Source organism: Pseudomonas sp. G34 (assembly GCF_031119625.1).
GTDB lineage: Bacteria > Pseudomonadota > Gammaproteobacteria > Pseudomonadales > Pseudomonadaceae > Aquipseudomonas.
Genome location: NZ_JAVHZV010000023.1, coordinates 285,555 through 343,225, shown reverse-complemented (window position 1 = coordinate 343,225; position 57,671 = coordinate 285,555). Strand labels below are relative to the sequence as shown.

50 protein-coding genes, 1 tRNA gene, 1 other RNA gene and 1 pseudogene (2 of these 53 cut by a window edge) are annotated in these 57,671 nt (G+C 63.5%); 6 read left to right on the top strand and 47 right to left on the bottom strand.

The window, feature by feature from the left end; translation table 11 throughout:
• From QYS36_RS16075 to QYS36_RS16050, 6 genes are all read right to left on the bottom strand, one after another.
• Nucleotides 1-709, bottom strand: the 5' portion of a protein-coding gene (locus QYS36_RS16075; RefSeq protein WP_308840418.1) for an AEC family transporter. It extends 221 nt beyond the left edge of the window; the window shows 709 of its 930 coding nt (coding positions 1-709); its start codon is at nt 707-709; its stop codon lies off the left edge, out of view.
• A 69-nt stretch (nt 710-778) separates the two neighbouring features.
• Complete coding sequence (locus QYS36_RS16070; protein WP_308840417.1) at nt 779-1,720, bottom strand: Nudix family hydrolase; 942 nt, start codon at nt 1,718-1,720, stop codon at nt 779-781.
• A 2-nt stretch (nt 1,721-1,722) separates the two neighbouring features.
• Entirely contained in the window at nt 1,723-2,349 is a 627-nt protein-coding gene (locus QYS36_RS16065) for a glutathione S-transferase family protein (RefSeq protein WP_308840416.1), read from the bottom strand.
• 137 nt (nt 2,350-2,486) lie between these two features.
• Nucleotides 2,487-3,704 carry a bifunctional glutamate N-acetyltransferase/amino-acid acetyltransferase ArgJ gene (gene argJ / locus QYS36_RS16060; RefSeq protein ID WP_308840415.1) on the bottom strand — a complete coding sequence of 406 codons (1,218 nt, stop codon included), beginning with the start codon at nt 3,702-3,704 and terminating at the stop codon, nt 2,487-2,489.
• A gap of 188 nt (nt 3,705-3,892) precedes the next feature.
• A complete protein-coding gene (gene secA, locus QYS36_RS16055; RefSeq protein ID WP_308840414.1) occupies nt 3,893-6,631 on the bottom strand; it encodes a preprotein translocase subunit SecA in 2,739 nt (912 codons plus the stop codon).
• 168 nt (nt 6,632-6,799) lie between these two features.
• Nucleotides 6,800-7,726 (bottom strand): M23 family metallopeptidase, encoded by a 927-nt coding sequence (locus tag QYS36_RS16050; RefSeq protein ID WP_308840413.1) that lies wholly within the window; start codon nt 7,724-7,726, stop codon nt 6,800-6,802.
• An 87-nt stretch (nt 7,727-7,813) separates the two neighbouring features.
• Here QYS36_RS16050 and QYS36_RS16045 point away from each other — a divergent pair, with 87 nt between their 5' ends.
• Entirely contained in the window at nt 7,814-8,272 is a 459-nt protein-coding gene (locus QYS36_RS16045) for a DciA family protein (protein ID WP_308840412.1), read from the top strand.
• A gap of 181 nt (nt 8,273-8,453) precedes the next feature.
• Here the strand turns inward: QYS36_RS16045 and lpxC are convergent, their stop codons facing one another.
• The 18 genes from lpxC to rsmI all read right to left on the bottom strand — a co-directional run bounded on the left by lpxC (nt 8,454) and on the right by rsmI (nt 27,805).
• The gene (gene lpxC / locus QYS36_RS16040; protein WP_111460783.1) at nt 8,454-9,365 is read right to left on the bottom strand and encodes a UDP-3-O-acyl-N-acetylglucosamine deacetylase; all 912 of its coding nucleotides are present in this window, start codon (nt 9,363-9,365) and stop codon (nt 8,454-8,456) included.
• 112 nt (nt 9,366-9,477) lie between these two features.
• Entirely contained in the window at nt 9,478-10,668 is a 1,191-nt protein-coding gene (gene ftsZ / locus QYS36_RS16035; protein ID WP_308840411.1) for a cell division protein FtsZ, read from the bottom strand.
• 77 nt (nt 10,669-10,745) lie between these two features.
• Nucleotides 10,746-11,993, bottom strand: a complete 1,248-nt coding sequence (gene ftsA / locus QYS36_RS16030; RefSeq protein WP_308840410.1) for a cell division protein FtsA — start codon at nt 11,991-11,993, stop codon at nt 10,746-10,748.
• A 22-nt stretch (nt 11,994-12,015) separates the two neighbouring features.
• Nucleotides 12,016-12,870: a cell division protein FtsQ/DivIB gene (locus QYS36_RS16025; protein ID WP_308840409.1), complete on the bottom strand. Its 855-nt coding sequence runs from the start codon at nt 12,868-12,870 to the stop codon at nt 12,016-12,018.
• Nucleotides 12,871-12,872: 2 nt separating this feature from the next.
• On the bottom strand, nt 12,873-13,823 hold the full coding sequence (locus QYS36_RS16020) for a D-alanine--D-alanine ligase (RefSeq protein WP_308840408.1): 951 nt from the start codon (nt 13,821-13,823) through the stop codon (nt 12,873-12,875).
• Nucleotides 13,820-15,226, bottom strand: coding sequence for a UDP-N-acetylmuramate--L-alanine ligase (murC, locus tag QYS36_RS16015; protein ID WP_308840439.1), 1,407 nt, complete (start codon nt 15,224-15,226; stop codon nt 13,820-13,822). The genes QYS36_RS16020 and murC overlap by 4 nt, the downstream gene beginning before the upstream one ends.
• Nucleotides 15,227-15,260: 34 nt before the next feature.
• A complete protein-coding gene (gene murG / locus QYS36_RS16010) occupies nt 15,261-16,331 on the bottom strand; it encodes an undecaprenyldiphospho-muramoylpentapeptide beta-N-acetylglucosaminyltransferase (RefSeq protein ID WP_308840407.1) in 1,071 nt (356 codons plus the stop codon).
• Entirely contained in the window at nt 16,321-17,544 is a 1,224-nt protein-coding gene (gene ftsW, locus QYS36_RS16005; RefSeq protein ID WP_308840406.1) for a putative lipid II flippase FtsW, read from the bottom strand. The genes murG and ftsW overlap by 11 nt, the downstream gene beginning before the upstream one ends.
• Complete coding sequence (gene murD, locus QYS36_RS16000; RefSeq protein ID WP_308840405.1) at nt 17,544-18,890, bottom strand: UDP-N-acetylmuramoyl-L-alanine--D-glutamate ligase; 1,347 nt, start codon at nt 18,888-18,890, stop codon at nt 17,544-17,546. The genes ftsW and murD overlap by 1 nt, the downstream gene beginning before the upstream one ends.
• A 7-nt stretch (nt 18,891-18,897) precedes the next feature.
• Nucleotides 18,898-19,980: a phospho-N-acetylmuramoyl-pentapeptide-transferase gene (gene mraY, locus QYS36_RS15995; protein WP_308840404.1), complete on the bottom strand. Its 1,083-nt coding sequence runs from the start codon at nt 19,978-19,980 to the stop codon at nt 18,898-18,900.
• Complete coding sequence (gene murF, locus QYS36_RS15990; protein WP_308840403.1) at nt 19,981-21,360, bottom strand: UDP-N-acetylmuramoyl-tripeptide--D-alanyl-D-alanine ligase; 1,380 nt, start codon at nt 21,358-21,360, stop codon at nt 19,981-19,983.
• Nucleotides 21,353-22,816 (bottom strand): UDP-N-acetylmuramoyl-L-alanyl-D-glutamate--2,6-diaminopimelate ligase, encoded by a 1,464-nt coding sequence (locus QYS36_RS15985; RefSeq protein WP_308840402.1) that lies wholly within the window; start codon nt 22,814-22,816, stop codon nt 21,353-21,355. The genes murF and QYS36_RS15985 overlap by 8 nt, the downstream gene beginning before the upstream one ends.
• Nucleotides 22,816-24,555 (bottom strand): penicillin-binding protein 2, encoded by a 1,740-nt coding sequence (locus QYS36_RS15980; protein WP_308840438.1) that lies wholly within the window; start codon nt 24,553-24,555, stop codon nt 22,816-22,818. Before QYS36_RS15980 ends, QYS36_RS15985 begins: the two co-directional genes overlap by 1 nt.
• Nucleotides 24,555-24,848 (bottom strand): cell division protein FtsL, encoded by a 294-nt coding sequence (gene ftsL / locus QYS36_RS15975; RefSeq protein ID WP_308840401.1) that lies wholly within the window; start codon nt 24,846-24,848, stop codon nt 24,555-24,557. The genes QYS36_RS15980 and ftsL overlap by 1 nt, the downstream gene beginning before the upstream one ends.
• Complete coding sequence (rsmH, locus tag QYS36_RS15970; protein ID WP_308840400.1) at nt 24,845-25,786, bottom strand: 16S rRNA (cytosine(1402)-N(4))-methyltransferase RsmH; 942 nt, start codon at nt 25,784-25,786, stop codon at nt 24,845-24,847. The genes ftsL and rsmH overlap by 4 nt, the downstream gene beginning before the upstream one ends.
• A 2-nt stretch (nt 25,787-25,788) precedes the next feature.
• The gene (mraZ, locus tag QYS36_RS15965) at nt 25,789-26,244 is read right to left on the bottom strand and encodes a division/cell wall cluster transcriptional repressor MraZ (RefSeq protein ID WP_013792660.1); all 456 of its coding nucleotides are present in this window, start codon (nt 26,242-26,244) and stop codon (nt 25,789-25,791) included.
• A gap of 300 nt (nt 26,245-26,544) precedes the next feature.
• An RNA gene (gene rnpB / locus QYS36_RS15960) (RNase P RNA component class A) lies at nt 26,545-26,894 on the bottom strand.
• Between the two features lie 41 nt (nt 26,895-26,935).
• A complete protein-coding gene (gene rsmI, locus QYS36_RS15955; RefSeq protein WP_308840437.1) occupies nt 26,936-27,805 on the bottom strand; it encodes a 16S rRNA (cytidine(1402)-2'-O)-methyltransferase in 870 nt (289 codons plus the stop codon).
• A gap of 188 nt (nt 27,806-27,993) precedes the next feature.
• On the opposite strand from rsmI, the gene QYS36_RS15950 reads away from it, so the two are divergent.
• The 4 genes from QYS36_RS15950 to QYS36_RS15935 all read left to right on the top strand — a co-directional run bounded on the left by QYS36_RS15950 (nt 27,994) and on the right by QYS36_RS15935 (nt 31,335).
• Complete coding sequence (locus QYS36_RS15950; protein WP_308840399.1) at nt 27,994-29,751, top strand: penicillin-binding protein activator; 1,758 nt, start codon at nt 27,994-27,996, stop codon at nt 29,749-29,751.
• A complete protein-coding gene (locus tag QYS36_RS15945) occupies nt 29,744-30,109 on the top strand; it encodes a YraN family protein (protein WP_308840398.1) in 366 nt (121 codons plus the stop codon). The genes QYS36_RS15950 and QYS36_RS15945 overlap by 8 nt, the downstream gene beginning before the upstream one ends.
• A 102-nt stretch (nt 30,110-30,211) precedes the next feature.
• Complete coding sequence (locus QYS36_RS15940) at nt 30,212-30,805, top strand: phosphoheptose isomerase (protein WP_013792664.1); 594 nt, start codon at nt 30,212-30,214, stop codon at nt 30,803-30,805.
• Nucleotides 30,802-31,335, top strand: coding sequence for a BON domain-containing protein (locus QYS36_RS15935; protein WP_308840397.1), 534 nt, complete (start codon nt 30,802-30,804; stop codon nt 31,333-31,335). Before QYS36_RS15940 ends, QYS36_RS15935 begins: the two co-directional genes overlap by 4 nt.
• Before the next feature lie 65 nt (nt 31,336-31,400).
• Here QYS36_RS15935 and QYS36_RS15930 read toward each other — a convergent pair whose 3' ends face one another.
• The 15 genes from QYS36_RS15930 to rlmE form a co-directional block, all read right to left on the bottom strand.
• Nucleotides 31,401-32,156 carry a carbon-nitrogen hydrolase family protein gene (locus QYS36_RS15930; protein WP_308840396.1) on the bottom strand — a complete coding sequence of 252 codons (756 nt, stop codon included), beginning with the start codon at nt 32,154-32,156 and terminating at the stop codon, nt 31,401-31,403.
• A 120-nt stretch (nt 32,157-32,276) separates the two neighbouring features.
• Complete coding sequence (pnp, locus tag QYS36_RS15925) at nt 32,277-34,382, bottom strand: polyribonucleotide nucleotidyltransferase (RefSeq protein ID WP_308840395.1); 2,106 nt, start codon at nt 34,380-34,382, stop codon at nt 32,277-32,279.
• A gap of 188 nt (nt 34,383-34,570) precedes the next feature.
• Entirely contained in the window at nt 34,571-34,840 is a 270-nt protein-coding gene (rpsO, locus tag QYS36_RS15920; RefSeq protein ID WP_042554902.1) for a 30S ribosomal protein S15, read from the bottom strand.
• Between the two features lie 140 nt (nt 34,841-34,980).
• The gene (gene truB / locus QYS36_RS15915) at nt 34,981-35,898 is read right to left on the bottom strand and encodes a tRNA pseudouridine(55) synthase TruB (RefSeq protein ID WP_308840394.1); all 918 of its coding nucleotides are present in this window, start codon (nt 35,896-35,898) and stop codon (nt 34,981-34,983) included.
• A gap of 4 nt (nt 35,899-35,902) precedes the next feature.
• Complete coding sequence (rbfA, locus tag QYS36_RS15910; RefSeq protein ID WP_308840393.1) at nt 35,903-36,310, bottom strand: 30S ribosome-binding factor RbfA; 408 nt, start codon at nt 36,308-36,310, stop codon at nt 35,903-35,905.
• A 109-nt stretch (nt 36,311-36,419) separates the two neighbouring features.
• Complete coding sequence (gene infB / locus QYS36_RS15905; protein WP_308840392.1) at nt 36,420-38,912, bottom strand: translation initiation factor IF-2; 2,493 nt, start codon at nt 38,910-38,912, stop codon at nt 36,420-36,422.
• 26 nt (nt 38,913-38,938) lie between these two features.
• Nucleotides 38,939-40,420, bottom strand: coding sequence for a transcription termination factor NusA (gene nusA, locus QYS36_RS15900; RefSeq protein WP_073261975.1), 1,482 nt, complete (start codon nt 40,418-40,420; stop codon nt 38,939-38,941).
• Nucleotides 40,421-40,486: 66 nt separating this feature from the next.
• Nucleotides 40,487-40,945 carry a ribosome maturation factor RimP gene (gene rimP, locus QYS36_RS15895; protein ID WP_111461467.1) on the bottom strand — a complete coding sequence of 153 codons (459 nt, stop codon included), beginning with the start codon at nt 40,943-40,945 and terminating at the stop codon, nt 40,487-40,489.
• Nucleotides 40,946-41,246: 301 nt separating this feature from the next.
• Nucleotides 41,247-41,332, bottom strand: a tRNA-Leu gene (locus QYS36_RS15890).
• Between the two features lie 10 nt (nt 41,333-41,342).
• Nucleotides 41,343-41,729 carry a preprotein translocase subunit SecG gene (gene secG / locus QYS36_RS15885; protein WP_111460805.1) on the bottom strand — a complete coding sequence of 129 codons (387 nt, stop codon included), beginning with the start codon at nt 41,727-41,729 and terminating at the stop codon, nt 41,343-41,345.
• Nucleotides 41,730-41,733: 4 nt separating this feature from the next.
• Nucleotides 41,734-42,489, bottom strand: coding sequence for a triose-phosphate isomerase (gene tpiA / locus QYS36_RS15880; protein ID WP_308840391.1), 756 nt, complete (start codon nt 42,487-42,489; stop codon nt 41,734-41,736).
• 65 nt (nt 42,490-42,554) lie between these two features.
• Nucleotides 42,555-43,892 (bottom strand): phosphoglucosamine mutase, encoded by a 1,338-nt coding sequence (gene glmM / locus QYS36_RS15875; protein ID WP_308840390.1) that lies wholly within the window; start codon nt 43,890-43,892, stop codon nt 42,555-42,557.
• 21 nt (nt 43,893-43,913) lie between these two features.
• Nucleotides 43,914-44,765: a dihydropteroate synthase gene (folP, locus tag QYS36_RS15870; protein WP_308840389.1), complete on the bottom strand. Its 852-nt coding sequence runs from the start codon at nt 44,763-44,765 to the stop codon at nt 43,914-43,916.
• Nucleotides 44,766-44,774: 9 nt separating this feature from the next.
• The gene (gene ftsH / locus QYS36_RS15865) at nt 44,775-46,691 is read right to left on the bottom strand and encodes an ATP-dependent zinc metalloprotease FtsH (protein ID WP_177430812.1); all 1,917 of its coding nucleotides are present in this window, start codon (nt 46,689-46,691) and stop codon (nt 44,775-44,777) included.
• Between the two features lie 186 nt (nt 46,692-46,877).
• Entirely contained in the window at nt 46,878-47,510 is a 633-nt protein-coding gene (rlmE, locus tag QYS36_RS15860) for a 23S rRNA (uridine(2552)-2'-O)-methyltransferase RlmE (RefSeq protein ID WP_308840388.1), read from the bottom strand.
• A 97-nt stretch (nt 47,511-47,607) separates the two neighbouring features.
• On the opposite strand from rlmE, the gene yhbY reads away from it, so the two are divergent.
• Complete coding sequence (yhbY, locus tag QYS36_RS15855) at nt 47,608-47,919, top strand: ribosome assembly RNA-binding protein YhbY (protein ID WP_308840387.1); 312 nt, start codon at nt 47,608-47,610, stop codon at nt 47,917-47,919.
• Between the two features lie 9 nt (nt 47,920-47,928).
• Here the strand turns inward: yhbY and QYS36_RS15850 are convergent, their stop codons facing one another.
• The 8 genes and pseudogenes from QYS36_RS15850 to grpE form a co-directional block, all read right to left on the bottom strand.
• Nucleotides 47,929-48,357 carry a DUF4149 domain-containing protein gene (locus tag QYS36_RS15850; RefSeq protein WP_308840386.1) on the bottom strand — a complete coding sequence of 143 codons (429 nt, stop codon included), beginning with the start codon at nt 48,355-48,357 and terminating at the stop codon, nt 47,929-47,931.
• Nucleotides 48,358-48,361: 4 nt separating this feature from the next.
• Nucleotides 48,362-48,838, bottom strand: coding sequence for a transcription elongation factor GreA (gene greA, locus QYS36_RS15845; protein WP_111460813.1), 477 nt, complete (start codon nt 48,836-48,838; stop codon nt 48,362-48,364).
• Nucleotides 48,835-52,056, bottom strand: coding sequence for a carbamoyl-phosphate synthase large subunit (gene carB / locus QYS36_RS15840; RefSeq protein ID WP_308840385.1), 3,222 nt, complete (start codon nt 52,054-52,056; stop codon nt 48,835-48,837). Before carB ends, greA begins: the two co-directional genes overlap by 4 nt.
• A gap of 34 nt (nt 52,057-52,090) precedes the next feature.
• The gene (gene carA, locus QYS36_RS15835; protein WP_308840384.1) at nt 52,091-53,227 is read right to left on the bottom strand and encodes a glutamine-hydrolyzing carbamoyl-phosphate synthase small subunit; all 1,137 of its coding nucleotides are present in this window, start codon (nt 53,225-53,227) and stop codon (nt 52,091-52,093) included.
• Between the two features lie 259 nt (nt 53,228-53,486).
• Nucleotides 53,487-54,287 (bottom strand): 4-hydroxy-tetrahydrodipicolinate reductase, encoded by an 801-nt coding sequence (gene dapB, locus QYS36_RS15830; RefSeq protein ID WP_308840383.1) that lies wholly within the window; start codon nt 54,285-54,287, stop codon nt 53,487-53,489.
• Nucleotides 54,288-54,355: 68 nt separating this feature from the next.
• Entirely contained in the window at nt 54,356-55,483 is a 1,128-nt protein-coding gene (gene dnaJ, locus QYS36_RS15825; protein WP_308840382.1) for a molecular chaperone DnaJ, read from the bottom strand.
• Nucleotides 55,484-55,606: 123 nt separating this feature from the next.
• Nucleotides 55,607-57,532 (bottom strand): molecular chaperone DnaK, encoded by a 1,926-nt coding sequence (gene dnaK / locus QYS36_RS15820; RefSeq protein WP_308840381.1) that lies wholly within the window; start codon nt 57,530-57,532, stop codon nt 55,607-55,609.
• A 99-nt stretch (nt 57,533-57,631) separates the two neighbouring features.
• Nucleotides 57,632-57,671 (bottom strand): annotated as a pseudogene (gene grpE, locus QYS36_RS15815) (nucleotide exchange factor GrpE); its annotated part runs 530 nt beyond the window's last position; the annotation flags it as partial.

Sequence of the window (57,671 nt, the reverse complement as noted above, 5' to 3'; positions counted from 1 at the left end):
GGGCGATCAGCTTGATCAACACCAGCCCGGTACCGCGCCGCTTCGATCCAACCTGTTTGTGAGCGAGAAACAGCCCCAGGGCGATCAGCGCGCAGGGCCCGGTGGCGGCAGCGAGCAGCTTGAGGAACTGGTGCAAGGGCGCCGGCAGTGGCTGCGCCGTCGCCGCCCACAGGCCGCCGAGCAGCGGCGCCATGACGATGGGATTCTTGAGCAGGGCGATACACACCTTGCGCACCGCCGCCAGCAGGCTCCTTTCGTTCTGCAGGCCCACCTCGATGCACACCACCGCCAGGGCGAACAGCACGCAGATGACGATCAGGCAGGCAATCAGCGCCGGCTCCATGCCGGCCTCGCCAAACACCAGCAGGCACAGCGGAATGCCCATGTAGCCGGTATTGGCGTAGGACGCGCTCAGCCCCTGCACGCTGGCATCGGCCAGGCTGCCACTGCGGCGCAGGCGCCACAGCAGTACCACGGCAAAGATGCCCAGGGTGGCGATACCGTAGGCGAGGATGAAGCCGGGCTGCCAGATATCGCTCCAGACCACGGTCGCCATCGCCTCGAACAACAAAGCGGGCAAGCACAGCCAGACCACCATGCGGTTGATCTCGGAGGCGGCGCTGGCGCCGAGCAGGCCCAGGCGCCGGCAGGCAAATCCCGCAAGGATCAACGCGAAGACCGGCAGGACGATATTCAGGACAGAGGCCATGGGCCGTGGATCACTCGCAAACAGGACGCCGCAGGGTAGGCGCTACGGCGTGCTCGTACAAGCGCAGGCTCAGCGGGGCCAGAAAGCGCGAATCCCGGCAACGCCCTGGGCACCGGCCTGCCAGGCCTGTTCCAGGTGCTGCGGGCCCACACCGCCGAGCAGGTAGCACGGCTGATTGAAGCCCTGCAGCAGCTGGGTCGCCTGCTCCCAGCCCAGCGGCTGAGCGTCCGGGTGGCTCTCGGTGGCCTGCAGCGGTGACAGGGTGACGAAATCCGCGCCGATCCGGGTGGCCAGCTCGAGTTCTTCGGCGCTGTGGCAGGAGGCGGCCAGCCAGCGCCCTTCGCCCAGCGGACGGCCCTTGCCGGCGTACTTGCGCAGCTGCTCGGCGGTCAGGTGCCAACCGGCAGCCGGGAAATCGCCCAGCCACTCCAGCGGCCCCTTGAGCATCAGTTGCGCCTTGCCGGCGCAGAGCCCCTGAACATCCACGGCCAGGTCGCGGTACTGGGCATCGAACATCGCCGGTGCCCGCAATTGAATAAGGCGGATACCACCCGCGACAGCAGCGCGCACGCCGGCCAGCAGCTCGGGCCCGTCCAGCCCCTCCGGCGTGATCAGATAATGCGCGGGCAGCCGCGCCGCCGCGACGATCGGCCGGTTGGCCACGGGAAACTGGTAATCGCCCAACTGCCGCGCACCGACCCAGGCCAATGGCTGGCCTTCGGCGCCGTGGGGCTCGCCGGTGAAGCGGCTGACTTCCCAGACATCCAGCAACACGTGCTTGTCGCTGTAGTCATGACGCACCTGGATCAGCGGCCGCGCGGCGTCCACGCGGATGCCCAGCTCCTCGTGCAGCTCGCGCGACAGCGCCGCCAACACCGTCTCGCCCTCCTCGACCTTGCCGCCGGGGAACTCCCACAGCCCGCCCTGGTGTTTGTCATCCGGGCGCCTGGCGATGAGGATTTGGCCATCGTCACCGCGAATTACCGCTGCCGCTACATGCACGCGTTTCACACTCACTCCTTCAAGGCTGCCTGCAACCAACGCTGGAACGCCGGCCACTGAAAAATGGTGTCCACATAGGCCGCCGCCTCTGCCGGAAGTTGCACGCCGTAGCTGCGCAGGCGGCTGGCAACCGGGGCGAAATAGGCATCGGCGATGCTCACCTGGCCGAACAGATAGGGGCCGCTCTGGCCAAAGCGCTCGCGGCAGTTTGCCCAGATGGCGGCGATGCGCTGGATATCGCTGTTGACCTCATCCGTCACGCTGGCCAGCGGCGCGTTGCGCTGCATGTCCATCGGCATATGGCTGCGCAATGCGCCAAAACCGCTGTGCATTTCCGCGCAGACCGAACGCGCCATGGCACGTGCTGCCACGTCGCGCGGCCACAGGGCGACGTCGGGAAAGCGCTCGGCCAGGTATTCGGCGATCGCCAGGGAGTCCCAGATCGCCCCGGCGTCGTCGGTCTTGAGAACCGGCACCTTGGCCGTGGGGGAATGCTCCAGCAGCCGCGCATGGGTGTCAGGGCGAAACAGCGGCACCAGGGTTTCCTGATAAGCCGCGCCAGTGAGCTCGACCAACAGCCAGCCACGCAGCGACCACGACGAGTAATTCTTGTTGCCTATCACCAATTCGAGCGACATCTATTTCTCCAGCGGTCAGAAGAACAGAACGACAGCTTCGCCGTTGGCTGCCGGCAAGGCAAATTCCGCTCGCGCATGGGGCCATGCGCGCGCGGAATGAATGCGCCCAGCCGCCATGCCGGCGACCAGCGCAGGGCTCAGGTACGGTATTCGGCGTTGATCTTCACGTACTCGTGGGACAGGTCGGTGGTCCAGATGGTCTCGCTGCAGGTACCACGGCCCAGCTCGATACGGATGGTGATTTCTTCCTCGGCCATCACCGCCGCGCCCTGCTCTTCGGTGTAGCTGGCAGCGCGGCAGCCCTTGCTGGCGATGCACACGTCCCCGAGGAACACGTCGATCTTGCTGACGTCCAGCTGCGCCACGCCAGCACGGCCGACGGCCGCGAGAATGCGCCCCCAGTTGGGGTCGGAAGCGAACAGCGCGGTCTTGATCAGCGGCGAATGGGCGACGGCATAACCGACGTCCAGGCATTCCTGGTGCGTCGCACCGCCGTTGACCTGCACGGTGACGAACTTGGTCGCGCCTTCGCCGTCACGCACGATGGCCTGGGCCACCTCCATGCACACCTCGAACACCGCCTGCTTGAGCGCCGCGAACAGCGCGCCGCTGGCCTGGGTGATTTCCGGCAGCGCCGCCTGGCCGGTGGCGATCAGCATGCAGCAGTCGTTGGTGGAGGTGTCGCCGTCGATGGTGATGCGGTTGAACGACTTGTTCGCCGCGTCGCGCAGCAGGTCCTGCAGCACACCCTGGGCGACCTTGGCGTCGGTGGCGATGTAGCCGAGCATGGTGGCCATGTTCGGCTTGATCATGCCCGCGCCCTTGCTGATACCGGTCACGGTGACGGTCACGCCTTCGTGGCTGAACTGGCGGCTGGCGCCCTTGGGCAGCGTGTCGGTGGTCATGATGCCGGTGGCGGCATCGGCCCAGTTGCTCTCGGCGAGGTTATCCAGGGCCGCCTGCAGGGCGCCTTCGATCTTCTCGACCGGCAGCGGCTCGCCGATCACACCGGTGGAGAACGGCAGCACTTCGCTTTCGTCCACACCGGCCAGCTTGGCCAGGCTGGCGCAGGTACGCATGGCGTTCTGCAGGCCCGGCTCACCTGTGCCGGCATTGGCGTTGCCGGTGTTGGTCAGCAGGTAGCGCACGCTGCCGGAGGCGCGCTTCTTGGCCAGGATCACCGGTGCCGCGCAAAACGCATTGAGGGTGAACACACCCGCCACGCTGCTGCCTTCGGCACAGCGCATCACCACCACATCCTTGCGCCCCGGGCGCTTGATGCCGGCGGAGGCGATACCCAGCTCGAAACCTGGAACCGGATGCAGGGTAGACAGCGGGCCAAGACCAACAGCCATGGGAAAGCTCCTTGAATTAGGTGGATGTGCACAGCGTGTTCGATGCGAAAACGCCGCGAAGGGCCAGCCCCTCGCGGCGTTAGGATTTTACAACCAGTCCAGCTTAAGAACCTGCTCATGACCTTGCGAGCCAGCGCCCTGCTTTCAACGCCGCAGGGCCGCCCGCGCAGCTGGTCGTGTTCAGGTTCTCAGTTGACCTGACCGTGGCAGTGCTTGTACTTCTTGCCGGAACCGCAGGGGCACAGCTCGTTGCGGCCGATCTTCTGCTCGGCACGCACCGGGGCAGTGGCAACGGCAACATCGCCGCCGTCCTGTGCTTCGGCTTCCGGCTCTTCGAGCGCGGACACTTCAGCGTGCTGGAACTGCATACGCTGAGCCATGGCTTCGGCCTCGCGGCGCAGACGGGCTTCTTCCTCGGCCGGGTCTTCGCGACGCACCTGCACGTGGGAGAGCACGCGAATGGCGTCGCGCTTGATCGAATCCAGCAGTTCCTGGAACAGGGTGAAGGACTCGCGCTTGTATTCCTGCTTCGGGTTCTTCTGCGCGTAGCCGCGCAGGTGGATGCCGTGACGCAGGTGGTCCATGGTCGACAGGTGGTCTTTCCACAGGTCGTCGAGCACGCGCAGCAGAATCTGCTTCTCGAAGGTACGCAGGGCTTCGGCGCTGGCCTGGGTTTCCTTCTCGTTGTAGGCGTCCACCAGCTCCTTGAGGATGCGCTCGCGCAGGGTGTCTTCGTACAGCTTGTCGTCTTCGTCGAGCCACTGCTGGATCGGCAGGCGCAGGTTGAAGCCGGCGTACAGCGCCTCTTCCAGACCGGCGATATCCCACTGCTCGGGCAGCGACTGCGGCGGCATGTGTTCGTTGATGGTGTTGTCCAGCACTTCCCTGCGGAAGTCCTCGATGGTTTCGCCCACGTTGTCGGCCGCCAGCAAGGTGTTGCGCATGTGGTAGATCACCTTGCGCTGCTCGTTGGCCACGTCATCGTATTCGAGCAGCTGTTTACGCATGTCGAAGTTGCGGCCTTCGACCTTGCGCTGCGCCTTTTCGATGGCGTTGGTCACCATGCGGTGCTCGATGGCTTCGCCCGGCTGCATGCCCAGGGCCTTCATGAAGTTCTTCACCCGGTCGGAGGCGAAGATACGCATCAGGCTGTCTTCCAGCGACAGGTAGAAGCGGCTCGAACCGGCATCGCCCTGGCGACCGGCACGGCCACGCAGCTGGTTGTCGATACGCCGCGATTCGTGGCGCTCGGAGGCGATCACGTGCAGGCCGCCGGCTTCCAGCACCTGCTGGTGGCGCTTCTGCCAGTCGGCCTTGATCTGCGCGATCTGCTCGGGGGTGGGATTCTCCAGCGCCGCGACTTCCACTTCCCAGTTGCCGCCGAGCAGGATGTCGGTACCCCGACCGGCCATGTTGGTGGCGATGGTCAGCGCGCCGGGGCGACCGGCCTGGGCGATGATCTCGGCTTCCTTCTCGTGGAACTTGGCGTTGAGCACCTTGTGCTCGATGCCTTCCTGCTCGAGCAGGCGCGACACGTACTCGGATGTCTCGATGGTCGCGGTACCGACCAGGATCGGCCGACCCTGGGCCTGGCATTCCTTGATGTCGTTGATGATCGCGGCGTACTTCTCTTCCTGGGTCAGGTACACCAGGTCGTTGAAGTCCTTACGGGCGATCGGCTTGTTGGTCGGGATGACCATCACGTCGAGGCCGTAGATCTGGTGGAACTCGAAGGCTTCGGTGTCCGCGGTACCGGTCATGCCGGCCAGCTTGTTGTACAGGCGGAAGTAGTTCTGGAAGGTGGTCGAGGCCAGGGTCTGGCTCTCGGCCTGGATCTGCACGCCTTCCTTCGCTTCGATGGCCTGGTGCAGGCCTTCGGACAGGCGGCGGCCCTGCATGGTACGCCCGGTGTGCTCGTCGATCAGGATGACCTGACCGTTCTGCACGATGTATTCGACGTTGCGATGGAACAGGGTGTGGGCACGCAGGCCCGCGTAGACGTGGGTCAGCAAACCGAGGTTGTGCGCCGAATAGAGGCTCTCACCTTCCGCCAGCAAACCGGCCTGGGTAAGCATGTCTTCGATGACCTGATGGCCTTCCTCGTTGAGTTCGACCTGACGGCTCTTCTCGTCGACCTTGTAGTGGCCTTCCTGGGTGACCACGCCCTCTTCTTCCTCGATGTGCAGCTTGAGGCGAGGAATCAGCCGGTTGATCTCGGTGTACATCTTCGAGCTGTCTTCGGCCTGGCCGGAGATGATCAGCGGGGTACGGGCTTCGTCGATGAGAATCGAGTCGACTTCGTCGATCACCGCGAAATTCAGCTCGCGCTGGAATTTCTCTTCAACGCTGAACGCCATGTTGTCGCGCAGGTAATCGAAGCCGAATTCGTTGTTGGTGCCGTAGGTGATGTCGGCGGCATAGGCGGCGCGCTTCTCTTCCGGCGGCATGAACGGCGTGACGATACCGACCGACAGGCCGAGGAATTCGTACAGCGGGCGCATCCAGTTGGCGTCGCGGCGGGCCAGGTAGTCGTTGACCGTGACCACGTGCACGCCCTTGCCTTCCAGGGCGTTGAGGTACACGGCCAGGGTACCGACCAGGGTCTTGCCCTCACCGGTACGCATCTCGGCGATCTTGCCTTCGTGCAGGGTCATGCCGCCGATCAACTGGACGTCGAAGTGGCGCATGCCCATCACCCGCTTGCCGGCCTCGCGGGCGACGGCAAAGGCTTCGGGCAGCAGTTGATCCAGGGTTTCGCCTTTGGCCAGGCGGGCCTTGAATTCTTCGGTCTTGGCACGCAGTTGCTCATCGGAGAGCGCGAGCATCTGCTCCTCGAATGCATTGACGGCCTGAACCGCCTTGAGCATGCGTTTGACTTCACGCTCGTTCTTGCTTCCAAAGAGTTTTTTCAACAAAGGCGCAAACATATCGACAGGATCTTCCACGCTATGAATGGAGGGCGGCCCCGTGAGTCGCCCATGCAGCCCTTATGGCTGCGTGCGAAGGGGGCATTCTACCCGGAAACGGAATTGAAGAAAGCAGCGCGATTGGCACAGGGCCATCGGCAGGGGGCGGGCCGGCCTGGGCCGGCTCCATCAAGGCTGGTCGCTGACGCGCGCGATGTAGCTGTGCGGATTGACCAGCTCACCGTTGCGGCTGACTTCGAAGTGCACATGATTGCCGGTCGAGCGCCCGGTGCTGCCCACCGTGGCAATCGCCTGGCCGCGCTGGACCAGATCACCGACCTGCACGGTATTGCTGCGGTTGTGCGCATACAGGGTGACGTAGCCATCGGCATGGCTGATTTCCACGGTGTTGCCGTAGCCATTGCGGCGCCCGGCAAAGGTCACCACACCGGCGCCAACCGCGACCACGTCGCTGCCCGCCTTGGCGGCGAAGTCCACGCCCTTGTGCACGCTGACGCGCCCGGTCAGCGGATCGATGCGGCGCCCGAACGGCGACGATACGTAGCCTTGCAGCACGGGGTGACCGGAAAGCATGGCCGCCTCGTCGAGACGCCGGTCGGCGAGCAGCTGCTCGAGTACTTCGAGCTGCTGTTCGCGGCTGTCCATGCGCAGGGCCAGCTCGTCGAGCGTGCTCATGAACGGTGGCGGTGCATAGGCCGCCCCACCCACGGGCTCCTCGGGACCGCCCTGGCCCACCCCCAGGGAGAAATCGAACTCACTGGCATCCAGTTCGGCCAGTTCGGTAAGCCGCTCGCCCAGGGCGTCGAGGCGGGTCAGGCGGGCCTGCAGCTCGGCGACATGGGCGGCGAAGGCATCGAGTTGGCGCTGGGCGTCGATGCGCACCGCGCCGACTTCCTCGCGCTGCGCATCGAGCGCCTGGTTGACCACGACGCTGTCGACGGCCGGCACGGACTGCGGCGCCATCCACGCGCCCAGCGCCGCACCGCCGCCCACTGCCAATGCAGTCAGCAGCGCCAGGCCGGCGAGCAGCCAGCGCAGGTCGAGGCTGAGCGAGCGCGCGGCGCCATGGCGTCGGCTGAGCAAAATGATGTGCATGACATCCCCATCTGAAAAAAGTGGAACCAGAGCGGTGAGCAGAGGTTCTGCTACCATGACGGCCCCAAAAGTCGCAGGCTTCCTGCCATGAGTTTTCGTCCCTTGCCGGCCAAGGCGCCCGCCGCATTGCTGCGCGAGGCGAAGCCGCTGAAAGCCCTGTTCAATCAGGCTCAACGCCTCGACCACCTGCAGCAGGTGGTGCAAAGCCAGCTGCAGCCTGCCGCCCGTGAACACTGTCGCGTGGCATCGTGGCGGGAGGGCTGCCTGCTGCTGATCGTCACCGATGGCCACTGGGCCACGCGGTTGCGCTATCAGCAAAGACGCCTGCAAAGGCAGTTGCAGGCGCTCGAAACGTTCGCGACCTTAACGAAAATCCTCTTCAAGGTGCAACCTCCGAGCGGCGAGAAACGCCCACCAGCACAGCCCTTCGAGCTCTCCGACAGCGCTGCCGACAGCATCCAGGAAACCGCCGAAGCGGTCAGTGACCCTCGTCTTAAAGCGGCTCTGGAACGCCTGGCCAGTCACCGTCGCCGTAGCGATCCGTAAAACGGTCAGCCAGTTACATTCGCTAAATGACAGGCGCCATAAAAATGGCGACACCTTGAAGCCTGGCTGATCGGTTGCTGCCGGGCAGCCGCAAAGGCCGTTTGTCGGGCCACGCAATCGAGGCATAAAAAAAGGCCACCCGAAGGTGGCCTTGAAAGAGATAAAGCCAGGAGAGTGTGTCTTACACCGCCGCAGCCGGGCGCATGTAAGAGATCGGAGCAGTCTCGGCGTCTTCGAACGTCACCATTTCCCAAGCATCCGGCTGTGCGATCAAGGCGCGCAGCAGACGATTGTTCAGGCCATGGCCGGATTTGTAGCCGCGGAACTCACCGATCAGGCTGTTGCCGAGCAGATAGAGGTCACCGATCGCATCGAGAATCTTGTGCCTGACGAATTCGTCCTCGTAACGCAGGCCGTCTTCGTTGAGCACACCGTCTTCGTCCACCACGATGGCATTGTCCACACTGCCGCCGCGTGCCAGGTTGTGCGAACGCAGGAATTCGATATCACGCATGAAACCGAAGGTGCGGGCACGGCTGACTTCCTTGACGAACGAGGTGCTGGAGAAATCAACACTCGCGGTCTTGGTGCGGTCGTGGAATACCGGGTGATCGAAATCGATCTCGAAACTCACCTTGAAGCCATCGAACGGAACGAAGGTGGCGCGCTTGTCGCCGTCCGTCACGGTCACTTCACGGGTGATGCGGATGAACTTCTTGGGGGCGTCCTGCTCTTGCAGACCAGCCGACTGAATCAGGAAAACGAAGGGACCCGCACTGCCATCCATGATCGGCACTTCACAGGCAGAGAGCTCGACGTAGGCGTTATCGATGCCCAGGCCAGCCATGGCCGAGAGCAGGTGCTCTACCGTATCCACCTTGACATCACCATTGACCAGGGTGGTCGACATGGTGGTCTCACCGACGTTCAGGGCGTGCCCCCGCACCTCCACCACAGGGTCGAGGTCGGTACGACGGAACACGATGCCGGTATCCACCGGAGCCGGCTTCAGGGTCAGGTAAACCTTCTCCCCGGAATGCAGGCCGATACCCGTGGCGCGGATGATGTTCTTCAGGGTGCGTTGTCTGATCATGGGTCTGGCCGCTATTGCGCTAGGTGCGAATTGTTTTCAACAAAGGCTGGCGATAATAGCAGAACCGACCTTTGCTGAACACCAATCACCTTCATGCTCCTGATAGATTTCATCAATCCGCCTGACGACGCAGGAAGGCCGGAATGTCCAGGTAATCCAGGTCATCCTGCGGATTCATTTTGGCCGCAGTAGCTGCGCCACCATGGCTCTGACGCTGAACGGTCGGGCGCTCGTAGTCCTTGTAGTTGACGTTCTGCTCGGCACGCACCGGAGCGGCCACCGGGGCTGCGGCCTGGGCGGCAGCCACCTGAACGGTGTTGTCGACGACCTTGACCGGCTTCTCCATGCGCGCGCCCAGACCGGTGGCAACCACGGTCACGTGCAGCTCGTCGCGCATGTCCGGATCGATCACGGTGCCGACCTTGACAGTGGCATGCTCGGAGGCGAATTGTTCAATGATGTTACCCACGTCGGAGTACTCACCCAGGGACAGGTCAGGGCCGGCGGTGATGTTGACCAGAATGCCGCGAGCACCCTGCAGGTTGACGTCTTCGAGCAGCGGGTTGCGGATCGCCGCTTCGGTGGCTTCACGCGCACGGTTCGGACCGCTGGCGCAGCCAGTGCCCATCATCGCCATGCCCATTTCGCTCATCACGGTCTTCACGTCGGCGAAGTCGACGTTGATCATGCCCGGACGCTTGATGATGTCGGAGATACCGCGCACCGCGCCGCTGAGCACGTCGTCGGCCTTGGAGAAGGCGGACAGCAGGCTGGCGTCCTTACCGAGGATGGTCAGCAGCTTCTCGTTGGGGATGGTGATCAGCGAGTCGACGCTTTCCTGCAGCGCGCGGATGCCTTCGTCGGCGATCTGCATGCGCTTGCGGCCTTCGAACGGGAACGGGCGAGTCACCACCGCAACGGTGAGGATGCCCAGCTCCTTGGCCACTTCGGCGATTACCGGAGCAGCACCGGTACCGGTACCGCCGCCCATGCCGGTGGTGATGAACACCATGTCGCAGCCCTGCAGCACTTCGGCGATGCGCTCACGGTCTTCGATGGCAGCCTGACGGCCGACTTCCGGGTTGGCGCCAGCGCCGAGACCCTTGGTGACGCCGGTACCGAGTTGCAGCACGGTACGCGCGCCGATGTTCTTCAGTGCTTGAGCATCGGTGTTGGCGCAGATGAATTCGACGCCTTCGATGTTGCTCTTGGCCATATGGTTGACTGCGTTGCCGCCGCCGCCACCTACACCGATAACCTTGATGACCGCGCTCTGCGGAAGGTTGTCTACGAGTTCAAACATGGTCTCTCTCCTGTATTTTCTAGTTTTTAACGCCTACTGCCAGCAACGCTGCACACGCCCGTGCCGCGTCGCCCACATTAGAAATTGCCCTGGATCCAGCGCTTGAGCCGTTCCAGAACCGGTGCCTTGGTTTCATCACCGTACCCGCCATTGCCGGGCATCGGGATGTCGTCGGACTGCTTGCGCAGGCCATACATCAACAGGCCAACGCCCGTCGAGTAAATCGGGTTGCGTACCACGTCGCTGAGCCCCTTGACGCTATGGGGCACACCGAGGCGTACCGGCATGTGGAAGATTTCCTCGGCCAGTTCGATCGCGCCTTCCATCTTCGCCGTGCCACCGGTCATGACAATGCCGGCAGGAATCAGATCCTCGTAACCGCTGCGGCGCAGTTCGGCCTGGATCAGGGTGAACAGCTCGTCGTAACGCGGCTCGACCACCTCGGCCAGGGACTGGCGCGACAGGTCACGCGGCGGACGATCACCGACGCTCGGCACCTTGATGGTTTCACCGGCACCGGCCAGCTTGGCCAGGGCACAGGCGTAACGGATCTTGATCTCTTCGGCGTACTGGGTCGGGGTCCGCAGCGCCATGGCGATGTCGTTGGTGACCTGGTCGCCGGCGATCGGGATCACCGCGGTGTGGCGGATCGCGCCTTCGGTGAAGATGCAGATGTCGGTGGTGCCGCCGCCGATGTCGACCAGGCACACGCCCAGTTCCTTCTCGTCGTCGGTCAGCACCGCATAGGCGGAAGCCAGTTGCTCGAGAATGATGTCGTCGACTTCCAGGCCGCAGCGGCGCACGCATTTCTCGATGTTCTGCGCCGCATTCACCGCGCAGGTGACCACGTGCACCTTGGCTTCCAGGCGCACGCCGGACATGCCCAGGGGCTCGCGCACGCCTTCCTGGTTATCGATCACGTAATCCTGCGGCAGGGTGTGCAGCACGCGCTGGTCAGCCGGAATGGCGACGGCCTGGGCGGCATCGAGCACGCGCTCCAGGTCGGCACTGCTGACCTCGCGATCACGAATGGCGACGATGCCGTGGCTGTTCAGGCTGCGGATGTGGTTGCCGGCCACGCCGACGAAGGCCGAGTGGATGCGGCAGCCCGCCATCAGCTGAGCCTCTTCGACGGCGCGCTGGATCGACGCCACCGTGGACTCGATATTGACCACCACGCCCTTCTTCAGGCCGCGTGATGGATGGGTGCCGATGCCGACGATTTCCAGTTGGCCATCGGCCGTCACTTCGCCCACCAGCGCCACCACCTTGGAGGTACCGATGTCGAGACCGACGATCATCTTGCCGCTCTGCACGTTTGCCATGACTCTTGCCTTCTCTCCTGATTCACTGCACCGCAGCGGTATCGACCGCTACGGGTGCTGGCGGCTCGCGCCACGCCACGGCCAGGCCGTTGGCGTAACGCAGATCGACCCGCGCGATGTTGTCTTTCTGATCCTTCAGTGCCTTGCTGTAGATGGCACCGAAACGACGTATTTTTTCCACCAGATGGTCGCGCCCCAGCAGCACTTCGATCCCCTGCCCCGTGGACAGGAACCAGCTACCACGCTCACGCAGCTCCAGGCGTGCCACGGTGAAACCCATTGGGCGCAGCATCTGGCTCAATACCTGATACTGCTGCATCACTTGTTGCTGGGCCCGTTTCGGGCCATCCAGTTGCGGCAAATTCTCGTAGTGCGCCAGCTCCCTGGGCGCGAACGCCTGGCCCTGGTTGTTGAGCAGTGCCTCGTTGCCCCAACGGGCGATCGGCAGTTGCTCTTCCAGGCGCACCATCACCTGATCGGGCCACACACGGCGAACTTCGGCGTGGGCGATCCATGGCATGCGCTCCAGTTCGTGGCGCATACCGACAAGGTCGACACTGAAGAAGCTCGCACTGACAAAAGGTTCAATGCGTTGTTGCACCGATTGCTGACTGATGTAGCTCAGGTCGCCTTCCACGCTGATCTTGGCGATCGGCCGGTCGGCATAGGGCAGCAGACGCAGCGACAATTCGTAGGCGCCAAAGCCCAGCACCAGCAGCATCACCGGCCAGCTCAGGCGCTTGAGCAGGCTGAAATTCGGCCGCGGCAAACGCACGCTGATCGGCTCCTTGGCCACCAGGCGGCTGGCGCCACGCGGCACGGCCTTGCCGCGTACCGGCGTGCCTGAACCTGGCTGATGACGAAGGATGGCGCCCATGCTTACCCCCGAGCCTCGACACTGTCGGCAAGAATCGCCAACACCAGCTGCTGGAAGTCCAGGCCGGCCGCCTGCGCCGCCATCGGCACCAGGCTGTGGTCGGTCATGCCCGGAACGGTGTTCACTTCGAGCAGCCAGAAGCGGCCTTGCTCGTCCTGCATCACGTCGGCGCGCGCCCAGCCCTGGGTGCCCACGGCTTCGCAAGCGCGGGCGGTCAGGGTCTTCAGCTCGGCCTCTTTCTCAGCCGACAGGCCACAGGGCACACGGTACTGGGTGTCATCGGCCAGGTACTTGGCGTCGTAGTCGTAGAAACTGTGCGAGGTGCCCAGGGCGATCGGTGGCAGCACCTGGCCGCGCAGCATGGCGATGGTGAACTCCGGGCCATGAATCCACTGCTCGACCAGCACCTGGCTGTCGTAGCAGGCGGCGTCCTGCCAGGCGGCGATCAGCGCATCCACATCAGCGACCTTGGCCATGCCGATGCTGGAACCTTCGTGGGCCGGTTTGACGATCAGCGGGAAGCCCAGCTCGTCGGCGGCGCGGCGGCAATCATCAGCGCTGGCCAGCACGGCATGGCGCGGCGTGGAGAGGCCCAGGCTCTGCCACACCTGCTTGGTGCGCAGCTTGTCCATGGCCAGGGCCGAAGCGAGGATGCCGCTGCCGGTGTAGGGGATGCCGGCGCATTCGAGCAGCCCCTGCATGCTGCCGTCTTCACCGCCACGGCCGTGCAGGACGATAAACGCGCGGTCGATCCTCTCGCTGGTCAGGCGGGCGAGGAAATCATCGCCCACGTCGATACCGAAAGCATCCACGCCAGCGCTCTGCAGCGCAGCCAGCACGGCATTGCCGGACTTGAGCGAGACCTCGCGCTCGGCGCTCTTGCCGCCGAACAGTACGGCCACGCGACCGAACGCCGAGACCGGCAGTTGAGATTTCAGGCTTTCGGCACTCATTTCCCTTGACCTTGCGCGCTGAACAGCGGGCTCTGCAGCAGTTGTGGGGCTACGCCGCCAATGTCCCCGGCGCCCTGGCACAGCAGGATGTCGCCAGCACGCAGCAGCGGCTTGATCAGCGGTGCCAGGTCGGCACCGCGCTCGATATAGATGGGGTCCAGCTGACCGCGCTGGCGAATGCTGTGGCACAGCTGGCGGCTGTCGGCACCGGGAATCGGCTCTTCGCCGGCCGGATAGACTTCCATCAGCAGCAATACGTTGGCGTCGGCCAGCACCTGTACGAAATCGTCGTACAGATCGCGGGTACGGCTGTAGCGGTGCGGCTGGTAGACCATCACCAGGCGGCGCTCCGGCCAGCCACCGCGCACGGCCTTGATCACCGCCGCCACTTCACGGGGGTGATGGCCGTAGTCGTCGACCAGCATCACCTCGCCGCCCTCGACCGGTAGCTGACCGTACACCTGGAAGCGCCGACCGACGCCCTGGAACTGCGACAGCCCCTGGACGATGGCGTCGTCGCCGATACCTTCATCGGTGGCGATGCAGATGGTCGCCAGGGCATTGAGCACATTGTGGTTGCCCGGCATGTTCACCGACACGTCGAGCGGCTCGTAGTCCGGGCGCAACACGGTGAAGAAAGTCTGCATGCCCTGCTGGCGCACGTTGATGGCGCGCACGTCGGCATCTTCGCTGAACCCGTAGGTCAGGGTCGGGCGACCGACCTGCGAGAGGATCTCGCGCACCACCGGGTCGTCCACGCAGAGCACGGCCAGGCCGTAGAACGGCAGGTTGTGGAGGAACTCGATGAAGGTCTTCTTCAATTTATTGAAGTCGCCCTCATAGGTGCTCATGTGGTCCATGTCGATGTTGGTCACCACCGACACCATGGGCTGCAGGTGCAGGAAGCTGGCGTCGCTCTCGTCCGCTTCGGCGATCAGGTAGCGGCTCGAACCGAGCTGGGCATTGGTGCCGGCTGCATTCAAACGCCCGCCGATTACGAAGGTCGGGTCCAGGCCGCCAGCGGCGAATACCGAGGCCAGCAGGCTGGTGGTGGTGGTCTTGCCATGGGTGCCGGCCACGGCGATGCCGTGGCGATAGCGCATCAGCTCGGCGAGCATTTCGGCACGTGGCACCACCGGAATCCGCAGCTCCAGCGCGGTCGCCACTTCCGGGTTGGAGGTATTGATGGCGCTGGAAACCACCAGTACGTCGGCGCTCTCGGCGTTCTCGGCGCGGTGGCCGATGAAGATCTGCGCGCCGAAGTTTTCCAGGCGCTCGGTGACTGCCGAGGTTTTCAGGTCGGAACCGGATACTTCGTAGCCCAGGTTGAGCAGCACTTCGGCGATGCCGCACATGCCGGCGCCGCCGATACCGACGAAGTGAATGCGGCGGATACGGCGCATGCGCCGCACTTCCGCCTTGACCGCTGCGGGAGACTTAGCCACGGGCCACCTCCAGACATACATCGACGACGGTACGGGTAGCATCGGGCTTGGCCAGGCGACGTGCAGTGCTGGCCATTTGTTTGAGTCGTTCGGGGTGCATCAAGACCTCGGTCAGCTGCGCTGCAAGATCGGCAGCGTCAGTGGAGCGTTGTGGCAGAAGAACGGCAGCACCGTCCTTCGCGAGATAGCTGGCATTGCGCGTCTGGTGGTCATCGATCGCGTGGGGCAACGGCACCAGGAAAGCCGGCAGGCCGGCGGCAGCCAGTTCGCTGACGGTCAGCGCGCCGGAGCGGCAGACCACCAGGTCGGCCCAGGCGTAGGCGCGGGCCATGTCGCTGATGAATGGGGCGACCTGCGCTTCGACGCCCGCAGCGCTGTATCGTTCGCCGGTCACCTCGGCGTGTTGCTTGCCGGCCTGGTGGAAGACTTCCGGGCGCAATTGGGCAGATACCTGCGCCAGCGCCTCTGGCAGCAATTTGTTCAATGGCTCGGCACCCAGGCTGCCGCCCAGGATCAACAGGCGCGGCCGACGGCCGGTCAGCGAATCGCGCGGGGTTTCCAGGAACAGCTCCTCACGCACCGGGTTGCCGGTGGTGCGACGCTTGTCCGACGCGGCGAAGGTGTCGGGGAAAGCCTCGCAGACCCGGCTGGCGAATGCCACCAGGCTGCGATTGGCGGTACCGGCCACGGCATTCTGTTCGTGAATGATCAGCGGCACGCCGGCCAGCCTGGCTGCCAGGCCGCCCGGGCCGGTCACGTAGCCGCCCATGCCGAGCACGCAGACCGGCTGCAGCTCACGCACCACCTTGCGCGCCTGGAACAGCGCCCTGAGCAGTTGCAGCGGCGCCTTGAGCAGCGACAGCTTGCCCTTGCCGCGCAGGCCACTGACGTTGATCAGGTGCAGCGGCAGGCCGGCAGCCGGGACTAGCTCGTTCTCGATGCCCCGCGGCGTGCCCAGCCAGTGCACCCGGTAGCCGCGCGCCTGGAACTCACGGGCACAGGCCAGGGCCGGGAACACATGGCCACCGGTGCCACCCGCCATGATCAGTACGTTACCGGCCATGCTGCACCTCCCGCTCGGGCTCGGGGAAGTCGGCCTCGTCGAACTCGATATCCTCGTTGCCCAGGCCGTTGCGCGTTTCCCACTCGATACGCAGCAGCAGCGCCAGGCTGACGCAGCAGATCACCAGGGAGCTGCCGCCGTAGCTGAGGAACGGCAGGGTCAGGCCCTTGGTGGGCAGCAGCCCGATATTCACGCCGATGTTGATCAGGAACTGGCCGATCCACAGGAAGCCCAGGCCGAAGGCCACGTACGCGGAGAAGTACTGCTTGGCCTTCTCTGCCCACAGGCCGATATACAGGGCACGCACGCTGACGAACACGAACAGGCCCACGGTGAGCAGCGCGCCGACCAGCCCCAGCTCTTCGGCCAGTACCGAGAACACGAAGTCGGTGTGCGCTTCCGGCAGATAGAACTGCTTCTGGATGCTGTTGCCCAGGCCGACGCCCAGCCACTCGCCACGCCCGAAGGCGATCAGCGCCTGGGTCAGCTGGTAGCCGGAGCCGTATTGGTCGGCCCAGGGATCGGTAAAGGTGATCAGACGCTGCAGGCGATACTCCTGGCTCTGCACCAGAACGAATACCGCACCGACCGCCAGGGCCACCATAAGCAGGAAGCGGAACAGGCCGACACCGCCGAGAAACAGCATGGCCATGGCCGCGCCCATCATCACCACCGTGGCGCCGAAGTCGGGCTCGAGCAGCAGCAGGAAGGCCATCGGCAGCAGCACCACGAACGGTTTGAAGAAGCCCGCCCAGCTCTCGCGCACTTCTTCCTGACGACGTACCAGGTAGCCGGCCAGATAGAGCACCACGAAGACCTTGGCGATCTCCGAAGGCTGAATGTTGAACGCACCGAAACCGATCCAGCGTTTGGCACCGTTGACCTCGCGGCCGATGCCGGGCAGCAGCACCAGTACCAGCAGGGCGACGGCAACCAGCAGCAGCAACCAGCTGTGGCGCTGCCAGGTGGCCAGCGGAATCATCAGCACCACGCCGGCAGCGCCCAGGCCAATGGCCAGGTACACCAGATGGCGGATCATGTAGTACAGCGGGCTGCCGGTGTTCACCGCCGCCACCTCGGTGGACGCCGACGAAATCATCACCAGGCCGAGGCCGAGCAATGCCAGGCAGCCGGCGAGCATCGGGAAGTCCATGTCCAGGCCACGACGGCGGCCGAACAGCGGGGACGGATAAGGGCGCAGGAAGGACAGCATCAGACGAGCGCCTCCACGGCCTGGGCGAACAGGCGCCCGCGTTCTTCGAAGTTCTTGAACATGTCCAGGCTCGCGCAGGCCGGCGACAGCAGCACCGCGTCGCCGCTCTGGGCAATGGCAGCGGATTGCTCGACCGCCGCCTGCAGGCTGTCGACACGCAGGATCTCCACGGCCCCGTCGAGCACCGCAGCCAGCTTGTCGGCGTCACGGCCGAGCAGCACCACCGCGCGGCAATGGGCCGCCACCGGCTTGCGCAGGCTGGAGAAGTCGGCGCCCTTTCCGTCGCCACCGGCGATCAGCACCAGCTTGCCGGCGATATCGGTACCCAGGCCTTCGATGGCCGCCAGGGCGGCACCGACATTGGTGGCCTTGGAGTCGTCGTAGTAGCTCACCCCGGCGCGTTCGCCGACCCACTGGCAGCGATGCGCCAAGCCGGTGAAGGCCTTGAGGGTATCGAGCATGGCCGCCATCGGCAGGCCCACGGCGTGACCGAGCGCCAGCGCCGCCAGGGCGTTGGACTGATTGTGCGCGCCCCGCACCTTCAGCTCGCGCACCGGCAGCAGCGCCTCGAACTGATAGGCCAGGTATTTCTCGCCGTTTTCCTCGAGCAGGCCGAAGCGCTTGAAGTCCGGCTTGCCGAGGCCAAAGCTCCAGCACGGTACCTGGTCGGCGATCATCGGCCGCGACAGCGGATCGTCACGGTTCACCACCACCTGCCGCGCGCCGCGGAAGATGCGGTGCTTGGCCAGGTGATAGGCCGGCAGGTCGGCGTAGCGATCCATATGGTCTTCGCTGACGTTCAGGCAGGTGGCCACTTCAGCGTTGAGCAGCTCGGTGGTCTCCAGCTGGAAGCTGGACAGCTCGATCACGTACAGCTCGACGTCATCGGCCAGCAGATCCAGTGCCGGCGTGCCGAGGTTGCCGCCCACGGCGACCTTGCGACCGGCCGCTGCGGCCATCTCGCCAACCAGGGTGGTCACGGTGCTCTTGGCGTTGGAACCGGTGATGGCGACGATCGGCGCTTTCGCTTCGCGGGCGAACAGGTCGATGTCGCCGGACAGCTTGGCGCCGCGCCGGGCCGCTTCCTGCAGGGCCGGGGTGGCCACGGCCAGGCCGGGGCTGATCAGCAGTTCACTGGCGCGACCGAGGAACTCCACGTCCAGCTCGCCACAACGCACTTCGACCTGCGGGAACTGTTCACGCAAGGTACTCAGCTCCGGCGGATTGGCACGGGTGTCGACCACGGCAAAGCGCACGCGCTGGCGCGCGAGGTAGCGCACCAGGGACATGCCGCTCTTGCCGAGGCCGACAACGATGCGGAATTGGTCGGAAGCGATCAGGCTCATGCTCTCCTCAACGCAGTTTCAAAGTAGCGAGGCCGATCAACACCAGAATCACGGTGATGATCCAGAAACGAACGATGACCCGTGGTTCGGGCCAACCCTTCAACTCGAAATGGTGGTGAATCGGTGCCATGCGGAACACCCGCTTGCCGGTCAGCTTGAAGCTGGCGACCTGGATGATCACCGACAGGGTTTCCATGACGAACACGCCGCCCATGATGAACAGCACGATCTCCTGGCGCACGATCACGGCGATGGTGCCCAGCGCGGCGCCCAGTGCCAGCGCACCGACGTCGCCCATGAACACCTGCGCCGGGTAGGTGTTGAACCACAGGAAACCCAGGCCGGCGCCGATCAGCGCGCCGCAGAACACGATCAGCTCGCCGGCACCCGGCACGTAAGGAATCAGCAGGTACTCGGAGAAATTCACGTTGCCCGACAGGTAGCAGAAGATGCCCAGGGCGCCACCGACCATCACGGTGGGCAGGATCGCCAGGCCGTCGAGGCCGTCGGTCAGGTTCACCGCGTTGCTGGAGCCGACGATCACGAAATAGGTCAGCACCACGAAACCGATGCCCAGGGGAATGCTGACATCCTTGAGCAGCGGCACGATCAGGGTGGTTTCGATCGGCGTCTGCGCAGTCATATAAAGGAAGGTGGCCGCACCGATACCGAACACCGACTGCCAGAAGTACTTCCAGCGGCTCGGCAGGCCGCGCGAATTCTTCTCGATCACCTTGCGGTAGTCGTCGACCCAGCCGATGGCGCCGAACAGCAGGGTGACGATCAGCACCACCCATACGTAGCGGTTGCTCAGGTCGGCCCACAGCAGGGTGCTGATCGCAATGGCCGAGAGGATCAGCGCGCCCCCCATGGTCGGCGTGCCCTTCTTGGACAGGTGCGATTGCGGGCCGTCGTTGCGCACGGCCTGGCCGATCTGGCGGATCTGCAGGGTACGGATCATCCACGGGCCGAGGAACAGCGCCAGCGCGAGCGCCGTCAGCACACCGAGAATCCCGCGCAGGGTCAGGTACTGGAAGACCGCGAAGCCCTTATGGAACTGTTGCAGATACTCTGCCAGCAGCAGCAGCATTTAGTGACTCTCCCCACTGTCGCCACACAGCGCGGCGACGACATTTTCCATCGCGGCGCTGCGTGAACCTTTAATTAGAATGGTGCTGTCGCCGGGCTCGGCGCGTACCGCGTCGATCAGCGCGGCCTGGTCGGCGAAGTGCCGGCCACCGGCGCCAAAGGCCTGTACGGCATGTTTCATTTGCGGGCCGACTGCATACAGCACGTCGGCCTTGCCAATCGCGTATTCGCCAACGTCGCGGTGGCCCTGCTCCGACCAGGCACCCAGCTCGCCGATATCGCCCAGCACCAACACCTTGCGGCCGGAGAAACCGGCGAGGATGTCGATGGCGGCGCAGATCGAAGCGGGGTTGGCGTTATAGGTATCGTCGATCACCCGGGCGCCGTTGCGCGCCAGTTGCGCCACGGCACGGCCCTTGACCGGCAGCAGGCTTTCCAGACCGTTCTTGATGGCCACCAGCGGCACCGCCAGGGCGTGAGCCGCCGCAGCGGCGGCCAGCGCGTTGGCCACGTTGTGCTCACCGAGCAGATTGAGTTGCACGCGGGCCTGGCCTTCGTGGCAGAACAGCGTGAACGCCGGGCAGCCACGCGGATCGCGGCTCAGCTCGAGGGCATGGAAGTCGGCGCGGCTGTCGCGCAGGGCAAAGCTCAGTACGCGGCGACCGGCAGCACGCTTGACCCAACGCTCGAACGCCAGGTCATCGCGGTTGAGCACGGCAACGCCGCCATCGCTCAAGCCTTCGATGATCTCGCCCTTGGCCAGCACGATGTTCTCGGGGCCGCCGAACTCGCCCACGTGGGCGTTGCCGGCATTGGTGATGATCGCCACCTGCGGTTTGGTGAGGCTGACGGTATAAGCGATTTCGCCGATACCCGAAGCGCCCAGCTCGATGACCGCGCCGGTGTGCTCGGGCGCCAACTCCAGCAGGGTCAGCGGAACGCCCAGCTGATTGTTCAGGTTGCCGCGGGTCGCCAATACGGCGCCGCCATCCTCGGCGCACGAGGCGCGCAGGATGGCAGCGAGCATTTCCTTGACGGTGGTCTTGCCGCTGGAGCCGGTCACTGCGGCCAGCAGGCCGCCGTAGGCCTGGCGGTTGAGCGCGCCCAGCTGACCAAGGGCCAGGGTGGTATCGGCAACGACCAGTTGCGGCAGGTCGACATCCGCGACCTCACGCGCCACCAGTGCGGCAACGGCGCCTTTGGCGGCGACCTGGGCCAGATAGTCATGGCCATCGAAACGCGGGCCGCTGAGGGCAACGAACAACTGGCCAGGCACGATGCTGCGGCTGTCGGTGCTGACGGCCGCGAAGGCACGATCCTCGCCGACCAGGCGACCATTCAGGGCGCCGGCCACTTCGCTCAACCGCAATGCCTTAAGCATGTGCCGCCTCCCATGCTGCCAGTGCGCGACCGGCTTCCTGCAGATCGGAGAACGGCTGACGCACGCCGTCGATTTCCTGGTAATCCTCATGGCCCTTGCCGGCCAGCACCACCACATCGCCAACCTGGGCCTCGCCGATCAGCTGGGCGATGGCCTTGCCGCGGCCATGTACGAAGCGCACCTGCTCAGCGTTACGGAAGCCTTCGCGGATATCGTCGAAGATTTGCCGTGGCGCTTCGCTACGCGGGTTGTCGTCGGTGACCAGCGCGGCGTCGGCGAGGCGCTCGACCACTTCGGCCATCAGCGGGCGCTTGCCGCGATCACGGTCGCCACCGCAGCCGAACAGGCACAGCAGGCGGCCGGTCACGTGGGGGCGCAGCGCACTCAGAACCTGCTCCAGCGCGTCCGGGGTGTGGGCATAGTCGACCACCACCAGCGGCGCCTGCTGGCCACCCAGACGTTGCATACGGCCAATCGGCCCATGCAGACGCGGCAGCGCCTTGAGAATTTCGTCCAGCGGGTAATCCATGGCCACCAGGGCACCGACCACCGCCAGCAGGTTGCTGAGGTTGAAGCGGCCCAGCAGCGAGCTGCGCAGGCTGCCTTCGCCACGCGGAGTGACCAGCGTGGCGCGCACGCCCTGGTCATCGAAATGAATGTCGCGGCAGAACAGGTAGGCGCTCTGGTCTTGCAGGCTGTAACCGATCAGACGCGAATCGCGCTCCTGGGCAGCCAGCTGGCGGCCAGTCGCATCGTCCAGATTGATGACCCGGGCACGCAGGCTCGGCCAGGCGAACAGCGCAGCCTTGGCCGCCTGATAGGCCTCCATCGAGCCGTGATAATCGAGGTGATCGCGCGACAGGTTGGTGAACACCGCCACGTCGAAATCCAGCGCGGCAACCCGCCCCTGGTGCAGGCCATGGGACGAAACCTCCATGGCGATCGCGCGCGCGCCGTCCTTCTTCAGGCCGGCCAGGGTCGCCTGCACGCCGATCGGATCCGGCGTGGTGTGCAGGCCCTGAGCCAGCGCGCCATAGAAGCCGTTGCCGAGGGTACCGACGATGCCGCACCGCTCGCCGAGCAGATCCAGGGCCTGGGCCAGCAGCTGGCTGACGCTGGTCTTGCCGTTGGTGCCGGTGATGCCGACCATGTGCAGGCCGCGGCTTGGCTCGCCATAGAAGCGCCCGGCGATGGCCGACAGCTGGCCGGCCAGGCCTTTGATGGCCACCAGTTCGGCGCTTTCGGCGGCCATCGGCAACGCGCCGTCGACCTCGAAGGCAACCGCGGCGGCACCACGGAAAATCGCATCGGCAATGTGCACGCGGCCATCCTGGCGAGTGCCGGGCACGGCCAGGAACAGATCGCCAGGGCGCACCTGGCGGCTATCGAGGGTCAGCTCGCGGATCAGCACGCCGCTGCTTGCCTGAGGCAACAACTGATTCAATGGCATGGGCATCAGCCGCGCCCTCCATTATGGGTGGCCGCTGCCGGCGCATCGACTTGCGCTGCCGTGGTCTCGGGCAGGTTGTCCGGGGTGATGTTCATCAGGCGCAGGCCGCCCGCCATGACACGGCTGAATACCGGGGCCGACACCAGGCCGCCGTAGTAGCCGCTCTTGCTCGGTTCGTCGATGACCACGGCAATCGCGATGCGCGGGTTGCTCGCCGGCGCGAAGCCGGCGAACAGCGAGCGGTAGGCATTGGCCTGGTAGCCCTTGGTACCGGAAGCGGTCTTGCGCGCGGTGCCGCTCTTGCCGGCCACGTGATAACCCGGCACCTGGGCACGGAAAACCCCGCCCGGCGCTTCGATAACCTGCTGCAGCATGCCTTGCACGGTATGGGCGACATCTTCGGGAATCACCTGCACGCTGTCGCGCACGCGGTCGGTACGCGTCAGCGACATCGGCACGCTGCGCCCGCCGTTGCCGAGCACGGCATAGGCGTGGGCCAGTTGTACCGCGGTGACCGACAGGCCGTAACCGTAGGACAGCGTGGCGGTTTCCGCCTTGCGCCACTCACGGTGGTTGGGCAGATTGCCAACCCGCTCGCCCGGGAAACTCAGGCCGGTGTCCTGGCCCAGACCGACTTGCTGCATCACGTCATAAATAGCCGCGCCGCCAATGTCGAAGGCGACCTTGCTCATGCCGACGTTACTGGACTTGATGAGGATGCCGGTCAGGTCGAGCACGCCATCCGGCGCACGGGACACGTCCCTGATGGTGTAACGGCCGATCTGCAGGGTACCGCCCTGCACATCGACCTTGTCGGTCGGCTTCCAGCGCCCGGTCTCCAGCGCGGCGCTCATGGAGAACGGCTTCATGGTCGAGCCGGGCTCGAACACGTCGATCATCGCGCGGTTACGCATGGCCGCCGGCTGCAGGTTGCGACGGTTGTTCGGGTTGTAGGTCGGCTGATTGACCATGGCGAGGATTTCACCGGTCTTCACGTCGACCATCACCAGGCTGCCGGCCTTGGCACCGAACTCGACCAGCGCGTTACGCAGCTCACGGTGCGCCAGGTACTGCAGGCGCAGGTCGATGGACAGCGCCAGCGCCTTGCCAGCCTTGGCGTTCTGGGTCACCTGGACGTCACGGATCAGGCGGCCGCGGCGATCCTTGAGCACCTGGCGCTTGCCGGGTACGCCGGCCAGCCAGTCCTCGAACGCCAGCTCGACGCCTTCGCGGCCGCGGTCGTCGATGTCGGTGAAGCCGACCATATGGGCGGTCACTTCGCCCGCCGGGTAGAAACGCCGAAACTCCTCGATGGAGTAGACGCCCGGCACCTTGAGATCGAGCACCCGCTGGCCCTGCTCGGGGGTCAGGCCGCGCACCAGGTACATGAATTCGCGCTCGGCGTTGGCCTGCAGACGTTGAGCGAAGGCATTCGGCTCCTGGCCTAGGGCCGCTGCCAGCACCGGCCACTGTGCCTTGCCGGCCTGCAGCTCCTTGCCGTTGGCCCACAGCGTGGTGACCGGGGTACTGACCGCCAGCGGCTCGCCGTTACGGTCGGTGATCAGGCCACGGTGCGCCGGAATGGGAATGTGCCGCACGCTGCGCGCGTCGCCATGGGCCTTGAGGAAGTCATGGTCGAACACATGCAGTTCGAAGATACGCGCCGCAATGGCCGCGACCATCAGCGCCAGCAGCAGCATGACCAGGCGGAAGCGCCATGGGTACAGAGCCCCCTCGAGCTTCATCATGGCGCCACCATGCGCACTTCGGCGGCGTCCGGGATGCGCATCTTCAGCTGTTCGCTGGCCAGGGTCTCGATACGGTTGTGGGCCGTCCAGGTGCTTTGCTCGAGGATCAGGCGGCCCCACTCGGCCTGCGCCTTGTCACGCACGCTGAGTTCGCCATACAAGCTGTTGAGCAGTTGACGATTCCAGTGCGCACTGTAGGACACCGCCAGCGCGGAACCGAGCACGGCGACAAACAGCACCAGCATCAGCAGGCTGCCCTTGGGGAAACGCTTGCTGCTCAAGGCGCTCATCGCAGTTTCTCCGCGACACGCATGACGGCACTGCGCGAGCGCGGGTTGGCCTTGAGTTCGGCTTCCGAGGCGAACTGCGGCTTGCCGAGCAGCTTGAGGCGCGGCTCGAAGGCTTTCGGGATGATTGGCAGGTCACGCGGCAGCTTGTCCATCTCGCCCTTGGCGTGCTTGCGCATGAACTGCTTGACGATACGGTCTTCCAGGGAATGGAAGCTGATCACCACCAGGCGGCCACCGACTTCGAGATTCTCCAGCGCAGCATCCAGGCCACGCTGCAGGTCACCCAATTCGTTATTGACGTGAATGCGCAGCCCTTGGAACGCGCGAGTCGCCGGATTCTTGCCCTTTTCCCAGGCAGGATTCGCCACCGTCAGCACCTGCGCCAGATCGGCAGTGCGCTCGAACGGCTGCTCGGCACGGCGCATCACCACGGCGCGGGCCATACGCCTGGCGAACCGCTCTTCACCGTATTCCTTGAACACCCGGGCGATTTCTTCTTCCGCCGCGGTAGCGATGAACTGCGCCGCGCTGACCCCGCGCGAGGGATCCATGCGCATGTCCAGCGGGCCATCATTGAGAAAGCTGAAACCGCGCTCGGCGTCGTCCAGCTGTGGCGACGACACGCCCAGGTCAAGCAGCACGCCGCTGACCTGGCCAGCGAGGCCGCGGACAGCAAGCTCATCGCCGAGTTCCGCAAAACTTCTCTGTACAACGACAAAGCGGCCGTCTTCGGCCGCTAGCGTATTTCCAGTCGCGATTGCCAGTGGGTCCTTGTCGAACCCCAGCAAGCGACCGCCTGGCCCGATCCTGTCGAGGATCAGCCGGCTGTGCCCGCCCCGCCCGAACGTGCCATCCACATAGCAGCCATCGGCGCGCAAGGAGAGCGCCGTAACGGCCTCCTCGAGCAACACGGTGATATGGCGGAAGGTAGAGGTCATGTTCACAGGATCAGGTCACGAAGGTCATCGGAAAGAGCACCCGGTTGCTTGATGGCGGCCAGATCGGCATCGGCCACGGCATTCCAGGAATCCTCGTCCCACAGTTGAAATTTATTGAGCTGCCCCACCAACATCGCGCGCTTGTCCAGCTTGGCGTACTCACGCAGACGCGGCGGAACCAGAAAACGACCACTGCCATCCAGCTCGAGATCGACGGCATTACCAATCAGCAGACGTTGCAGGCGGCGGTTCTCTTCACGGAAGGAGGCCAGCTCGCGCAGCTTGTTCTCGATGATTTCCCACTCCGGCAGCGGGTAGACACAAAGGCAGGGATCGATGGCATCGATGGTGACGATGAGCTGGCCAGCCGAACGCGAAACGAGCTCGTCCCGATACCGACTTGGCATCGCGAGCCGCCCCTTGGCGTCAAGACTTATGGCATTAGCTCCGCGAAACACGATCGCGTTTCCCCTTAATTAGGCATCAGCATCCAAAAAAACCCACTTCATGCCACTTTTCACCACCGGAGCACACTATAGGAACGCGCGTACCCCACCGTCAAGGCGCGCCAGAACGGAAAATTCCTTATAGAACGGAGATTTAGCGAATAAATGAGAAGTGGGACGAGCGCCCAGGGCGGGAAAGATGGCTAAAAAACAAACACATACCGACACCTACCCAACGAACTTAAAGTAGTTTGTTAAGAGTAAGATTTTTTCGGTATTAAAAAGGAGGGGAAGGAGCACAAAGCAGAAGAGGTGGAGAGTCGATCTGTAAGCCGGGTTCTGTCGAGGACAGTCATTCCTCTACGACGCACATCACTGTACGCCTTTAGCAACCTACCCGGTTCCAGCGCGGGCCACGCCAATGGAACCCTATTTGGTCTTGCTCCGAGTGGGGTTTGCCTAGCCACGGACTGTTACCAGCCGTGCGGTGCGCTCTTACCGCACCTTTTCACCCTTACCGGCGCCGAAGCGCTTAGGCGGTTATTTTCTGTGGCACTTTCCGTAGGCTCGCGCCTCCCAGGCGTTACCTGGCACTCCGCCCTATGGAGCCCGGACTTTCCTCCCCCTTCCAGATGGAAGGCAGCGACTGTCCGATCGACTCTCCGCTGACAAGGGTAACCGCTGCAACCCGCCGAGAACAAGATCAACCGTCTTGCTGACGCTCCAGCGCAGCCTGATAAAGCAGATTCTTGCGCACCCCGGTGATCTGCGCCGCCAGCGCCGCCGCACGCTTGAGCGGCATTTCGGCGAGCAACAGGTCGAGCACGCGCAGCGCCTCGACACTTACTGCAGCCTCGTCTTCCGGCGCCTGCCAGCCGGCCACCAGCACCACGCATTCGCCGCGCTGCTGGTTGGCATCGGCCGCCACCCACTCGCACAACTGATCGAGTGGCAGTCCTTGCAGGGTTTCGAAGGTTTTGGTCAGCTCGCGGGCCAGCAGGGCCTGGCGCTCGCCGCCGAACACGTCGCGCATGTCCTGCAGGCACTCGAGGATGCGGTGCGGCGCCTCATAGAAGATCAAGGTACGCGGCTCCTCGCGCACCAGCTCGAGGCGTGCGCGACGGCCCACGGTCTTGGCCGGCAGAAACCCTTCGAAAACGAAGCGATCCGATGGCAGGCCGGCCGCCGACAAGGCGGCGATCAACGCACACGCGCCTGGTACCGGCACGACCCGCACCCCCGCTGCCCGAGCCTGGCGCACCAGGTGGTAGCCGGGATCGGAAATCAGCGGCGTGCCGGCATCGGAAATCAGCGCCACGTCGTCCCCGGCCAGCAGGCGCTCGATGAAGCGATTGCCCTCGTCACGCTCGTTGTGCTCGTGGCAGGCCGCCAATGGCGTGCCGATGCCGAAGTGTTGCATCAGCCGCGCCGAGTGCCGGGTGTCCTCGGCAGCGATCAGCGTGACCGCGCCGAGCACCTTCAATGCCCGGGCACTGAGGTCGTCGAGATTGCCAATGGGCGTCGCCACCACGAACAGAGTGCCCGCGGCGCTTCGGGGTGCTTCATTAGCGATCACGGCAATGCCTCTTCATATAAATGGAAAGCGGCCATTGTAACGCGAGCGAACCGCTCGGGCGGATAGCTACCGCCAAGGCAAGTGCCTGCGACCTCTGCGTACCGGTTAACACCTTCGTCGTCGCGCCAAGGCGGTGCCTTGGGTACAATCCCGCGTTCATTTGCTCAAGAACCGGAATCGCTTACATGATTGCCTGCCTGCGTCCGCTCTCTGCACTCTGCCTAGCCGGCCTGCTCGTTGCCTGCAGCAGCTCGCCTTCCTCGAACCTCGGCGAACTGCCCCGCACGCCCCAGGCCAGCGTGGAGCAGATGCTCCAGCAAGCCGGCAGCAGCCAGGATGAAGATGCCCAGTTGCTGCGCCTGTCGGCCGCCGACCTGGCCGCCAAGCAGGGCAACGTGCAACGCGCCGAGAGCATTCTCGGGCAGGTTGACCTGCAGTTGCTCAAGCCGGCGCAGCAGATCTACGCCAGCACCCTCAAGGCCGAGCTGGCCCTGGCACGCAATGACGCCAAAGCCGCCTTGAACGCCTTGTCCCACCCCAGCCTGGAGCGCCTCGGCGAACTGCCGGTCGAGCAGCAGACGCGCACTCAACTGGCACGCGCCAACGCCCTCGAAAAGGATGGTCAGCTTCTCGCCGCTGCCCGCGAGCGGGTGTTCATCGCCCCGCTGCTGAGCGGCGACGAGGCGCAGCGCAATCAGGACCATATCTGGAGCCTGGTCTCCAGCCTGCCGGCAGAGCCGGCGCCGACCGCTGCCGACGCCGACCTGGCCGGCTGGCTGTCGCTGGCCCAGGTGGCGAAAACCGTTGGCACGCTCAAACAGCAGCAGGACGCCATCGACAACTGGCTGGCCCAGCACCCGAACCATCCGGCGGCCAAGCAACTGCCCAAGGCCCTCGCCGACCTCCGCGCGCTGTCCAGCAAGCCGCTGCAGAAGATCGCCCTGCTGCTGCCCCAGGAAGGCCAGCTGGCCTCGGTATCGCGCGCCCTGCGTGATGGTTTCCTGGCTGCCCACTACCAGGCGCAGCAGGCCGGCGAACAGCCGCCGCAAATCCAGCTTTACGACAGTGCCCGCCTGACCTCGCTGGATGACTTCTACCGCCAGGCAAAAGCCGATGGCGTGGAGCTGGTGATCGGCCCACTGGAAAAGAACCTGGTCACCCAACTGGGTAACCGTGACCAGCTACCGATCACCACCCTGGCCCTGAACTATGCCGACCCGGGCGCCAAGAGCCCGGCCCAGCTGTTCCAGTTCGGCCTGGCCGCCGAAGACGAGGCCCGCGAGGTCGCCCGCCGCGCCTGGGCCGACGGCATGCGCAGCGCCGTCGCCCTGGTGCCCAAGGGCGAGTGGGGCAACCGCGTACTGGATGCCTTCCGCCAGAGCTGGCAAGCCGCCGGTGGTACCTTCCTGGGCGCCGAGCAGATCGACCAGCCGGTCGACATGGCAGGCCAGGTCGCCCGCCTGCTGCAGGTCAACGGCACCTCGCGCCGTCAGGACGTGGACTTCATCTTCCTCGCCGCCACGCCGCAACAGGCCCAGCAGATCAAGCCCACCCTGGCTTACCAGTACGCTGGCGACGTGCCGGTGTATGCCACCTCGCACCTGTTCAGCGGCAGCATGAGTGCGGCCCAGTACCGCGACCTGGACGGCATCCGCTTCTGCGAAACCCCCTGGCTGCTGGATGCCAACGACCCGCTGCGCCAGCAGGTCAACAGCCAGTGGCCACAAGCCGGCGGCAGCCTGGGGCGCCTGTACGCCATGGGCGTCGACGCCTTCCGCCTGGCACCGCGCCTCGACCAGCTCAAGACGCTGCCTGATAGCCGCGTCGAGGGCCTGTCCGGCAACCTGAGCCTGAACGCCGCGCAGCGTGTCGAGCGCCGGTTGCCCTGGGCGCAGTTCAGCAATGGCCAGGTTCAGCGCCTGCCTGAAAGCAACATTGAGTGACGATCCGCGCCATGTCAGCGGGCGAGCGGCCGAAGCCCTCGCCTGTGAGCACCTGCAAAGCCATGGCCTGCGCCTGATCTGCCAGAACTGGCGCGGTCAGCGTGGCGAACTCGATCTGGTCATGCTCGATGGCGATACAGTAGTATTCGCCGAAGTGCGCTACCGCAAGCACAGTGCCTGGGGTGGTGCGGTCGAAAGCGTCGACAGGCGCAAGCGTGACAAGCTGATCGCCACGGCCATGCAATTTCTGCAACAGGAGAAGCGCTGGGCCAAACATCCCTGCCGTTTCGATGTCATAGCCGTAGGCCATGGCAGACCCGTATCACTGGAATGGATCAGAAACGCCTTCGACAGTTGAAGCCAAGGCTCGCTGCCATACCCTGATTCACCGCCACCTCCAACGACAGCGCAACGCGCCCTCGCGGCCAGCGCCTCGTTACAGTCAAGGTCAAAGCTCTACATGGACATGCAAGCCCGTATTCGCCAGCTGTTTCAAGCCAGCATCGAAACCAAGCACCACGCCATGGAGGTACTGCCTCCATTCATCGAGCATGCCAGCCAGGTGATGGTTCAGGCACTGCTCAGCGAAGGCAAGATTCTCTCCTGCGGCAATGGTGGCTCAGCCGGTGACGCGCAGCATTTCTCGTCCGAACTGCTCAACCGTTTCGAGCGCGAGCGCCCCAGCCTGCCGGCGATCGCCCTGACCACCGACAGCTCGACGATCACCTCGATCGCCAACGATTACAGCTACAACGAAGTCTTTTCCAAGCAGATCCGCGCCCTGGGCCAGCCGGGCGATGTATTGCTGGCGATTTCCACCAGCGGCAACTCGGCCAACGTGATTCAAGCCATCCAGGCCGCCCATGATCGGGAAATGACCGTGGTGGCCCTCACCGGCCGCGACGGCGGCGGCATGGCCTCGCTGCTGCTGCCCGAAGACGTCGAGATTCGCGTGCCGTCAAAGGTCACGGCGCGCATCCAGGAAGTTCATCTGTTGGCCATACACTGCTTGTGCGACCTTATCGACAGTCAACTGTTTGGGAGTGAAGAATGACCCGTTCACCACTGATCTTCGCCGTTTTGGCCCTGAGCCTGATCCTCGGCGGTTGCGGCAGCCGCAGCATCGGCAACAAGATCGACGACCAGTTCGTCGGCCCCGACGTGGCCAACGCCATCACCCGTGCCCACGCCGACCTCGCCAGCCCCACCTCACGCATCGTGGTGACCAGCTACAACGGCGTGATCCTGATCGCCGGGCAGACGCCGCGCGCCGAACTGAAGAGCATGGCCGAGCAGGCCGCACGCACCGTGCAAGGCGTACGCAAGGTGCACAATGAGCTGCAGGTGCAGCAGCCCACCTCGCTGCTGGCACGCAGCAACGATTCGCTGCTGACCACCAAGATCAAGACCCAGATGCTCGCCGACAGTGGCGTGCCTGGCAGCCGCATCAAGGTGATCACCGAGAACGGTATCGTCTACCTGCTCGGCGTGGTCAGCCGCCAGGAAGCCAACGCCGCGAGCAACGTGGTGCAGAGCACCTCGGGCGTACAGAAGATCATCAAGCTGTTCCAGTACACCGACTGATCACGACGCGCCACGAAAAACGCCAGCCAGGCAGCGCCTGACTGGCGTTTTTTTATAGCTGCCGCTCAGGCAGACAGCGCAATATCGCTTCCCTGCCAGCCATCCGCCTGCCTGGAAACCACCAGCAGACGGTGGCCTACCCCCAGCGTAGAGGCGACGCAACGCCCCTGCTCATCCCACAACGCACTGCGCCCTGCTGCAGCCCAGCCGCCCGTAGGGCCGCCATGATTGGCCATCAGCACCGCCATGCCGTGACGCTGCGCGTAGCCCTGCAACAGCGAGCTGTCATGGGGATAACCGCCCTCGCCGACCAGCACACTGGCCGCATACACCAGGGCGCCACGCTCTGCTGCCTTCGCGGGGTGCTCGGCATGAGCGAACTCGGCGCACACCGACAACGCCACCGACATGCCCCCGACAAGCAGCAACTCGCCGCCCTGGCCAGCGCTGAAAAACCGCTCTTCACCCGCGTGCAGATACTGTTTGGTGTAGATGGCCCGCGAGCCATCGGGGTGAAGAATGCAGGCCGCGATTTGCGGCCTGTCGTACCCTGGAACACGCAATGGCAAACCGACCACCGTGGTCATCCCCGCAGCCATGGTCAGGCTGCACAGTGGCTCGAGCAACGGACTGTCGGCAGGCTGTGCCAGCGTATCGGCCAGTGCCGGCTCATAGCCACTGAGTGACAGCTCCGGGAAGATGATCAACCCCGCACCCAGCTCACTGGCGTGGCGCATGAAATTCAGATGCAGCGCGAGATTGGCAGCGAGATCGCCAGCCTGCACCGCACATTGAGCCGCTACCAGAACAGGTGATGCCATGAGCTTCTCCGCGCAAAGCACAACCTTAACGCAACCTCTGCAATGCGAAAACGAGCGGCAATAAAAAAGCCAGTCAGGTCACCCTGACTGGCTTTCTTGTAGCAGCGGCGTTAGCCCGGATCAGACACCCGAAGCTTTGGCAGCGGCAACGTCCTTGATGGACAGCTTGATGCGGCCGCGGTTGTCGACGTCCAGTACCAGCACTTCGACCTCCTCGCCTTCCTTCAGGATGTCGGTGACCTTCTCTACGCGCGCATCGCTGAGCATGGAGATGTGCACCAGACCGTCCTTGCCCGGCAGGATGTTGACGAATGCGCCGAAGTCGACGATGCGCTCAACCTTGCCGACGTAGATCTTGCCGATCTCGGCTTCTGCGGTGATACCCAGAACGCGCTGACGCGCGGCTTCTGCAGCATCCTTGGTTTCGCCGAAGATCTTGATCGAGCCGTCGTCTTCGATATCGATCGATGCCTTGGTCTCTTCGCAGATGGCGCGGATGGTGGCGCCGCCTTTACCGATGACGTCGCGAATCTTGTCCTGATCGATCTTCATGGCGATCATGGTCGGCGCATTTTCCGACAGTTCGCTACGCGATTGAGCAATGACCTGATTCATCTGGCCGAGGATATTCAGGCGCGCTTCCAGGGCCTGGCCTAGGGCGATTTCCATGATTTCTTCGGTGATGCCCTGGATCTTGATGTCCATCTGCAGCGCGGTGACGCCATTGGCGGTACCGGCAACCTTGAAGTCCATGTCGCCCAGGTGATCTTCGTCACCGAGGATGTCGGTCAGCACGGCGAACTTCTCGCCTTCCTTGACCAGGCCCATGGCGATACCGGCAACCGGTGCCTTCATCGGTACACCGGCGTCCATCAGGGCCAGGGAAGCGCCGCACACGGAAGCCATCGAAGACGAACCGTTGGATTCGGTGATTTCCGATACCACACGGATGGTGTACGGGAACACATCAGCGGCCGGCAGCATGGCCTGCACCGAACGACGCGCCAGACGGCCGTGACCGATTTCGCGACGACCCGTGGCGCCCATGCGACCACACTCGCCCACCGAGTACGGCGGGAAGTTGTAGTGCAGCATGAAGGGGTCTTTCTTCTCGCCTTCGAGGGTGTCGAGCAGCTGTGCGTCACGGGCGGTACCTAGGGTGGCAACCACCAGCGCCTGGGTTTCGCCGCGGGTGAACAGCGCCGAACCGTGGGTCTTGTCGAGAACACCGACTTCGATGTTCAGGCCACGTACGGTACGGGTGTCACGGCCATCGATACGCGGCTTGCCGTTGACGATGTTCTCGCGCACGGTGCGGTATTCGATTTCGCCGAAGGCTTCTTTGACTTCACCCGCGGAAGGCTGGCCTTCTTCGCCGGAGAACCTGGCAACCACCTGATCTTTCAGCTCGCCAAGGCGCGCGTAACGATCCTGCTTGATGGTGATGGTGTACGCCTGGGAGATCGCGTCGCCGAACTCGCTACGGATAGCCGACAGCAGTGCGGTGTTTTCCGCTTTTGGCTGCCAGTCCCAGGTCGGTTTGGCGGCTTCGGCGGCCAGCTCGGTAACGGCCTGGATAACCGCCTGGAATTCGTCATGGGCGAACAGTACGGCGCCCAGCATCTGGTCTTCGGTCAGCTCTTTGGCTTCCGATTCGACCATCAGCACGGCGTCTTTGGTACCGGCCACGACCATGTCCAGGCTGGACGCCTTGAGCTGCTCGTAAGTCGGGTTGAGCAGGTAGCCGGTTTCCGGGTGGAAGGCTACGCGGGCGGCGCCGATCGGGCCGTTGAAAGGGATGCCGGAGATCGCCAGAGCAGCCGAGGTACCGATCATCGCCGCGATGTCCGGGTCGGTCTTCTTGCTGGTGGAAACCACGGTGCAGATGACCTGCACTTCGTTCTGGAAGCCTTCCGGGAACAGCGGACGGATCGGGCGATCGATCAGGCGCGAGGTCAGGGTTTCTTTCTCGCTCGGGCGCGCTTCACGCTTGAAGAAGCCGCCTGGGATCTTGCCCGCTGCGTAGGTTTTTTCCTGGTAGTGGACCGACAGGGGGAAGAAGCCCTTGCTCGGGTCGGCGGTCTTGGCACCGGTAACGGCAACCAGCACGCTGACGTCGTTATCGACGGTGACCAGCACGGCGCCGGAGGCTTGACGGGCGATACGGCCAGTCTCGAGGGTTACGGTCGACTGACCGAATTGAAATTTCTTGATTACCGGGTTCACGGTGTTTTCCTTCTCTCTGTTGCCTTTGGGGAAACGGTTTCTTGCGAATTCGTGGGCAGTGGCTTCGGGAGTCGGCCCGGCGCTGTCCAAGCGGGTGAAGCGTCAAAACGGATGAAGCATAAACGCAAAAGCTGGAAGCGGGGCGAGCCCACTTCCAGCTTTTGCGGTCAACGGCGCATAAGCATTGCTTAGCGACGCAGACCCAGGCGACCGATCAGGGCGCTGTAACGGCTGGTGTCTTTACCCTTCAGGTAGTCCAGCAGCTTGCGGCGCTGGTTAACCATACGGATCAGGCCACGACGCGAGTGGTGGTCTTTGCCGTTGGCCTTGAAGTGGCCTTGCAGCTTGTTGATGTTAGCGGACAGCAGAGCAACCTGAACTTCCGGGCTACCGGTATCGCCTTCGGCTTGCTTGTAGTCGTTAACGATCTGAGCTTTTTCTTCAACGCTGAGTGCCATGTGGGCATCCTCTCATCTGGAGATTGTCGCGAGCGACAGTCTCAATAGGCCGGGAATCGCTTCCCGTGTTTTAAAAGGAGGTATGACCGTGCCTATTGACAGCCACCCTCGATACGAGCCGCCTGAGCGGCTCGCCACGGTCACGCAGACCGAATAAGGCGACGCGGCGCAATGCGCCCGTCTTCGCTCACTTCACCGATACCGATGAAGCGACCGTTGTGATCCTGTACCCGCACCATGCCGAACTTCGGCGCATCCGCGGCGCGGACGGGCTGCCCTTGCAGCCAATAGAACGAACTGTGCTCCGAGAAGCTCAGCAGCGGCCAGTGTTCCAGGCCGCTGTCCACCGGATGCAGGAAACGATCTACCGCTTCGTTGCCGCCATCGGCGTGCACCTGCTCCAGCTCTTCCAGGGTAACGGTCTGCGGCAAGCCGAACGGTCCGGCCTTGACCCGACGCAACTCGGCGACATGCGCGCCACACCCCAGCAGGTGACCAATATCCTCGACCAGCGTACGGATATAGGTGCCCTTGCTGCAATCCACCGCCAGGCTCGCCTTGTCGGCGGCGCAGCTGAGTAGTTCCAGGCGCGCAATAGTAACAGAACGCGCCTCGCGCTCCACTACTTCTCCTGCGCGCGCCAGCTTGTACAGCGGCTGACCGTCGCGCTTGAGCGCCGAGTACATCGGCGGCACCTGGCTGATGTCGCCACGAAAGCGCGGCAGCAGCGCTTCGATGTCGCCCGCCGCAACGTTGACGTCACGCCGCTCGATCACCTCGCCCTCGGCATCGGCCGTGGTGGTGGTGACGCCCAGCTGCATGACCGTCTCGTAACCCTTGTCGGCATCGAGCAGGTACTGGGAAAACTTGGTCGCCTCGCCGAAGCACAACGGCAACACGCCGGTCGCCAAGGGGTCGAGGCTACCGGTGTGCCCGGCCTTCTCGGCGTTGAGCAACCAGCGCACCTTCTGCAGCGCGGCGTTGGAGCTGAAGCCCTTGGGCTTGTCGAGCAGGATGATGCCGTCGACCTTGCGACGAATACGCTTTACCTGGGCCACGTACTTACTCCTTGGCCTCGGTATTGTTGTCGCCGTGCTTGCTGTCCTCGGTTACCGCGCGCTCGATCAGCGCCGACAATTGAGCACCACGAATCACGCTCTCATCGTAGTGAAAACGCAGGTTCGGCACGCTACGCAGCTTCATCGCCTTGCCCAGCTGCATGCGCAGAAAGCCGCTGGCGTCGTTGAGCACCTTGAGGCTTTGCGCGATAGGGTCGACGCCCTCTTCCGGCTCGGCACCCATGACGGTGACGAATACCTTGGCGTGGCTGGCGTCACGGCTGACATCCACCGCCGTGACGGTCACCAGCCCACCCAGGCGCGGGTCTTTGACTTCGGTGCGAATCAGCTGCGCCAACTCGCGTTGAATCTGGTCGCCGATGCGCTGGGCACGGCTATAGTCTTTGGCCATCGTTGTTACCTTCCACTCGTCTCGATGCCTGCAAAAGCACCGGACTCAAAAGCGGCAAACGCCCGGCCGCGCAAAAGCGGGGCCGGGCGTTGCGTGTTGCGACTCGCGATTACAGGCTGCGAGCCACCTGGACTTTCTCGAACACTTCGATCTTGTCGCCGACCTTGACGTCGTTGTAGCTCTTCACCGCGATACCGCACTCCATGCCGTTACGCACTTCGGCCATATCGTCCTTGAAGCGACGCAGGGACTCCAGCTCGCCTTCGAAGATCACCACGTCGTCGCGCAGTACGCGGATCGGGCGGTTACGGTAAACCGTACCCTCGACCACCATACAACCGGCGACCGCACCGAACTTCGGCGAACGGAACACGTCACGGACTTCGGCGATACCCAGGATGTTCTCGCGAACATCGCTGCCGAGCATACCGGTGAGCGCCTTCTTGACGTCCTCGATGATGTCGTAGATGACGTTGTAGTAGCGCATGTCCAGGCCTTCGGCCTCGACGATCTTGCGCGCACCTGCATCGGCACGAACGTTGAAGCCGAACAGCACGGCGTTGGACGCCAGCGCCAGGTTGGCATCGGACTCGGTGATACCACCGACACCGCCGCCGACGACGCGCACTTGCACTTCGTCGTTACCCAGGCTGCCGAGCGAGCCTTGCAACGCTTCCAGGGAACCACGGACGTCGGATTTGAGGACGATGTTGAGCGTCTTCTTCTCTTCCTGGCCCATGTTCTCGAAGATGTTTTCCAGCTTGCCTGCGTGAGCACGCGCCAGTTTCACTTCGCGGAACTTGCCCTGACGGAACAGCGCGACTTCACGTGCCTTCTTCTCGTCGGCGACCACAGTCATGTCGTCACCGGCTTCAGGCGTGCCGTCGAGACCGAGGATCTCGACCGGGATCGCCGGACCGGCTTCCTTGATCGGCTTGCCGTTCTCGTCGAGCATGGCGCGGATGCGGCCATAGTTCGAACCGACCAGCACCATGTCGCCCTGACGCAGGGTACCGTCCTGAACCAGCACGGTAGCGACCGGACCACGGCCCTTGTCGAGACGCGACTCGACCACCACGCCACGGCCCGGGGCCGACGGGGTTGCCTTGAGCTCGAGCACTTCGGCTTGCAGCAGAACGGCTTCGAGCAGTTCGTCGACACCGGTACCGACCTTGGCCGAAACAGGTACGAACGGCGTATCACCGCCCCACTCTTCCGACGTCACGCCGTGTACCGACAGTTCGCTACGGATACGATCGAGATCAGCGCCCGGCTTGTCGATCTTGTTCACCGCCACCACCAGCGGCACGCCAGCAGCGACAGCGTGCTGAACGGCTTCGATGGTCTGCGGCATCACGCCGTCGTCCGCCGCCACGACCAGAATCACGATGTCGGTGGCCTTGGCACCACGGGCACGCATTGCGGTAAACGCAGCGTGGCCTGGGGTATCGAGGAAGGTCACCATGCCGCGCTCAGTTTCCACGTGGTAGGCGCCGATGTGCTGGGTGATACCACCCGCCTCACCGGAAGCGACCTTGGCACGACGGATGTAGTCGAGCAGCGAGGTCTTACCGTGGTCAACGTGGCCCATGACGGTCACGACCGGCGCACGGGAGAACTCTTCGCCTTCGTACTTCAGCGACTCGGCCAGGGAATCTTCCAGGGCCGTGTCACTGACCAGGGTCACCTTGTGGCCCAGCTCTTCAGCGACCAGCTGGGCAGTTTCCTGATCCAGAACCTGGTTGATGGTGGCTGGCGTGCCCAGCTTGAACATGAACTTGATGATTTCAGCAGCCTTGACCGACATCTGCTGGGCGAGATCGCCCACCGTGATGGTCTCGCCGATTTTCACTTCGCGCACGATAGGGCCGGTCGGGCTCTGGAACCCGTGGGCGTTGCGCTTCTTCAGCTTGGCCTTGCCACGGCCACCACGACGGAAGCCATCGCTTTCTTCGTCGGTGGTACGTGGAGCAACACGCGGAGCAGGCGCCTTTTCCTTGACGGTCGGGCGATGCTGAGTCGTCTTGCGGTCACCGCCACGGCGATCGGCGTCATCATTACGGGCCTTGTCTGGGCGACGCGGCTCGTCTTTCTTGCGCTCATCGGCGGCAGGCGCAGCAACCGGAGTGCTCACCGGCGCAGGCGCTGCTTCAACCGGAGCAGCTGCTGCAGCGGCAGGCGAAGAAGTCTGGCGCTTGGCCTCATCTTCGGCTTTACGCTTGGCTTCTTCCTCGGCCTTCAGGCGAGCGGCTTCCGCAGCGGCGCGCTGCTCTTCGAGCGCACGCTGCTTCTCGGCCTCGATCTCTTCGTTGCTGCGCTCGACGAAGGTCTTCTTCTTGCGCACTTCAACGCTGATGGTCTTGCTGCCAGCGACCCGCAGGGTGCTGGTGGTCTTGCGCTGCAAGGTAATCTTGCGCGGCGCTTCGGCTTTCTTCTCGCCGTGGCTGCTTTTCAGATGAGCAAGCAGGGCCTGCTTCTCATTGTCGGTGACAACTTGCTCGGCACTGCTGTGCGGCAAACCCGCCTCTCGCATCTGCTGCAGCAGGCGCTCTACCGGTGTGTCGACCACTTGGGCCAGTTCTTTCACCGTGACTTGCGTCATGCACTTCTCTCCTCAGGCCGTAAAACTTACTCGAACCAATGGGCTCGGGCGGCCATGATCAGCTTGCCGGCACGCTCTTGGTCGATGCCGTCGATGTCGAGCAGGTCGTCAATAGACTGCTCGGCCAGGTCTTCGCGGGTAACCACACCGCGCACTGCCAGTTCCTGCGCCAGGCCTTTGTCCATACCCTCGACTTCGAGGAGGTCTTCGGCCGGCTGGGCGTCTGCCAGCTTTTCTTCTGTGGCGATGGCTTTGGTCAGCAAACGATCCTTCGCTCGCGAGCGCAGTTCATTGACGATTTCTTCATCGAAACCATCGATGCTGAGCATCTCTTCCATCGGCACGTAAGCGATTTCTTCCAGGCTGGTAAAGCCTTCTTCGACCAGCACCTGCGCCAGCTCTTCGTCGACTTCCAACTCGTCGATGAAGCCCTGCAGGATGTCGCCGGTCTCAGCTTGCTGCTTGGCCTGGATGTCCGCTTCGGTCATCACGTTCAGCGTCCAGCCAGTCAGCTGGCTAGCCAGGCGAACGTTCTGACCGCCACGGCCAATCGCTTGCGCCAGGTTGTCTTCGCCTACGGCGATGTCCATGGCGTGAGCATCTTCATCGACGATGATCGCCGCGACTTCAGCCGGCGACATGGCGTTGATGACGAACTGCGCCGGGTTGTCGTCCCATAGCACGATGTCCACACGTTCGCCGACCAGTTCGCCGGAGACCGCTTGCACACGCGAGCCGCGCATACCGATGCAGGCACCCTGCGGGTCGATACGCTTGTCCTTGGAACGCACGGCAATCTTGGCGCGCGAACCTGGATCGCGGGAAGCAGCCTTGACCTCGATGAGGCCTTCGGCAATTTCCGGCACTTCGATGCGGAACAGTTCGATCAGCATTTCCGGCGCGGTACGCGACAGGATCAGCTGCGGGCCGCGGTTCTCGGTGCGGATTTCCTTGAGCAGTGCACGCAAGCGCACACCCACACGGAAAGTCTCACGCGGGATAATGTCTTCGCGAGCCAGCAACGCTTCAGCGTTGGCACCCAGATCGACGATCACATTGTCACGGGTAACCTTTTTCACGGTGCCGGCGATGATCTCGCCCAGACGCTCGCGGTAGGCTTCAACCACCTGGGCACGCTCGGCCTCGCGCACCTTCTGCACGATGACCTGCTTGGCGGTCTGCGCGGCGATACGGCCGAACTCGATGGACTCGACCTTTTCTTCGAGCACATCACCGACCTTGGCGTTCGCCTCGACGGCACGCGGCATGTCGGTCGTTACCTGGTGAGCCGGGTCATCGAAGTCTTCCTCTTCGACCACGGTCCAGCAACGGAAAGTCTCATAGCTGCCGGTCTGGCGATTGATCGCCACGCGCAGCTCGACTTCGTCTTCAAAACGTTTCTTGGTCGCCGTGGCCAGAGCCAGTTCGAGCGCCTCGAAAATAACAGCGGCCGGCACACCCTTTTCATTGGATACCGACTCAACAACCAGCAGTACTTCTTTGCTCATCGTACGCCTCGCCTTTCGCAATCCATTGGGATCCACGCATTCCGCGAATCCCGCGGGATCCGTGTCTCAATCAAACCGGGGGATAATATTGGCCTTGTCGATCAGATCGATCGGCAAAAGGAACTCGTGGTCATCCACCTGCACCACCACGTCTTCCTCCTCCACACCGCGGAGCAGACCCTGGAAGTTGCGGCGCCCTTCGAACGGCGAGCGCAACTTGATTTTTACCTGCTCGCCGGCGTGACTGGCGAACTGCGTCAATGTGAACAGCGGCCGATCCATGCCAGGCGACGACACCTCGAGGGTGTACTCGGCGGCGATGGGGTCCTCAACATCGAGAACACCACTGATCTGGCGGCTGACCTTTTCGCAATCATCGATAAGGATGCCATCGGCATGATCGATGTAGATACGCAGCAAGGAATGCCGACCCTGAGACAGGAACTCGATACCCCAGCACTCGTAACCAAGCGCCTCGACGACCGGGGCCACCAAGGCCTGCAACTGTTCTAGCTTGCTCGACACCTGAACCCCTCGCGCATGCTGTGCAAATGAAAAATGGGCGAAACGCCCATCCATAAAACCGTCCGTGCGACGGCAAAACTGTCTTCCAGCTAGCAAAAAGCCCCTTGAAAGGGGCTCTATTGCTAACCGATCGCGAGAACTGGAGCTAACCGACAACCTTCGGGGCACAAGCCCGACGAGCTACCGGACTACCCAATCCCGCTGCAAAACTGGGAGCGGATTATACGACCTAACCCTCTAACGGGTCAACCAAACCCCCAGAAACAGAAAAGCCCGCATGCAGCGAGCTCTTCTGTTCAATTGGTACCGAGAAGGGGACTCGAACCCCTACAGCCTATGGCCACTACCACCTCAAGGTAGCGTGTCTACCAATTCCACCACCTCGGCAATTTGACACTTACTTCTCTTCGGGAGCCTGAGGTACATCTTGCTCGCTCGAAGTTGGCGCCTGCTGTTGCTCAAGCACCGGCACATCCTCTGCAGGCTTGTTACCCTGCGGCACTTCCATCACTGCCGGATCAGGCAAACCAGCCTGGCCCAGTGTATCAGACTTTTGATTAGCAAAATACGCTAACCCCAAGCTGGTAATGAAAAAACTGGCCGCGAGTATAGCAGTAACTCGGCTCAGAAAGGTAGTGCTTCCTTGACTACCGAAAACGGTATTCGAAGCACCCGCGCCGAACGAAGCACCTGCATCGGCACCTTTACCCTGCTGCAGCAGAACCAGCACAACCACACCGATCGCAGCCAGCAGATGAAGAACTACAACGCCTGTTTCCAGCATATTCTTAGTTTCCTGCAGCGCGACAGATCGCGCCGAACTCATCCGCATTCAGAGAGGCTCCACCCACAAGCCCCCCATCGATATCAGGCATACCGAAAAGCTCGGCTGCATTGGCGGCCTTGACGCTGCCGCCATAAAGAATTCTCAAACCACTTGCCACTTGCGGGTCTTTCGCAGCGACCTGCGCACGAATCGCCGCATGCACATCCTGCGCTTGCTGAGGCGTCGCCGTCAGCCCGGTACCAATGGCCCAGACCGGCTCATACGCCACCACCGCACGCGAAAGCACTGCAACCCCCAGCGCCTCGATCACGCTGTCGAGCTGAGCGGCAACCACCTTGAGGGTTTCGCCCGCTTCGCGCTGCTCCAGGGTCTCCCCGACGCACAGCACCGGCACCAGCCCCTTGAGCTGAGCCGCCGCGAACTTGCGCACCACCTGCTCGTCGCTGTCACCCAGAATCAGGCGACGCTCGGAGTGACCGACCAGCACCAGCTGGCAACCGGCATCGCGCAATTGCTCGCTCGACACCTCTCCGGTCAATGCACCCTGCTCAGCCTCGACCGCACAGTCCTGCGCACCTACCGACAGCGCAACACCCTTGAGCCCCTCGACAACTTGACCGAGGTGAACACTGACAGGAAACACCGCAACCTCGACATCAGCAGGCAGTGCCTGCCGATTCAGACCATCGATCAGCTCTGCGACACTGGCGCGGGTACCGTGCATTTTCCAGTTACCAGCAACCATTGAGCGACGCATGCTTTACCTCGTTGGTCAAAGAGGGCGCAGATGTTACCCAACCGCTTGTGGACTGGCAAGCCGAATCAAGCACAGACACGCGAGACAACTTCAGCCAATTCATCGGCATAGGCTCGAACCTGAATTTCGTCCTCGCCTTCGACCATTACCCGCACCAGCGGCTCGGTACCGGACTTGCGCAACAGCACGCGGCCACGGCCGGCCATGCGCTCGGTGACGCTGTCGCTGGCAGCCTGCACGTCCGCATGCTTGAGCGGGTCGATACCGCCGCCGAAGCGCACGTTGACCAGCACCTGCGGGCACTTGCGCAGCCCCTGGCGCGCCTGCGCCAGGCTCTGGTCGCGGCGACGAATGGCCAGCAGCACCTGCAGCGCGGCGACGATGGCATCGCCGGTCGTCACATGCTGGAAGCACACCAGGTGCCCGGAGTTTTCCCCGCCCAGCTGCCAGCCACGCTCGAGCAGCTCGGCGATCACATAACGGTCGCCGACATTGGCGCGCACGAACGGAATGTCCAGCTCCTTGAGAGCGAGTTCGAGCCCCAGGTTGCTCATCAGGGTGCCCACCACGCCGCCCTGCAGCTTGCCACGGGCCTGCAGATCCCTGGCAATGATGAACAGCAGCTCGTCGCCGTCCACCACCGCACCGGTGTGATCGACCATCAACACCCGATCGGCATCGCCATCGAAGGCAATCCCCAGGTCGGCGTGGCGCGCCGCCACCTCGGCCTGCAGGTTCTCGATATGGGTCGAGCCACAATCGGCATTGATGTTCAGCCCGTTGGGCTGGGCCGACAGCACCGTCACCTCGGCGCCCAGCTCCTGGAATACCGCGGGGGCCACCTTGTAGGCCGCACCATGAGCGCAATCGAGCACGATCTTCAGGCCCGAGAAGTCGGTACTGGTCGGCACGCTGCTCTTGCAGAATTCGATATAGCGGCCGGCCGCGTCATTGATCCGCGACACCTTGCCAAGCTGCTCGGACTCGACCACGGTCATCGGTGAGTCGAGCAGTTCTTCGATCATCAACTCGACTTCGTCGGGCAATTTGGTGCCCTGCCCCGAGAAGAACTTGATGCCGTTGTCATGGTGCGGATTGTGCGAGGCACTGATGACGATGCCCGCCTCGGCATGGAAGGTACGCGTCAGGTAGGCGATGGCCGGGGTCGGCATCGGGCCGAGCAGCATGACGTCAGCACCGGCAGCGGAAAGACCGGCTTCCAGTGCCGACTCGAACATATAGCCGGAAATGCGCGTGTCCTTGCCGATCAGAATGCGGCATTTGCCCTGCTTGCGGAAGGCCATGCCCGCGGCCCAACCGAGCTTGAGCATGAAGTCGGGGGTGATCGGGTAATGACCAACGCGCCCACGAATACCGTCGGTGCCAAAATACTTGCGACTCAAAACGACAACTCCTTTGTTTATTTACTGCGCCGCCTCGACCGCGGCGACCATGCGCACCACGTCGACGGTTTCCGCCACATCGTGCACGCGCAGGATATGCGCCCCCTTGGCAACCGCCAGGGCCGCCAGGGCCAGGCTGCCATACAGGCGATCACCCACTTCGCGCCCCAGCACGGCGCCAATCATACTCTTGCGCGAGACACCGACTAGCAGCGGCAGACCGAAAGCCTGCAACGCCGGCATGCGCCGAAACAGGCTGAGGTTGTGCTCCAGGGTCTTGGCGAAGCCGAACCCCGGGTCGAGCACGATGCGCTGCGCCGGTATGCCAGCCGCCTCGCAGACGGCCAGCCGCTCGCGCAGAAAGTCGGCCACGGCCTCCAGCACATCATCGTATTGCGGGCTCCGCTGCATGGTCGTGGGCTCGCCACGCATGTGCATCAGGCACACCGGCAAACCGCTCTCTGCCGCCGCCTGTAGCGCGCCGTCACGCTGCAGCGAGCGCACGTCGTTGATCAGCCCGGCGCCCAGCCTGGCCGACTCGCGCATCACCTCGGGCGTGGAGGTATCCACCGAGATGATCACATCCAGCTCGGCCGCGACCGCCTCCACCATCGGTGCAACGCGCTCCAGCTCCTGCTCGACAGAAACCGGCGATGCACCCGGCCGGGTGGACTCGCCGCCGATATCGATCAATGTCGCGCCGGCGCGCACCATACCCTCGGCATGGCGCAGCGCCGCATCGCGCAGGGCGAAACGTCCACCGTCGGAAAAGGAGTCGGGGGTTACGTTGAGGATACCCATCACGTGCGGATGGCTTAAATCAAGAAACCGGCTGCCACAGGGCAGCCGGTTGTTTGTTTGCACTAGAGACATGTGACGGTTTTATACCTCGGCAGCAGGCCCGCCGATCGGTTTCTCGGGGCGATCCGCTTCGTCAGGCTTGGCGGACGGCGTGCCGGCATCGTTGCCACCGCCGGTCCAGTCCTTCGGCTCACGCGCCGGGCGGCCGCTCATGATGTCGTTGATCTGATCGAGATCGATGGTCTCGAACTTCATCAAGGCTTCAGCCATGGCATCGAGCTTGTCGCGGTTGTCGGTCAGAATCTGCTTGGCGGTGTTGTAGCAGCCATCGATGATCGCCCGAACTTCGGAGTCGATCAGCTTGGCCGTCTCGCCGGAAACGCTGGCACCAGAAGAACCGCCACCGCCGCGCAGGAACGGCTGGTCATCATCTTCTGCGTACAGCAGCGGGCCGAGCTTCTCGGACAGGCCCCACTTGGTGACCATGTTACGGGCGATCTGGCTGGCTCGCATGATGTCGTTGGAGGCACCGGTGGTGACGCCATCGAAGCCCAGGGTCATTTCCTCGGCGATACGGCCGCCGTACAGTGAGCAGATCTGGCTGGTCAACGCGCGCTTGCTGAGGCTGTAGCGATCCTCCTCGGGCAGGAACATGGTCACCCCCAGGGCGCGACCGCGCGGGATGATGGTGACCTTGTACACCGGGTCGTGCTCGGGAACCAGGCGACCGACGATGGCGTGACCGGCCTCGTGATAGGCGGTGTTGAGCTTTTCCTTGTCGGACATGACCATGGTCTTGCGCTCGGCGCCCATCATGATCTTGTCCTTGGCCAGCTCGAACTCCTTCATTTCCACCAGGCGCTTACCGGCACGGGCGGCGAACAGCGACGCTTCGTTGACCAGGTTGGCCAGGTCGGCACCGGAGAAGCCAGGCGTACCACGGGCAATCACCGACGCCTTGACGTCCTCGCCCATTGGAATCTTGCGCATGTGCACGTTGAGGATCTGCTCACGACCGCGGATGTCCGGCAGGCCGACCACCACCTGGCGGTCGAAACGGCCAGGGCGCAGCAGCGCCTGGTCGAGCACGTCCGGGCGGTTGGTGGCAGCGATGACGATGATGCCATCGTTCATTTCGAAGCCATCCATCTCGACCAGCAACTGGTTGAGGGTCTGCTCACGCTCGTCGTGACCGCCGCCCATGCCGGCGCCACGGTGGCGACCGACGGCGTCGATCTCGTCGATGAAGATGATGCACGGTGCGTGCTTCTTGGCCTGCTCGAACATGTCGCGCACGCGGGAGGCACCGACACCGACGAACATCTCGACGAAGTCGGAACCGGAAATGGTGAAGAACGGCACCTTGGCCTCGCCGGCAACGGCCTTGGCGAGCAGGGTCTTGCCGGTACCCGGCGAGCCGACCATCAGCACGCCGCGAGGAATGCGGCCGCCGAGACGCTGGAACTTGCCCGGGTCACGCAGGAACTCGACCAGCTCGCTGACTTCTTCTTTCGCTTCGTCGCAACCGGCAACGTCGGCAAAGGTAGTCTTGACCTGATCTTCGGAGAGCAATCGCGCCTTGGACTTGCCGAAACTCATCGGCCCACCCTTGCCACCGGCACCGCCCTGCATCTGGCGCATGAAGAACATGAACACCGCGATGATCACCAGGATCGGGAAGCTGGCGACCAGCAGCTGGGTCCAGATGCTCTGCTGCTCGGGCTGCTTGCCAACGATCTCGACATTGTTGTCCATCAGATCCTTGATCAGGCCGTTGTCCTGGATCGCCGGGCGCACGGTCTCGAACGACGTGCCGTCGGAGCGCAGGCCGCTGATGGTGTAGCCATCGACGGTGACGCGTTTGACCCCGCCACTCTGAACCTGCTGGATGAACTCCGAGTAGTTGAGCTTGTTGGTCTCGCTCGGGCTGGAGAAGTTGTTCATCACCGTAACCAGGACGGCAGCGATGATCAGCCACAGGATCAGATTCTTTGCCATGTCGTTCAATTAGCTACCCTCTGAAGCAGGCCCCGTGCAGGACGTGCCTCGCATGACGACCAGTTATAAACCGATCTAACTTACTACAAACGCCCGCTCGTGGCTGACACCGTCTGTAACCCTTTATGAGACATCTGCCCATTACGATGCGCGTCTTGGCTTGGACTGACAACCACGCCAATGGTTTTACTCGAGCCGCTGCCCCTTGAAGCCGCGGGCCAGCAAATACTGCTCACGGGAGCGACCGCGCGACGACAAGGGCTTGCGCATCTGCACCTTTTCGAACAGACCGCGCACCTGCTTGTGGTACTCGTCGAAGCCTTCGCCCTGGAAAATCTTGATCAGGAAGTCGCCACCCGGGCGCAATACCCGGGTCGCCAGATCCAGCGCCAGCTCGCACAGGTACATGGCGCGCGGCTGATCCGACTCCCTGACTCCACTCATATTGGGGGCCATATCGGAAATCACAAGGTCGACCGGCTGATTGTCGATGGCCTCGAGAATCCGCGCGAACACGGCATCCTCGGTGAAGTCGCCCTGGATGAAGGTCACGTCCGGGATGCTGTCCATCTCCAGGATGTCGGAGGCGATCAGCCGCCCTTTGTCACCGATCACCCGGCTGGTGACCTGCGACCAGCCACCCGGGGCGGCGCCGAGGTCGACCACGGTCATGCCGGGGCGCAGGATGCGATCCTTCTCCTGCACCTCCAAAAGCTTGTAACTGGCACGTGAACGGTAGCCGTCCTTTTGCGCCATTTTGACGTACGGATCGTCGAAATGCTCTTTCAGCCAACGCTGGCTGGTCTTGGAACGGGCCACACAACACCTCGAGAGAACAGAATGAATAACTGGGCGGGCCTCGGGCGGCTCGGTTAAAATAGCCCGCTTTCCCAGATTAATACGCAGGGTTCAGATTATGCCGCTCACTCAAGAGCAGAAGAAACAGTTCAAATCTATCGGCCACCACCTGAAACCGGTATTGATCGTCGCCGACAACGGTGTTACCGAGGGCGTATTGGCCGAGCTCGAGCGCGCCCTGAACGACCATGAACTGATCAAGATCCAGGTACGCATCACCGAACGTGACGACCGCCTGGCGGTTATCGATGAGCTGTGCAAGGCCAGCAAGGCCGAACTGGCGCAGATCATCGGCAAGATGGCGCTGCTGTATCGCAAGAACCCCAAAGCCAACCGCAACCTGTCCAACATCAGCCGCCATCAGGGCTGATTCAGGTGCTCAGCCGACCTGCGGGTCGGCTGCCAGGGGCCTGCGCGGCACCGGCTGCAATACCAGCAACACGCCGAAAAACGCCAGCAACAGGTAGCTGAACAGCTGCCAGCGCGGCGCCTGCGGCCAGACCAGCAGCGAAGCCAGAAACGCCGCCGACAAGGCCAGCACGGCGAGCAGCAACTGCCCGCTGCGCTCGCGCCACAGCGCCGAAACGCCGCGCTGCCTGAGCAGCAGCAGAAGCTGCAGCAGCGCTGCCCCCAGTGCAACGCCAACCATCTGCGGCACCAGCGTGCGTGCCACTTCCTCGATCAGCAGGGGCGCCAGGCCGACCTTGGCCAGGCCCGGCAGCAGCAGAAAATGCAATGCCCAGATGCCGCCGACCCAAAAGGTTTGCAGCAGCACCCAGGCACTGGCTGCGCGGTCGCGCGCAGCCACTCGATCAGACGTGGCGAACTTCGACAATCTCGTACTCGACCAGTCCGCTGGGCGTCTTCACGCCAACCACGTCACCTTCGCTCTTGCCCACCAAGGCACGGGCGATGGGCGAACCCACGGAAAGCTTGCCCTGCTTGATGTCGGCTTCGTCTTCGCCAACGATCTGGTAGGTCACGCTTTCGTCGGTCTCGACGTTGGCGATCTCCACGGTGGTGCCGAAGATCACCTTGCCGGTGGGCTCGATGGTGGTGACGTCGATGATCACCGCATTCTGCAGGCGACCTTCGATGTCACGCACGCGCGCCTCGACCATGCCCTGCTCCTCGCGGGCGGCATGGTATTCGGCGTTTTCCTTGAGGTCACCCAGCTCACGGGCCTCGGCAATCGCCTGGCTGAGGGCCGGGCGACGCACCTTGGTCAGGTGCGCCAGCTCTTCTTCCAGGGCGCGAGCGCCCTGGACGGTCATGGGGTATTTGTTCATGCCTGGATTCCTGCATGCAGATCCTGCAGACGACGCACGGTCTTCTCCGGACCAAACTTGAGCGCCTCACAGACCGCCTGCCCCGCCGCGATGGTGGTGGTGCAGTAGATCTTGTGCTGCAGAGCGTTACGACGGATGGAGTAGGAGTCAGCGATGGACTGACGGCCTTCGGTGGTGTTGATGATCAGGGTGACTTCGTCATTCTTGATCATGTCGACCACGTGCGGACGGCCCTCGGTCACCTTGTTCACCCGGCGAACCGGCAAGCCGGCGGCCTCGATCACCCTGGCGGTACCGGCAGTGGCGACCACTTCGAAGCCCAGGGCGACCAGGTCACGAGCGACCTGAATGGCTTCCGGCTTGTCGTCTTCGCGCACGCTGATGAAGGCAACGCCTGCGTTCGGCAGGATCTCGCTGGCCCCCATCTGCGCCTTGGCGAAGGCTTCGCCGAAGCTGTCGCCGACGCCCATCACTTCACCGGTGGACTTCATCTCCGGGCCGAGAATCGGGTCGACACCCGGGAATTTGTTGAACGGGAACACCGCTTCCTTGACGCTGAAGAACGGCGGGATGATTTCCTTGGTGAAGCCCAGCTCGGTCAGGGTCTTGCCGGCCATCACACGGGCTGCGACCTTGGCCAGCGACTCGCCGATGCACTTGGACACGAACGGCACGGTACGCGAGGCACGCGGGTTGACCTCGATGACGTAGATGTCCTCGCCCTGCACGGCCATCTGCACGTTCATCAGGCCGACCACACCCAGCTCCAGGGCCATCTTCTTGACCTGGTCACGGATCTCGTCCTGGATGTGCGCCGGCAGCGAGTACGGCGGCAGCGAACAGGCGGAGTCACCGGAGTGCACGCCGGCCTGTTCGATGTGCTGCATGATCGCGCCGATCACCACGACTTCGCCGTCGCTCACCGCATCCACGTCCACTTCGATGGCGCAGTTGAGGAAACGGTCGAGCAGCACCGGGCTGTCGTTGGAGACCTTCACCGCTTCGCGCATGTAGCGCTTGAGCTCTTCTTCCTGGTAGACGATTTCCATCGCCCGGCCGCCCAGCACGTAGGACGGACGCACCACCATCGGGTAACCGATGTTCTTGGACAGGGTCAGCGCTTCTTCTTCGCTGCGCGCGGTGGCGTTGGCCGGCTGACGCAGGCCGAGGCGCTGCACCATCTGCTGGAAGCGCTCGCGGTCTTCGGCGCGATCGATGGCATCCGGGCTGGTACCGATGATCGGCACGCCGGCCTCTTCCAGAGCGCGGCACAGCTTCAGCGGGGTCTGGCCGCCGTACTGGACGATTACGCCCTTGGGCTGCTCGACGCGGACGATTTCCAGCACGTCTTCCAGGGTCACTGGCTCGAAGTACAGGCGATCGGAGGTGTCGTAGTCGGTGGAGACGGTTTCCGGGTTGCAGTTGACCATGATGGTCTCGTAACCGTCTTCACGCATGGCCAGCGCGGCGTGCACGCAGCAGTAGTCGAACTCGATACCCTGGCCGATGCGGTTCGGGCCGCCACCGAGAATCATGATCTTGTCGCGGCTGCTCGGGTTGGCTTCGCACTCTTCCTCGTAGGTCGAGTACATGTACGCGGTGTCGGTGGCGAACTCGGCGGCGCAGGTGTCGACGCGCTTGTAGACCGGCAGCACCTTCAGCTTGTGGCGATGGCTGCGCAGGTTCTTCTCGGTGACCCCCAGCAGCGTGGCCAGGCGAGCATCGGAGAAGCCCTTGCGCTTGAGGCTGAACATCAGGTCGCGATCGATGCTGGCCAGGCCCAGGGTCTGGACGCGCTGCTCGTCCTTGATCAGATCTTCGATCTGCACCAGGAACCACTCATCGATGTTGGTCAGGGCGAACACTTCCTCGACCGTCTTGCCGGCACGGAAGGCGTCGCCCACGTACCAGATACGATCGGCGCCGGGCACGATCAGCTCGCGCTTGAGGGTGCTTTCCACTTCAGGATCGGCCGGGTCCAGTTTCGGATCGAAACCCGCCACGCCGACTTCCAGACCGCGCAGGGCTTTCTGCAGGGATTCCTGGAAGGTACGACCGATGGCCATGACCTCACCGACGGACTTCATCTGGGTGGTCAGGCGGGCGTCGGCGTTGGGGAATTTCTCGAAGGCGAAACGCGGGATCTTGGTTACCACGTAGTCGATCGCCGGCTCGAAGGAGGCTGGCGTGCGACCACCAGTGATGTCGTTGCTCAGCTCGTCGAGGGTGTAACCAACGGCCAGCTTGGCGGCGATCTTGGCGATCGGGAAGCCGGTGGCCTTGGAGGCCAGCGCCGAGGAACGCGATACCCGCGGGTTCATCTCGATGACCACCATACGGCCGGTGTTCGGGCAGATGCCGAACTGCACGTTGGAGCCGCCGGTTTCCACGCCGATCTCGCGCAGCACCGCCAGGGAGGCGTTGCGCAGGATCTGGTATTCCTTGTCGGTCAGGGTCTGGGCTGGTGCCACGGTGATCGAGTCACCGGTGTGCACGCCCATCGGGTCGAAGTTCTCGATGGCGCAGACGATGATGCAGTTGTCCTTCTTGTCGCGGACCACCTCCATCTCGTATTCCTTCCAGCCGATCAGCGACTCGTCGATCAGCAGCTCGTTGGTCGGCGACAGGTCCAGACCCCGGGTGCAGATCTCTTCGAACTCTTCACGGTTGTAGGCGATGCCGCCACCGGTGCCGCCCATGGTGAAGCTCGGCCGGATGATGCACGGGAAGCCGACCTTCTCGAGCACGCCGTAGGCTTCTTCCATGCTGTGGGCGATACCCGATACCGGGCAGGCCAGGCCGATGTCCTTCATGGCCTTGTCGAAGCGCGAGCGGTCTTCGGCCTTGTCGATGGTGTCGGCGTTGGCACCGATCATCTCGACGCCGAACTTTTCCAGCACGCCGTGGCGCTCCAGATCCAGGGCACAGTTCAGTGCGGTCTGGCCACCCATGGTCGGCAGCAGGGCATCCGGGCGCTCCTTCTCGATGATCTTGGCCACGGTGGCCCACTTGATCGGCTCGATGTAGGTGGCGTCGGCCATGGCCGGGTCGGTCATGATGGTCGCCGGGTTGGAGTTCACCAGGATGACGCGGAAACCTTCCTCGCGCAGGGCCTTGCAGGCCTGGGCGCCGGAATAGTCGAACTCGCACGCCTGGCCGATGACGATGGGGCCGGCGCCGAGGATCAGGATACTTTTGATGTCTGTACGTTTTGGCATGTTCTCTCTCGAATCCTTAGGTCAGTCGGCAGGCTTAGCGGCGCTTGGCCATGGCTTCGATGAAGCGGTCGAACAGCGGAGCGACATCGTTGGGGCCCGGGCTGGCTTCGGGGTGACCCTGGAAGCTGAAGGCGTCCTTGTCGGTACGCTCGATGCCCTGCAGGGTGCCGTCGAACAGCGACTTGTGGATCGGCCGCAGATTGCCTGGCAGGCTGTTCTCGTCCACGGCAAAACCGTGGTTCTGGCTGGTGATCATCACCACACCGGTGTCGAGATCCTGCACCGGGTGGTTGGCACCGTGGTGGCCATGGCCCATTTTCAGGGTCTTGGCGCCGGAGGCCAGGGCCAGCAGCTGGTGGCCGAGGCAGATGCCGAATACCGGAATGTCGGTTTCCAGAACATCCTTGATCGCGGCGATGGCGTAGTCGCACGGCTCGGGGTCGCCAGGGCCGTTGGACAGGAACACGCCGTCCGGGTTGAGCGCCAGTACTTCGCTGGCCGGGGTTTGTGCCGGCACCACGGTCAGGCGGCAGCCACGCGCGACCAGCATGCGCAGGATGTTCAGCTTGACACCGTAGTCGTAGGCAACCACGTGATAAGGCAGCTCGCTGGCGGCGATTTCCGGGTGGCTGTCGTCCTTCAGGTTCCACACGCTGGAGCGCCACTCGTAGCGCTCGGTGCAGCTGACTTCCTTGGCCAGATCCATGCCTTTCAGGCCTGGGAAGCCGCGTGCCAGCTCGAGGGCTTTTTCCTCGGTGGCGTCGGCACCGACCAGGATGCAGCCGTTCTGCGAGCCTTTCTCGCGCAGGATGCGGGTCAGGCGGCGGGTATCGATGCCGGCGATGGCGACGGTGCCGTTTTCCTTGAGGTAATCAGGCAGCGACTGCTTGTTACGCCAGTTGCTGGCGATCAGCGGCAGATCACGAATGATCAGGCCCGCAGCCCAGACGCGATCCGACTCGGCATCTTGCGGCGTGGTGCCGGTATTGCCGATATGTGGATAGGTCAGGGTAACGATCTGCTGGGCATAAGACGGATCGGTAAGAATTTCCTGATAGCCGGTCATGGCAGTGTTGAACACCACCTCCCCGACAGTTTGGCCGTCGGCCCCGATGGCCTCGCCGCGAAAAATGCTGCCGTCAGCAAGGGCGAGTATGGCTGGCTTACTCAAGAAGACCTCCCGTAGATCGTGGAGCAAACGCAGATTGTAAAAAAGCGGGATGACGTGTGAAGGTCATCCCGCTTTTTTGATTGATTCATTCTGCGCAACTTTTAGTGGACACACTAAAGCGGAAAGCTTACAGGAAAAGTGCTTTTTTCGAAAGGCATGCAGGTGCAAAAACCTGAAATCAGCTCCACGGCGGCCAGACAGCACATCCATGCCTCCCCGCCACAACTGCCGAGGGCGCCATTGGCGCCCTCGGCTGCAGTCACTTCAGGCCCAGCACGTCCTGCATGTCGTAGAGCTGCGGCGAACGCCCCTGCAGCCAGGAGGCAGCACGCACCGCGCCCTTGGCGAAGGTCATGCGGCTGGACGCCTTGTGGGTGATTTCCACGCGCTCGCCATCGGCGGCGAACAGCACGGTGTGGTCGCCCACCACGTCACCGGCACGCACGGTGGCGAAACCAATGGTTTCGCGCGCACGGGCGCCGGTCTGGCCTTCGCGACCATAGACCGCGACCTTGTCGAGATCACGCCCCAACGCATTGGCCACCACCTCGCCCATGCGCAGCGCGGTACCCGATGGCGCGTCGACCTTGTGGCGGTGATGGGCCTCGAGCACCTCGATATCCACATCGTCTCCCAATACCCGGGCAGCGGTATCGAGCAGCTTCAGGCAGAGGTTCACACCAACGCTGAAGTTGGCGGCGAAGACGATGGGGATCTCCCTGCCGGCATCGGCCAGCAACTGCTTTTCCGCGGCGCTGAAACCGGTAGTACCGATGACCATGGCCTTGCCTGCGCGGCGGCAGATTTCCAGGTTTTCGAGGGTCACCGAGGGGTGGGTGAAATCGATCAGCACATCGAAGCCGTCGAGCACGCTTTCCAGGCTGCCGGACAATGCCACGCCCAGCTTGCCGACAGCCGCCAGTTCACCGGCGTCGGCGCCAAGCAGGGTGCTGGTCGGCCGCGCCACGGCGGCGCCGAGCACCACGCCATCGGCCTGGTGAACCGCCTCGATCAGGTTCTTGCCCATACGCCCGGCGGCGCCCGTGACTGCAATACGCATATGCCTAACTCCAAAGTACCAACGGCGAGCAGCCGGCCATCACCAGTTGCTCGCCGTGCATCACCGCATTAAAGGTCGCCGAAGAAGCGCTTCACGCCTTCGAACCAGCCATTGGCCTTGGGCGAATGGGAGCTGTTGCCCGCCAGGGACTGACGGAACTCCTCGAGCAGCTCGCGCTGCCGGCGATCCAGGTTGACCGGGGTTTCCACCGCCACCTTGCACATCAGATCGCCCGCACCACCGCCGCGCACCGGCGCCACGCCCTTGCCACGCAGACGGAACAGCTTGCCGGTCTGGGTACCTTCGGGAATCTTCAGCTTGACCCGACCATCGAGGGTCGGCACTTCCAGCTCGCCACCCAGGGCTGCATCGGCGAAGCTGATCGGCACTTCGCAGTACAGGTGCTTGCCGTCACGCTGGAAGATCGCGTGCTCACGCACATTGACCACCACGTACAGGTCGCCCGCCGGACCGCCCAGGGCGCCCGCCTCGCCTTCACCAGAGAGGCGGATGCGATCACCGGTATCGACACCGGCCGGTACCTTGACCGACAGCGTCTTGTGCTCTTCGACACGGCCATGGCCGTGGCAGGAGCCGCACGGGTCGGTAATCATCTTGCCGCTGCCATGGCAACGCGGGCAGGTCTGCTGCACCGAGAAGAAGCCCTGCTGCATGCGTACCTGGCCGATACCACCACAGGTGGTACAGGTCACCGGGCTGGTGCCCTTCTTGGCGCCGGAGCCATCGCAGGTCTTGCAGTTGACCAGGGTCGGCACGCGAATGGTCACCGTGGTGCCGCGTACCGCCTCCTCGAGATCCAGCTCCAGGGTGTAGCGCAGGTCGCTGCCGCGCTGCGCACCACCGCGCTGACCGCCACGCTGGCCGCCGAAGAAATCGCTGAACACATCGCCGAAGATGTCGGAGAAATTCGCGCCGCCACCGCCAAAGCCGCCACCGCCGCCCATCTGCGGGTCGACGCCGGCATGACCGTACTGATCGTAGGCGCTGCGCTTGCCGGCATCGGACAGCACTTCATAGGCCTCGTTGGCCTCCTTGAAGGCGTCTTCAGACGCTTTGTCGCCGGGATTGCGATCGGGGTGGTGCTTCATCGCCAGGCGACGGTAAGCCTTTTTCAGCTCCGCCTCGCTGGCACCGCGCTCGACCCCGAGCACTTCGTAGTAGTCACGTTTAGCCATGGGTTTCTAACACTCTCAAAATTCGTACCGTCCAGACACGCCAACGCGGGAGCAAGCCCCCGCGCGGCGGATCGCCCTGTCGCAGCGCAGTGCGCCAGGGCGTAAACACAGGCAAGCCGGGGCTTACTTGTTGTCCTTGACTTCCTCGAACTCGGCATCGACGACGTCGTCGGCAGAGCCCTTGGTTTCGCCAGCATCCGCCGCACCGGCGCCAGCAGCACCTGGCTGCGGCTGTTCGGCGTACATCTTCTGCGCCAGCGGCGTGGTCGCTTCAGACAGTGCATTCATCTTCGCTTCGATGGCCGCCTTGTCGTCGCCCTTGACGGCAACTTCCAGTTCGCCCAGCGCGGTTTCGATGGCCGCCTTCTCTTCTGCAGTGGCCTTGTCGCCGGCTTCGGTGAGCATCTTGCGGGTCGCATGCACCAGTTGGTCGCCCTGGTTGCGCGCGCCTGCCAGCTCTTCGAACTTGCGGTCTTCCTCGGCATTGGCCTCGGCGTCACGCACCATGCGCTCGATCTCGTCATCGGACAGGCCGGAGTTGGCCTTGATCACGATGGATTGGGTCTTGCCGGTAGCCTTGTCCTTCGCACCAACGTGCAGGATGCCGTTGGCATCGATATCGAAGGTCACTTCGATCTGCGGCACGCCACGCGGGGCCGGCGGAATCTCGGCCAGGTCGAACTTGCCCAGGGACTTGTTCTGCGCGGCCTGCTTGCGCTCACCCTGCAGCACGTGAATGGTCACCGCGCTCTGGTTGTCGTCGGCAGTCGAGAACACCTGCGACTTCTTGGTCGGGATGGTGGTGTTCTTCTCGATCAGCGGAGTCATCACGCCGCCCATGGTTTCGATACCCAGGGTCAGCGGCGACACGTCCAGCAGCAGCACGTCCTTGACGTCACCGGCCAGTACCGCGCCCTGAATGGCCGCGCCCATGGCCACGGCTTCGTCCGGGTTGACGTCCTTGCGGGCGTCCTTGCCGAAGAAGTCGGCAACGGTCTTCTGCACCAGCGGCATGCGGGTCTGGCCACCGACCAGGATCACGTCGTTGATGGCGCCGACATCGATACCGGCATCTTTCAGGGCGATGCGGCACGGCTCGATGGTGCGCTGCACCAGGTCTTCGACCAGCGATTCCAGCTTGGAACGGGAGATCTTCACGTTCAGGTGCTTCGGACCGGTGGCGTCTGCGGTGATGTACGGCAGGTTGACGTCGGTCTGCTGGCTGGAGGACAGCTCGATCTTGGCCTTCTCGGCAGCTTCCTTGAGGCGCTGCATGGCCAGCGGGTCGCCCTTGAGGTTCATGCCGGTTTCTTTCTTGAATTCGTCGACGAGGTAGTCGATCAGACGAATGTCGAAGTCCTCACCGCCCAGGAAGGTGTCACCGTTGGTGGCCAGCACTTCGAACTGGTGCTCGCCGTCGACTTCGGCGATCTCGATCACCGACACGTCGAAGGTACCGCCGCCCAGGTCATAGACGATCACGGTGTGGTCGCCCTTGGCCTTGTCCATGCCATAGGCCAGCGCCGCCGCAGTCGGCTCGTTGATGATGCGCTTGACGTCCAGACCGGCGATGCGACCGGCATCCTTGGTGGCCTGACGCTGGCTGTCGTTGAAGTAGGCCGGAACGGTGATCACCGCTTCGGTCACGGACTCGCCGAGATAGTCTTCGGCAGTCTTCTTCATCTTCTTGAGGATTTCCGCCGAGATCTGCGGCGGCGCCATCTTCTGGCCGTTCACTTCGACCCAGGCATCGCCATTGTCGGCCTTGGAGATCTTGTACGGCACCATCTGGATGTCTTTCTGCACGACGTCTTCGTCGAAGCGACGGCCGATCAGGCGCTTGACCGCATACAGGGTGTTGTGCGGGTTGGTTACCGCCTGACGCTTGGCGGACTGGCCAACCAGAATCTCGCCATCGTTGGCGTACGCGATGATCGACGGCGTGGTACGCGCGCCTTCGGCGTTTTCGATGACCTTGACGTTGCCGTTTTCAAGAATGGAGACGCAGGAGTTGGTGGTCCCCAGGTCGATACCGATAATTTTGCCCATTTCACTCTCCCGAAACTTTGATATATCCGCAGCGTTGTCGTGACCGCTGCGGTAGCACTAATACGCTTGACTCAATAAATGGGGGCTCGCCCGCCGATTTCAAGCCTGCTCGTCGATGGACGGCGGCGTTTCGGCGGGT

Bases quoted from the DNA above. Each gene is read 5' to 3' on its own strand.
- QYS36_RS16065 (WP_308840416.1), bottom strand. From the start codon at position 2,349: ATGTCGCTCGAATTGGTGATAGGCAACAAGAATTACTCGTCGTGGTCG.
- argJ (WP_308840415.1), bottom strand. From the start codon at position 3,704: ATGGCTGTTGGTCTTGGCCCGCTGTCTACCCTGCATCCGGTTCCAGGT.
- secA (WP_308840414.1), bottom strand. From the start codon at position 6,631: ATGTTTGCGCCTTTGTTGAAAAAACTCTTTGGAAGCAAGAACGAGCGT.
- QYS36_RS16050 (WP_308840413.1), bottom strand. From the start codon at position 7,726: ATGCACATCATTTTGCTCAGCCGACGCCATGGCGCCGCGCGCTCGCTC.
- QYS36_RS16045 (WP_308840412.1), top strand. From the start codon at position 7,814: ATGAGTTTTCGTCCCTTGCCGGCCAAGGCGCCCGCCGCATTGCTGCGC.
- lpxC (WP_111460783.1), bottom strand. From the start codon at position 9,365: ATGATCAGACAACGCACCCTGAAGAACATCATCCGCGCCACGGGTATC.
- ftsZ (WP_308840411.1), bottom strand. From the start codon at position 10,668: ATGTTTGAACTCGTAGACAACCTTCCGCAGAGCGCGGTCATCAAGGTT.
- ftsA (WP_308840410.1), bottom strand. From the start codon at position 11,993: ATGGCAAACGTGCAGAGCGGCAAGATGATCGTCGGTCTCGACATCGGT.
- QYS36_RS16025 (WP_308840409.1), bottom strand. From the start codon at position 12,870: ATGGGCGCCATCCTTCGTCATCAGCCAGGTTCAGGCACGCCGGTACGC.
- QYS36_RS16020 (WP_308840408.1), bottom strand. From the start codon at position 13,823: ATGAGTGCCGAAAGCCTGAAATCTCAACTGCCGGTCTCGGCGTTCGGT.
- murC (WP_308840439.1), bottom strand. From the start codon at position 15,226: ATGCGCCGTATCCGCCGCATTCACTTCGTCGGTATCGGCGGCGCCGGC.
- murG (WP_308840407.1), bottom strand. From the start codon at position 16,331: ATGGCCGGTAACGTACTGATCATGGCGGGTGGCACCGGTGGCCATGTG.
- ftsW (WP_308840406.1), bottom strand. From the start codon at position 17,544: ATGCTGTCCTTCCTGCGCCCTTATCCGTCCCCGCTGTTCGGCCGCCGT.
- murD (WP_308840405.1), bottom strand. From the start codon at position 18,890: ATGAGCCTGATCGCTTCCGACCAATTCCGCATCGTTGTCGGCCTCGGC.
- mraY (WP_308840404.1), bottom strand. From the start codon at position 19,980: ATGCTGCTGCTGCTGGCAGAGTATCTGCAACAGTTCCATAAGGGCTTC.
- murF (WP_308840403.1), bottom strand. From the start codon at position 21,360: ATGCTTAAGGCATTGCGGTTGAGCGAAGTGGCCGGCGCCCTGAATGGT.
- QYS36_RS15985 (WP_308840402.1), bottom strand. From the start codon at position 22,816: ATGCCCATGCCATTGAATCAGTTGTTGCCTCAGGCAAGCAGCGGCGTG.
- QYS36_RS15980 (WP_308840438.1), bottom strand. From the start codon at position 24,555: ATGAAGCTCGAGGGGGCTCTGTACCCATGGCGCTTCCGCCTGGTCATG.
- ftsL (WP_308840401.1), bottom strand. From the start codon at position 24,848: ATGAGCGCCTTGAGCAGCAAGCGTTTCCCCAAGGGCAGCCTGCTGATG.
- rsmH (WP_308840400.1), bottom strand. From the start codon at position 25,786: ATGACCTCTACCTTCCGCCATATCACCGTGTTGCTCGAGGAGGCCGTT.
- QYS36_RS15950 (WP_308840399.1), top strand. From the start codon at position 27,994: ATGATTGCCTGCCTGCGTCCGCTCTCTGCACTCTGCCTAGCCGGCCTG.
- QYS36_RS15940 (WP_013792664.1), top strand. From the start codon at position 30,212: ATGGACATGCAAGCCCGTATTCGCCAGCTGTTTCAAGCCAGCATCGAA.
- QYS36_RS15935 (WP_308840397.1), top strand. From the start codon at position 30,802: ATGACCCGTTCACCACTGATCTTCGCCGTTTTGGCCCTGAGCCTGATC.
- QYS36_RS15930 (WP_308840396.1), bottom strand. From the start codon at position 32,156: ATGGCATCACCTGTTCTGGTAGCGGCTCAATGTGCGGTGCAGGCTGGC.
- rpsO (WP_042554902.1), bottom strand. From the start codon at position 34,840: ATGGCACTCAGCGTTGAAGAAAAAGCTCAGATCGTTAACGACTACAAG.
- rbfA (WP_308840393.1), bottom strand. From the start codon at position 36,310: ATGGCCAAAGACTATAGCCGTGCCCAGCGCATCGGCGACCAGATTCAA.
- infB (WP_308840392.1), bottom strand. From the start codon at position 38,912: ATGACGCAAGTCACGGTGAAAGAACTGGCCCAAGTGGTCGACACACCG.
- nusA (WP_073261975.1), bottom strand. From the start codon at position 40,420: ATGAGCAAAGAAGTACTGCTGGTTGTTGAGTCGGTATCCAATGAAAAG.
- secG (WP_111460805.1), bottom strand. From the start codon at position 41,729: ATGCTGGAAACAGGCGTTGTAGTTCTTCATCTGCTGGCTGCGATCGGT.
- tpiA (WP_308840391.1), bottom strand. From the start codon at position 42,489: ATGCGTCGCTCAATGGTTGCTGGTAACTGGAAAATGCACGGTACCCGC.
- folP (WP_308840389.1), bottom strand. From the start codon at position 44,765: ATGTCTCTAGTGCAAACAAACAACCGGCTGCCCTGTGGCAGCCGGTTT.
- ftsH (WP_177430812.1), bottom strand. From the start codon at position 46,691: ATGGCAAAGAATCTGATCCTGTGGCTGATCATCGCTGCCGTCCTGGTT.
- yhbY (WP_308840387.1), top strand. From the start codon at position 47,608: ATGCCGCTCACTCAAGAGCAGAAGAAACAGTTCAAATCTATCGGCCAC.
- greA (WP_111460813.1), bottom strand. From the start codon at position 48,838: ATGAACAAATACCCCATGACCGTCCAGGGCGCTCGCGCCCTGGAAGAA.
- carB (WP_308840385.1), bottom strand. From the start codon at position 52,056: ATGCCAAAACGTACAGACATCAAAAGTATCCTGATCCTCGGCGCCGGC.
- dapB (WP_308840383.1), bottom strand. From the start codon at position 54,287: ATGCGTATTGCAGTCACGGGCGCCGCCGGGCGTATGGGCAAGAACCTG.
- dnaJ (WP_308840382.1), bottom strand. From the start codon at position 55,483: ATGGCTAAACGTGACTACTACGAAGTGCTCGGGGTCGAGCGCGGTGCC.
- dnaK (WP_308840381.1), bottom strand. From the start codon at position 57,532: ATGGGCAAAATTATCGGTATCGACCTGGGGACCACCAACTCCTGCGTC.